The organism is Streptomyces sp. NPDC092370 (assembly GCF_044755265.1).
In the GTDB taxonomy this organism is placed as follows: domain Bacteria; phylum Actinomycetota; class Actinomycetes; order Streptomycetales; family Streptomycetaceae; genus Streptomyces.
On the sequence record NZ_JBIVQO010000012.1, the window covers coordinates 227702 to 281729 of the forward strand.

Sequence of the window (54028 nt, forward strand, 5' to 3'; positions counted from 1 at the left end):
CCGGGTGGAGTACCCGGACGTCCTGCGCGCCTGGCACCGGGCCCTGTGGCAGGCGCACCTCACCACCGACTTCGCCCACCCCGAACACGACCTGACGCCGTACTCGCTCGTCGTCGTGCCGCAGTTGTACGCCCTCACCGACACCGCGATCGACAACCTCCTCGCGTACGTACGGCAGGGCGGCACCCTCGTCTGCGGCTTCCAGACCGGCGTCGCCGACGAGGACGACCGTGTGCGCCCCGGCGGCATGGACGCCCGGCTGCGCGAGCTGTTCGGCATCCGGACCCTGCACGAGTGGTGGCCGCTGGACGAGGGGGAGACCGTCGTCTGCGAGGGCTTTCGGGGCACGCTGTGGTCCGAGGAGCTGGAGGGGGACGGCACCGCGGAGGAGACCGTGCCGTACAAGGGCGGCGAACTCGACGGACTGCCCGCGGTCCTGCGCAAGGGCCGAGCCTGGTACGTCTCCACGCTCCCGGACCCCGAGTCGCTGTGCGACCTGCTGGCTTCGATCGCGCGGGGCGCGGGTGTCCGGCCGGTGCTCGACGGCCTGCCCGAGCAGGTCGAGGCCATACGCCGGGGCGAGCTGCTGTTCGTGCTCAACCACGGCCGCGAGCCGGTGACCCTCGACGTGCCCGGCACCCACCATGACCTGCTGACGGGCACGGACGTCACCGGCCGGGTCACCCTCGGCCGCTACGAGGCGGCGGTGCTCCGGCCATGACCACCTCCGCACCCGTCCACGGCAGTTGGGAGCCGCACCCGGCCGCCCGCTGGGAGGACGCGTTCCTGAGCGGCAACGGCCACCACGGCGCCCTCGTGTGCGGAGATCCGGACGCGGAGAGGGTCATCGTCACCCACCACACTCTGGTGCGGCCCAACGGCGGCGACACCCGGCCCCCGCAGCTCGCCGCCGGCCTCCCCGCCCTCCAGGACCGCCTCCTCGCGGGCGACACGACCGCCGCGGAGAGCTTCACCGACGGCCGTCCGCTCCAGTGGGTGCGGCCGTTCCACCCCGCCTTCCAGGTCCGGCTGGACCGGCCCGCCGACACGTGTCACGACTACCGCCGCGACGTCGACTTCACCACCGGCGTGGTGCGTGCGACCTGCACCGGCTGGACCAGCCGGGTCTTCGTCTCCCGCGCCGACGACGTGATCGTCCAGCACGTCAGCGGCCCCGGCCTCATCCTCGACATCGACCTCGACCCCGGGCTGCCCGGTGCCCCCACCGGACTGGGCATCGGCCACGGGGCCGTCCTCACCCCCGAGGGCGCCCTGCTGAGCCTGCGCGCCCGCTACCCGGACAGCGACAAGGCCTGCACCGGCGTCAGCCACATCACCGTCACCGGCGGCACGACCACCCTGGTGCCGCCGGGCGTGCGCGTCGAGGGCGCCCGGTCCGTGCTCATCCTGACGCGGGTGCACCGGCACACCGGCGAACTCGACGTGGTCGCCGAGGGCCGTGCCCTGCGCGACCTGCCCGGTGCGTACGACGAACTCCTCGACCGCCACACCGCCCTGCACCGCACCGCCTACGAGCGCGTCACCCTCGACCTCGCCGCCGACCCCGCCGAACGGGCCCTGCCCGGCTCGGAGCTGCTGAAGCGGCCCCGCAGCGCGGCCCTGCTGGAGCGTCTCTTCGCCGCCGGGCGCTACCACCTGCTCTCCGCGAGCGGCCTCTTCCCGCCCCGCCTGACCGGCCTGTGGACCGGCGACTGGGACACCGCCTGGTCGGGAGCCTTCACCAACGACGCCAACCTCAACCTCCAGACCGCCTCCGCCGCTGCCGCCGCCCTCCCCGAGGTCACCCGGGCACACGCGAACCTGCTCCACAGCCAGCTCCCCGACTGGCGCGACAACGCCCGCGCGATCTTCGGCACCCGGGGCGTCGTCGCCCCCGCCCACACCGACGGCGAGTCCGGCCACTGCTACCACTACAACCGCGAATACCCCCTGCACCTGTGGACCGCCGGAGCCGACTGGCTGCTCAAGCCGCTCGTCGACCACGACGAGACGCACGGCACCCGAGACCCCCGCACCGCCGCCGCACTCGCCGAAGTCGCCCTCTTCTACGAGGACTTCCTCACCAGGACGGACGAGAACGGACACCTCGTCGTCATCCCGTCCTACTCACCCGAGAACCGCCCCGCCAACGCGAGCTGGGGCACGATCAACGCCGCCATGGACCTCTCGGCGGCCCGCCACGCCCTGCGCACGGCCGCCGCCTACCACGGGGACACTCCGGACGCCGACCGTTGGCGAGCTCTCGCCGACCGGCTCCCGCCGCACCGGATCAACGACGACGGCGCCCTGGCCGAATGGGCCTGGCCCGGCCTCACGGACTCCTACGACCACCGCCACCTCAGCCACCTCTACGGCGTATGGCCGCTCGAGGAGGTCACCCCCTACGACACCCCCGAGCTCGCCGCCGCCGCCCACCGCGCCCTCGCACTGCGCGGCGCCGAGAACGACTCCGCGCACGGGCACCTCCACCACGCCCTCATCGCGGCCCGGCTCCTGGACGGCGACCGTGTCGCCCACGCCCTCGGCCAGGTCCTGGACGGCGACTTCTTCCACGCCTCCCTGATGAGCGCGCACTACCCCGGCCGTCGCGTCTACAACGCCGACGCGGCGCACACCCTGCCCGCCGTGCTGATCGAGATGCTTGTCCAGTCGACGCCCCACCGGCTGGTCCTCCTGCCCGCGCTGCCGCCCGCTCTCCCGGCAGGCCGGCTCACGGGCGTGCGCACGCGGTTCGGCGCCGAGGTCGATCTGACCTGGGCGCCCGACGGGGCGACGGCGGTCCTCAAGCCGACTCGCACCGTCCGTATCGAAGTCAGAACTTCTTCCGGCGACGCGGAGCCGCTCGACCTTGTCGCCGGAGAGGACCACGTCCTCAGCAAGGGGGCGTGGTAGCACCCCCCCCCACAATCCCCCCACCCGTGGAAGGGACACCATGGTCAAAAGCAGGATACGCAAGATCACTATGGCGGTGCTCGCGCCGGCGATGGCTCTCGGTGCCACCGTCGGCCTCGCCTCCGCCCCCGCCTCGGCAGCAGTCTGGAACTCCTGCGACCGATGGGGCAACACCAGCCTGAACGGCTACAAGCTCTACAACAACATCTGGGGCTCCGGCGCGGGCAGCCAGTGCGCGTGGGCCAACTCCGGGACCAACTGGGGTGTCTGGGCCAACCACCCCAACACCGGCGGCATCAAGTCCTACCCCAACTCCACGAAGACGATCAACAAGACGATCAACTCCCTCGGCTGGCTCACCAGCAACTACAACGTCAGCGTCCCCTCGTCCGGCGCGTACAACACGTCGTACGACATCTGGGACACCGACCACCAGTACGAGATCATGCTCTGGGTCAACTACAACGGAGCCGTCGGCCCGATCGGCAGCTACCAGGGCAACGTCACGCTGGGCGGCCACAACTGGAACGCCTACAGGGGCAGCAACGGGTCGAACCAGGTGTTCTCGTTCCTGCGGACGTCCGACTCCAACTCCGGCACCGTCGACATCAAGCCGGTCCTCAACTGGATCGCCTACACCAAGGGCTGGATGCCCGGCAACGAGACCATCGGCGACGTCCAGTTCGGCTATGAGATCACCTCCTCCTCCGGTGGACTCAACTTCAACACCAACGACCTGACCATCAACGGAGGCTGACCCCGCATCAGGGGCGAGGCCGGCCACGTCCTCCTCAGGCGTGGTCGACCTCGCCCCGCAGCGCGTCGTACTCGGCGAAGGCCGACGCCACCTCGTCGCGGGTCAGGCCGTAGCGGGACAGGTCATAGGTGTGCTTGCGGGCGCCCCGGGGGCGGGCGACGGCCGCGGGGAGCCGGGCCGCGTCGGCCTCGGTCCACCGGGCGCCCACGGCGGCGTACAGCTTCGGGGCGCCGGCCGCGGGATCGGAGCCGAGCCAGGAGTACGGGACGTCCACCAGTTGCTCGGCGGGGATCGCGGCCCGGGCCGCGAGGCCGCGTGTCATGGCACGGCTCAGCAGGCCCAGCCAGGTGGCGCCGATGCCGGTCAGGTCGACGGGACGGGTGCTGACGGCCATGCCGTGCTCGATCAGGGAACAGAAGGACGCCACGACGGTGACCGGGTCGCGATGGCACCACACGATCGTGGCGTCCGGGAAGACCGTGCGCAGCGCGTCCAGGTTCTCCAGGTGCATGGGGGACTTCAGCATCCAGCGCCGCCGCGGACGGCCGAACTGGAGCACCTGGTAGACCTGCTTGAGGTACCGGTAGTCGGCGGTGAAGTCCCGCGCGCAGTGCCACTGCCGGTATTCGGGGATGCGGGCCTGGGAGAACGGCATCAGGGCGTGCGGCAGGACGAACGTGCACTCCTCGGGGCCCTCGGCGGCCATCGCGTGGATGTCGCGGAAGCGCGGCGCGAAGAGGTCCGTGCCCTGGACCATCCGGCGTCCGGCCGTGATCGCCCTGCGCCGCCGCCGGGGCGGTAACTCCAGGTCGGGCGCCAGCAGTTCCCACAGCAGGGGACACCGGTGCCCGTCGGATATCGACAGCACCGAGTGCGTGACGGTGGTCGCGGTGCGGGGCAGCCCCACGACGAAGACCGGCTTCTCGATCGGCTCCCGCTCGATCTCCGGGTGCTCGGCGATCAGCCGCCGCACCCGCGCCCGGTTGGCGAGATGCCGCCGCACGTGGCCCTGCGCGGCCTGCCAGCCGACCGGGGTGAGGTGCTCGGCCTTCGCCCACCAGCGCAGCAGGGCCCGGAAGTCGTCGACGAACTCCCGGTCTCCCGGCGCCTCACCGGCCTCCACCACGATGCGGTCGAAGATCCGGCCGGGGTTACGGCGGGAGCCGAAGGAGGGCCGCAGCGCCAGGTTGGCGAGGGTGAGGGCGAGCGGAGTCGAGGGCACGCGGGAAACCTACCTTCTGGAACTTCGCGGCGCTGGAGGGAAGTTGGCCGTACGGATGCAAGGGGGTGGCCGGAAGACCTCCATCGATCCGGCCACCCCCTTCGACGCGGCTACTCCGCTACAGGCAGCCGCGCCCCGTCCCGCAGGAACAGCGGGATGCGGTCCAGCGGGGCGTCGACCGTCACGGCCCGGCCGCCCTCGTACGTCTCACCGGTCCACGCGTCCGTCCAGCCGGCGCCGGCCGGCAGATACGCGGTACGGGCGGTGGCGCCGGCCGTCAGCACCGGAGCCACCAGCAGGTCCGGGCCGAACAGGTAGGAGTCGTCGACCGACCACGTCGCCGGGTCGTCCGGGAACTCCAGGAACAGCGGCCGCATCACCGGCAGGCCCTCCTCGTGGGCCGCCCGCATGACGTCCAGCACGTACGGCTTCAGCCGCTCGCGCAGCCGCAGGTAACGCTCCAGGATCGCCCCGGCCTCCTCGCCGTACGACCACACCTCGTTGGGGCCGCCGGTCATCTCCGGACCCAGCGGCATGCCCGGGTCGCGGAAGCCGTGCAGGCGCATCAGCGGGGACAGCGCGCCGAACTGGAACCAGCGGACCATCACCTCCCGGTAAGCCGGGTCGTCCGGGTCGCCGCCGTGGAAGCCGCCGATGTCGGTGTTCCACCACGGGATGCCCGACAGGGCCGTGTTGAGGCCGGCCGCGATCTGTCGGCGCAGGGTCGGGAAGTCCGTGCCGATGTCACCGGACCACAGGGCGGCACCGTAGCGCTGACTGCCCGCCCACGCCGAGCGGTTGAGGGTGACGATCTCCTCCTCACCGGTGGCGAGCAGGCCCTCGTAGAACGTGCGGGCGTTCTCCGCCGGGTACGCGTTGCCGACCTCCAGGCCCGGTCCCGCCCAGTAGCGCAGGTTCTCCTGGAAACCGGGCTTCAGCTCCGGCTCGCAGGCGTCCAGCCAGAACGCCGTGATGCCGTACGGGTCGAGGTAGTTCTCCTTCACCTTCGACCACACGAACTCCCGGGCCTCCGGGTTGGTGGCGTCGTAGAAGGCCACCTGGACCGTGGAGGCGACCTCCTTGTCGGGCCAGTCGGCGTGCGCCATCGGCCCGTACTGGGTGCCGATGAACCAGCCGCGCTGCTCCAGGACCGGGTGGTTCTCGCTCAGCGGCGACACCGACGGCCACACGCTCACCACCAGCTTGATGCCGAGCTCCTCCAGCTCGCGCACCATCGCCGCCGGGTCCGGCCACTCCTTCGGGTCGAACTTCCAGTCGCCCAGGTGCGTCCAGTGGAAGAAGTCGCAGACGATCGCCGAGATGGGCAGACCGCGCCGCTTGTACTCCCGGGCCACCTGCATCAGTTCGTCCTGGGTGCGGTAGCGCAGCTTGCACTGCCAGAAGCCCGCCGCCCACTCCGGCAGCATCGGGCTGCGGCCGGTCACCGCGCTGTAGCGGCGCTGGCCGCCGGCCGGATCGCCCGCCGTGATCCAGTAGTCGATCTGCCGGGCCGAGTCGGCGACCCACCGGGTGCCGTTGTGCGCCAGCTCCACCCGGCCGATCGCCGGGTTGTTCCACAGCAGCGTGTAGCCGCGGCTGGAGGTCAGCACCGGGATGCCGACCTCGGCGTTGCGCTGGATCAGATCCAGGACCAGGCCCTTCTGATCCAGCCGCCCGTGCTGGTGCTGGCCGAGGCCGTACAGCTTCTCGTCGTCGTAGGCGGCGAAGCGCTGCTCCAGACGGTGGTGGCCGTTGCCGACGGCCGTGTAGAGGCGGGAGCCGGGCCACCAGAAGTGGGCGCGGTCCTCGGCGAGGAGCTCGGCGGAGTCCTCCGTGCGCAGGAAGCGGATCAGGCCCTGCGCGCTCACCTCGACGGTGAGCGCGCCGACGGTCAGCAGCCCCCGGCCGTCCTCGATCTTCACCGAGGCCGGCGTCGCGGGAGCCTCGTCGAGCAGGGCGCCCGGGAGTCCTTCGAGGACCGGGCCGCCGAGCCGGGCACGCACCCGGACGGCGTCCGGGCCCCACGGCTCGATCCGGAGGGTCTCCTGACGGCCGCTCCACTCCAGAGCGCCGTCCCGCTCGCGGAAGGTGCCGACGGTGGGGGACGACTGCGCCAGGCTCACCTGGGGCTGGGTTTCGGCATGCTGATTCACGCGTGCTCCTGTGCTCCTGGAGGAGTGCAGACATGGGGGTGCCCCCGAGAGGAGGGCGGTGTTGACGACGGCCGGGGAGAAGGGGTGCCTACGACCGGCTCGGCGCCGGTCCCGTGCTCCCTCGTACCGTCAGCTCGGGCGCGATCAGCACGACCTCGTCGCTGCCGCGCCCCTCGAGCTTGGCGACCAGGTGGTCCACGGCGTGCCGGCCCATCTCCTGGGCGGGGATGGCGACCGACGTGAGCCGCACCGAAGCCTGCGTCGCGACCTGGTCGGGGCAGATCGCGACCACCGACACGTCCTCCGGCACGGCACGGCCCTGCTGCCGCAGCAGCGCGAGCAGCGGCTCGACCGCCGACTCGTTCTGCACGATGAGCCCCGAGGTGTCCGGGCGTTCGTCGAGGATCCGGGCGAGGGTGGTCGCCATCGCGTCGTACCCGCCCTCGCACGGCCGGTGCAGCAAGCGCACGCCCAGCTCCCGGGAACGCGACCTGAGTCCGTCGAGGGTGCGCTCGGCGAAGCCGGTGTGCCGCTCGTAGACGGCCGGGGCCTCCCCGATGACAGCGATGTCCTGGTGCCCCTGTTTGGCGAGGTGCTCCACGCACAGCGCGCCGGTCGCCCTGAAGTCAAGATCGACGCAGGTCAGGCCGGAGGTGTCGGAGGGCAGTCCGATCAGCACGGACGGCTGGTCCGTATCGCGCAGCAGCGGCAGCCGCTCGTCGTCGAGTTCGACGTCCATCAGGATCATGCCGTCGGCGAGCCCGCTGCCCGCCACCCGGCGTACCGCGTCGGGGCCCTCCTCGCCGGTGAGCAGCAGCACGTCGTATCCGTGGGCACGGGCGGAGGTCGCCACGGCGATGGCGATCTCCATCATCACGGGCACGTACATGTCCGTGCGCAGCGGGACCATGAGCGCGATGATGTTCGACTTGCTGCTGGCCAGGGCCCGGGCCCCGGCGTTCGGGTGGTACCCGAGCTCGCGGATGCTCCGCTCGACCCGCTGCCGGGTGTTCGCGGAGATGGACCGCTTGCCGCTGAGGACATAGCTCACCGTGCTCGCCGATACTCCGGCGTGCTGGGCGACCTCGGCGAGGGTGACCATCCAGCTCTCCAAGCTTGTGAAGCGCTTCGACAATGCGCGTTGCTGATAAGGGTGGGTGGGGGTGGTTCGACAGTAGCCCCAGCACGGGTGGGTGTCCATAGGTTGTCGAAGCGCTTCGATGCAGATTTCCCGTAGGGCTCTCAGGTCCGCAACCGCCGCCGGAAGGACACCTCGATGCAACACCGTCGTCGGGCCCGCGGCAAGGGGCGCGGGCACTCCGCCCCCTTCGGCCGAACGGACGCGCGAGGACTGGTGGGAGCGTCCGGATTCGGGTACCAACGATCCAGTAGCGCTGGTCGGTAACGAAACGGTCCTCCATCTTCTAGTTGCGGCGAGGTGCCCCTCATGTCCGCTTCCACCACTCCCTCTTCCCGTCCCGCCGTCACCGAGCGGGAGGCCCGCGAGGTGGCGGAGGCCGCCCGGGAACAGCACTGGCGCAAGCCCAGCTTCGCCAAGGAGCTGTTCCTCGGCCGCTTCCGGCTGGACCTCATCCACCCCCACCCCCTGCCGGACGACGAGGCGGCCCAGCGCGGCGAGGAGTTCCTCGCCAAGCTCCGCGACTTCGTCGAGACGAAGATCGACGGGGCCCTCATCGAGCGTGAGGCCAGGATCCCCGACGAGGTGATCGACGGGTTGAAGGAGCTCGGCGCCTTCGGCATGAAAATCGACACCAAGTACGGCGGACTCGGTCTGGGACAGGTGTACTACAACAAGGCGCTCGCCCTGGCCGGCTCCGCGAGTCCCGCGGTCGGCGTGCTGCTGTCCGCCCACCAGTCGATCGGCGTGCCCCAGCCCCTGAAGCTGTTCGGCACCCAGGAGCAGCGGGAGCGCTTCCTGCCCCGCTGCGCCCGCACGGACATCAGCGCCTTCCTGCTCACCGAGCCCGACGTCGGCTCCGACCCGGCCCGCCTCGCCACCACCGCCGTGCCCGACGGCGACGACTACGTCCTCGACGGCGTGAAGCTGTGGACCACCAACGGCGTCGTCGCCGACCTCTTGGTCGTCATGGCCCGGGTCCCGAAGAGCGAGGGCCACCGGGGCGGCATCACCGCTTTCGTCGTGGAGACGAACTCACCGGGCGTCACCGTCGAGAACCGCAACGCCTTCATGGGCCTGCGCGGCATCGAGAACGGCGTCACCCGCTTCCACCAGGTCCGCGTCCCCGCCGCCAACCGCGTCGGCGACGAGGGCCAGGGCCTGAAGATCGCCCTGACCACCCTCAACACCGGGCGGCTCTCCCTGCCCGCGTCGTGCGTCGCGGCCGGCAAGTGGTGCCTGAAGATCGCCCGGGAGTGGTCGGCGGCCCGCGAGCAGTGGGGCAAGCCCGTCGCACACCACGAGGCGGTCGGCTCCAAGATCTCCTTCATCGCGGCCACCACCTTCGCCCTGGAGGCCGTGACGGACCTGGCCTCGCAGATGGCCGACGAGGACCGCAACGACATCCGCATCGAAGGCGCCCTCGCCAAGCTGTACGCCTCCGAGATGGCCTGGACGATGGCCGACGAGCTCGTCCAGATCCGCGGCGGCCGAGGCTTCGAGACGGCCGACTCCCTGCGCGCCCGCGGCGAGCGCGGCGTCCCCGCCGAGCAGCTCCTGCGCGACCTGCGTATCAACCGCATCTTCGAGGGCTCCACCGAGATCATGCACCTGCTGATCGCGCGCGAGGCCGTCGACGCCCACCTCTCGGTAGCCGGTGACCTGATCGACCCCGAGAAGTCCCTCGGCGACAAGGCCAGGGCGGGTGCGAACGCGGGCGTCTTCTACGCCAAGTGGCTGCCGAAGCTGGTCGCCGGACCGGGCCGGCTGCCGACCTCCTACGGCGAGTTCAAACACGAGGTGGATCTCTCCGGGCACCTGCGCTACGTCGAGCGCACCGCCCGCAAGCTGGCCCGCTCCACCTTCTACGCCATGTCCCGCTGGCAGGGCCGGATGGAGTCCAAGCAGGGTTTCCTCGGCCGGATCGTCGACATCGGCGCCGAACTGTTCGCCATGAGCGCCTCATGCGTCCGGGCCGAACTCCTGCGCGGCCAGGGCGACCACGGCCGTGAGGCATACCAGCTCGCCGATGTCTTCTGCCGCCAGGCCAGGATCCGCATCGAGGAGCTCTTCACCCGCCTGTGGACCAACACCGACGACCTCGACCACAAGGTCGTCAAGGGCGTCCTGTCCGGCACCTACGAGTGGCTGGAGCAGGGCATCATCGACCCGTCGGGCGAGGGCCCCTGGATCGCGGACGCGACACCGGGACCGTCGCAGAAGGAGAACGTCCACCGGCCGATCCGCTGAACCCGGCCTTCAAAGGGGCGTGCGCAGGTGTGGCGCGCGCCCCCATGAAGGGGATGCGCTGTCCTCACACACCGGCCTTACGGCAACAATGGAGCAATGAGCGACAGTCCAGCCCCCCTCGCCGATCCGCACCTCGTCCACGACCCCGTAGTGGGAGACGGTCCCAAGGACGTGGTGATCCTCGGCTCCACCGGGTCCATCGGCACCCAGGCCATCGACCTCGTGCTGCGCAACCCCGACCGGTTCCGCGTCACCGGCCTCTCGGCGAACGGCGGCCGGGTCGCCCTCCTCGCCGAGCAGGCGTACCGGCTGCGGGTGCGGACGGTCGCCGTGGCCCGCGAGGACGTCGTACCGGCCCTGCGCGAGGCGCTCACCGCGCAGTACGGCACGAGCGAGCCGCTCCCCGAGCTCCTCGCCGGCCCGGACGCGGCGTCCCAGATCGCGGCCTCCGACTGCCACACCGTCCTGAACGGCATCACCGGCTCCATCGGACTCGCCCCGACCCTGGCCGCCCTGGAGGCGGGCCGCACCCTCGCGCTCGCCAACAAGGAGTCGCTCATCGTGGGCGGCCCGCTGGTCAAGGCCCTCGCCAAGCCCGGGCAGATCATCCCGGTCGACTCCGAGCACGCCGCGCTCTTCCAGGCCCTGGCCGCGGGCACTCGCGCCGACGTCCGCAAGCTCGTGGTCACCGCCTCCGGCGGCCCCTTCCGCGGCCGCACGAAGGCCGAGCTCGCGGACGTCACCGTCGAGGACGCCCTCGCCCACCCCACCTGGGCCATGGGCCCGGTCATCACGATCAACTCCGCGACCCTCGTCAACAAGGGCCTGGAGGTCATCGAGGCGCACCTCCTCTACGACATTCCCTTCGACCGCATTGAGGTCGTCGTGCATCCCCAGTCGTATGTCCACTCGATGGTTGAGTTCACGGATGGATCGACACTGGCCCAGGCGACCCCGCCCGACATGCGCGGGCCCATCGCCATCGGCCTCGGCTGGCCCGAGCGCGTCCCCGACGCGGCGCCCACCTTCGACTGGAGCAAGGCCTCGACCTGGGAGTTCTTCCCGCTCGACAACGAGGCCTTCCCCGCGGTGAACCTCGCCCGGCACGTGGGCGAGCTCGCGGGCACCGCCCCGGCGGTGTTCAATGCGGCCAACGAGGAGTGCGTGGAGGCGTTCCGTCAGGGCGCACTGCCCTTCAACGGGATCATGGAGACCGTCACCCGGGTCGTCGAGGAGCACGGCACGCCGCGTACGGGAACCTCGCTCACCGTGTCGGACGTCCTCGAAGCGGAGACCTGGGCGCGGACCAGGGCCCGGGAACTGGCGGCACAGACGGCGGAGGCCCGTGCATGACAACCCTGATGTTCATCCTCGGCATAGTCCTCTTCGCGGTCGGCCTGCTGGTCTCGATCGCGTGGCACGAGCTGGGGCACCTGTCCACCGCCAAGTTCTTCGGCATCCGCGTGCCGCAGTACATGGTCGGCTTCGGCCCCACGCTCTTCTCGCGCAACAGGGGCGAGACGGAGTACGGCATCAAGGCCATCCCGTTCGGCGGCTACATCCGCATGATCGGCATGTTCCCGCCCGGCCCGGACGGCCGCATGGAAGCCCGCTCCACCTCCCCGTGGCGCGGCATGATCGAGGACGCCCGCACCGCCGCCTACGAGGAACTCAAGCCGGGCGACGAGAACCGCATGTTCTACACGCGCGCCCCCTGGAAGCGCGTGATCGTGATGTTCGCGGGCCCCTTCATGAACCTGGTCCTGGCGGTGGCGCTGTTCCTCACCGTCCTGATGGGCTTCGGCATCACCCAGCAGACCACCACGGTCAGCTCGGTCTCCCAGTGCGTCATCGCCCAGAACGAGAACCGCGACAAGTGCGAGAAGGGCGACCCGGCCGCCCCCGCCGCCGCGGCGGGCCTCAAGGCGGGCGACAAGATCGTCTCCTTCGACGGGGTGAAGACCGACGACTGGAACAAGCTGTCCGACCTGATCCGCGCCACTCCCGGCAAGGAGGTGCCGATCGTCGTCGACCGCAAGGGCCAGGACATCACCCTGCACGCGAAGATCGCCACCAACCAGGTCGCCAAGAAGGACGCGAGCGGCCAGATCGTCGAGGGCCAGTACGTCCAGGCCGGCTTCCTCGGCTTCAGCGCCGCCACGGGCGTGGTCAAGCAGGACTTCGGCGACTCCGTGACCTGGATGGGCGACCGGATCGGCGAGGCCGTCGACTCCCTCGCCGCCCTCCCCGGCAAGGTCCCGGCCCTGTGGAACGCGGCGTTCGACGGCGCCGAGCGCGAGGCCGACTCCCCGATGGGCGTGGTCGGCGCGGCCCGGGTCGGCGGTGAGATCTTCACGCTCGACATCCCGCCCACCCAGCAGCTGGCCATGGCGCTGATGCTGGTCGCGGGCTTCAACCTCTCCCTGTTCCTGTTCAACATGCTCCCGCTGCTGCCGCTCGACGGCGGGCACATCGCGGGCGCGCTGTGGGAGTCGCTGCGCCGCAACACGGCCAAGGTGCTGCGCCGTCCGGACCCGGGCCCCTTCGACGTGGCGAAGCTCATGCCGGTCGCCTACGTCGTCGCCGGGATCTTCATCTGCTTCACGATCCTGGTCCTGATCGCCGACGTGGTGAATCCGGTGAGGATCTCCTAGTCGCACGGAGTTCACGGCGGCCCGGCGGGCTTTGTGCCGGGCCGCCTCCCATCGAGTGGCAACGCGGGTGGGATGTGCCCGCGCCCGGGCCGGTGCCGTAATCTCGAAGCTCGGAGCCCGCTGCTCACGGGACCGGACCTTGATCCACGACTTGGGGTTGCACAGCAGATGACTGCGATTTCTCTCGGCATGCCGTCCGTTCCGACCAAGCTCGCCGAGCGCCGGAAGAGCCGCCAGATCCAGGTCGGGTCCGTGGCCGTCGGCGGGGACGCCCCGGTCTCGGTGCAGTCGATGACCACGACGCGCACGTCGGACATCGGCGCCACCCTCCAGCAGATCGCCGAACTCACCGCCTCCGGCTGCCAGATCGTCCGTGTCGCCTGCCCGACCCAGGACGACGCCGACGCCCTTGCGACCATCGCCCGCAAGTCGCAGATCCCCGTCATCGCCGACATCCACTTCCAGCCGAAGTACGTGTTCGCCGCGATCGAGGCGGGCTGCGCGGCGGTCCGCGTCAACCCGGGCAACATCAAGCAGTTCGACGACAAGGTCAAGGAGATCGCCAAGGCGGCCCGGGACCACGGCACCCCGATCCGCATCGGCGTCAACGCCGGCTCCCTCGACCGGCGCCTGCTCCAGAAGTACGGCAAGGCGACCCCCGAGGCCCTGGTCGAGTCGGCCCTGTGGGAGGCGTCCCTCTTCGAGGAGCACGACTTCCGCGACATCAAGATCTCCGTCAAGCACAACGACCCGGTCATCATGATCGAGGCGTACAAGCAGCTCGCCGCCCAGTGCGACTACCCGCTGCACCTCGGCGTCACGGAGGCCGGTCCCGCCTTCCAGGGCACGATCAAGTCGGCGGTCGCCTTCGGCGCGCTCCTGTCCCAGGGCATCGGCGACACGATCCGGGTGTCGTTGAGCGCGCCGCCCGCCGAGGAGGTCAAGGTCGGCATCCAGATCCTGGAGTCCCTGAACCTCAAGGAGCGCGGCCTGGAGATCGTCTCCTGCCCGTCCTGCGGCCGCGCCCAGGTCGACGTCTACAAGCTGGCCGAAGAGGTCACCGCCGGCCTCACCGGGATGGACGTCCCGCTCCGCGTCGCCGTCATGGGCTGCGTGGTGAACGGCCCCGGGGAGGCCCGCGAGGCCGACCTCGGCGTCGCCTCCGGCAACGGCAAGGGCCAGATCTTCGTCAAGGGCGAGGTCATCAAGACCGTCCCCGAGTCCAAGATCGTGGAGACCCTCATCGAGGAGGCCATGAAGCTGGCCGAGCAGATGGAGAAGGACGGCGTGGCCTCGGGCGAGCCGTCGGTGGCGGTCGCGGGCTGAGCCTCCTCGGATCGGCGGTGGCCCCGCGCCCTGTCTCACAGGGGCGCGGGGCACTGCGCGCCCAGCCACGAAAAGCCCCGCAGCCGCCCGCAGAGCAGTACCCCCGAGCTCCGGGCGCCCCGGCCCAAGCAGCGCAGCTATAGTGCGGGGATCAGCCGACCCCAGTGTGTGAGGCCCCCGCACGTGTTGACCCAGACGACCTCACGGCTCCTCGAACCGAGCGACCTGGACGCCGCGCTCGCCGTTCTCGACCGCGAGCCGGTCGCGAACGCCTTCGTGACGTCCCGCGTGCAGATCGCCGGGCTCGACCCGTGGCGGCTCGGCGGTGAGATGTGGGGCTGGTACGAGGACGGTATTCTCACGTCCCTCTGCTACGCCGGAGCCAACCTCGTCCCGATCTGCGCCGGTCCGCGCGCCGTCCGCGCTTTCGCCGACCGTGCCCGCCGCGCCGGGCGCCGCTGCTCCTCCATCGTCGGCCCCTCCGGCGCCACCTCCGATCTGTGGCGGCTGCTGGAACCCCATTGGGGTCCGGCCCGCGAGGTCCGCCGCCACCAGCCGCTCATGGTCACCGACCACCTCCCGGCCGACGTCACCCCGGACCCCTACGTCCGCCGCGTCCGCAAGGACGAGATGGAGACGATCATGCCGGCGTGTGTCGCGATGTTCACCGAGGAGGTCGGCGTCTCCCCGCTGGCCGGCGACGGAGGCCTGCTCTACCAGGCCCGCGTCGCCGAACTCGTCGGCTCCGGCCGCGCCTTCGCCCGCTTCGACTCGGACGGCAAGGTCGTCTTCAAGGCCGAGATCGGCGCCGCGACCGACCGCGCCTGCCAGATCCAGGGCGTGTGGGTGGCCCCCGAACATCGGGGCACCGGCCTGGCGGCCCCCGGCATGGCGGCCGTACTGCGCTACGCACTGGCCGACGTCGCCCCCGTGGTCAGCCTCTACGTCAACGACTTCAACACGGCGGCGCGCAGGACGTACCGCCGGGTGGGCTTCGAAGAAGTCGGCGCCTTCATGAGCGTCCTCTTCTAGGGCCCGGGCGCGAACCGGCCTCCAGGGGCGCGCGGCGGCGGCGCGCGACTCCGCCGGGCGGCGTGCGAGCGGACCACATCGACCGGCACCCGGACGGCGACGGAAACCCCCCTGTAGGCTCCCCGCCATGGACCTGGTGATCGGCCCCCTCGACCTCTCCGCCCACGTGGACGAGGCCCTGGCCGTCCAAGCCGTGGCCTTCGGCCTCGGCCCCGACGAAGTCGCCGTCCGCCGCCAGATCGTCCTCCGCCACATGACCTATCCCGGCGCCCGCGCCCTCGGCGCCACAGCCGGCGGCGATCTGGTCGGGTTCGTCTACGGCATGCCCAACGACCGCACCCACTGGTGGTCCACCGTCGTGGAGCCCTACCTGCGCGAGCGGCACAACGACCGCTGGCTCGACGACTCCTTCGTGATCACCGAATTGCACGTCCACCCCGCGTACCAGAACCGCGGCCTCGGACGCTCCCTGATCACCACGATCACCGACAGCGCCGCCGAACCCCGCTCGATCCTCTCCGCGATCGACACCGACAGCCCCGCCCGTGCCCTCTACCGCTCCCTCGGCTACCAGGACCTGGCCCGCCAGGTCCTCTTCCCCAGCGCGCCGAAGCCCTACGCCGTGATGGGCGCCCCACTGCCCCTGCGCCGCGGATAACCGATTTCCACCGCCCCGCACCCCCCGGCTAACCTCCTGCCATCACCTTCCCCCGCTCGCGGCTCCGCCCGGGAGGGGGGACCCCCAGCAGCAGGAGCAGAGGAACCATGGCGAACGTACCGGTCCAGCGCATGTCCCAGTTGTTGGCGAAGACGTTGCGCGACGACCCGGCCGACGCCGAGGTCCTCAGCCACAAGCTCCTCGTCCGCGCCGGCTACGTGCGCCGTACCGCCGCCGGCATCTGGAGCTGGCTGCCCCTCGGCAAGAAGGTGCTGGCCAACGTCGAGCGGATCGTCCGTGAGGAGATGGACGCCGTCGGCGCCCAGGAGGTCCTGCTCCCCGCCATCCTGCCGCGCGAGCCCTACGAGGCCACCGGCCGCTGGGAGGAGTACGGCCCCGAGCTGTTCCGTCTCCAGGACCGCAAGGGCGGCGACTACCTCCTCGGCCCCACCCACGAGGAGATCTTCACCCTCCTGGTGAAGGACCAGGCGTCCTCCTACAAGGACCTGCCGGTCATCCTCTACCAGATCCAGAACAAGTACCGCGACGAGGCCCGCCCGCGGGCCGGCATCCTGCGCGGCCGCGAGTTCCTGATGAAGGACTCCTACTCCTTCGACACCGAGGACGAGGGCCTCGCCACGTCGTACGCCCTGCACCGCGAGGCCTACCAGAAGATCTTCGCGCGCCTCGGCCTCGACTACCGCATCTGCGCCGCCACCGCCGGCGCGATGGGCGGCTCCAAGTCCGAGGAGTTCCTCGCCCCCGCCGAGGCCGGCGAGGACACCTTCGCCGACTGCCCGAACTGCGACTTCGCGGCCAACACCGAGGCGATCACCTACGAGTTGAAGCCCGTCGACGGCTCGGGCGTCCCGGCCGCCGAGGACATCCCGACCCCCGACACCCCGACCATCGAGACCCTCGCCGCCTCCCTCGGCGTCCCCGCCTCCGCCACGCTGAAGAACCTCCTCGTGAAGGTCGACGGCGAGATCGTCGCCGTCGGTGTCCCCGGGGACCGCGAGGTCGACATGGGCAAGGTCGAGGCGCACTTCGCCCCGGCCACCGTCGAACTGGTCACCGAGACGGACTTCGCCGCCCGCCCCGACCTGGTCCGCGGCTACGTCGGACCGCAGGGCCTCGACAAGGTCACCTACATCGCCGACCCCCGGGTCGCCCCGGGCACGGCGTGGATCACCGGCGCCAACAAGCCCGGCACGCACACGCAGAACGTCGTCGCGGGCCGTGACTTCGAGGTCGACGGTTACGTCGACGTCGTGGTCGTGCAGGAGGGCGACCCCTGTCCCCAGTGCGGCACGGGCCTCGTCCTGGACCGCGCCATCGAGATCGGCCACATCTTCCAGCTGGGCCGCAAGTACGCCGACGCCCTCAAGCTCGACGTCCTCGGCCAGAACGGCAAGCCGGTCCGCGTCACCATGGGCTCCTACGGCATCGGCGTCTCCCGCGCGGTGGCCGCCCTGGCCGAGCAGAGCGCCGACGACAAGGGCCTGTGCTGGCCCAAGGAGGTCGCCCCGGCCGACGTCCACGTGGTCGCCGCCGGCAAGGCCCTGCAGACCGAGCTGGCCCTCGACATCTCCGGGAAGCTGGCCGCGGCCGGAGTCCGCGTCCTGGTCGACGACCGCCCCGGCGTCTCTCCGGGCGTCAAATTCACGGACTCCGAGCTGATCGGCGTACCGCAGATCCTGGTGGCGGGTCGGCGAGCCGCCGACGGCGTGGTGGAGCTGAAGGACCGCCGCACCGGCGAGCGCGAGGAACTCACGGTCGAGGAGGCCGTCGCCCGTCTCACGGCGTAGCACTGAGGGCGCCGGGCGGGCCGGCCCGCCCCGTCCGCCCGGTGCTTCGGGGCACGGGCGGAACCGGCGGTCCGGGGGTGCGGCCCCCGGCCCCTCGGTACCGCCGGCGCCCTACAGCCACCCGGCGAACTCCAGCAGCAGCTCGGCGTCCCGGGGCCGCCCCACCCGGCCCGCCCGCACCCCGGACTCCACGGCCCGGAACAGCGTCCAGCCCCGCAGCCGGCCCTGGTCCACGTCCAGGGACTCGGCCAGCCGCTTCACCCGCCGCCGGGTCGTGGCCGCGCCGGACGGCTGGGCGATCAGGTCCTCCACCCGGTCCCGGACCAGCCGGGCCAGATCGAACGCGCACTCGCCGACCACCGGGTCGGGCCCGACGGCCAGCCACGGCATCCGCTCCCCGGCGAGCACCTTGCTCTGCCGGAAGGTGCCGTGCAGCAGCCGGTGTTCGGGCGGCGCGGCCAGCAACTCCTCGCGCGCCGCGAGCGCCAGGTCGACCAGCGGGGCGACCTCGGGATCGGCCTGCGCCCGGGCCCGCATCGCCTCGGCCTGCCGCCCGGTCCGTTCGGCCACCGTCTCGAAGGGGAAGTCGGCGGGCGGGTCCACCCACAGCCGCCGCAGCGTCCCCGCCGCCTCCAGCAGCGCCTTCGCCTCCGGCAGCGACCGCAGCGACACGTCCGGATGCAGCCGCTCCAGCAGCAGGACGCCCTCGGTCGAGAAGGGTTCCAGCAGGTGCACGGCACCCCGCCCGGCCCAGTGCGCGAGCGCGGCCCGCTCGGCCTCCGGACGGGCCCGGCCCGGCGCCAGCTTCAGCACGGCGGGCGATCCGTCGGCCGCCCGCACCAGTACCACCAGGCTGCTGCGCCCGCCGGGCACCTGCACCCGCTCCACGGTCAACTCGCGCAGCGCGACGGCCTGCTGCGTAGCCACGGGCAGCTTCTCCAGCCAGTCGTCACCGTCCGGCGCCGTCTCACCGAGTGCCCTCACCAGGCGCTCAGGCGGTTCGAAAACCATGCGCGAGTCGTTCCCTTCATGCTGTCCGCGGTGCGCGCCCTGCACGCGTCACGCCGTCGGCGCCGCCGAGGGCGGGGCCGTGCCGGCCCGCTCGGCGAGCCCAGGGAAGGCTACGCTCCCGCCGCGCCAGCGCACCGCCCGCACCGCCGCCTCCCGCAGCGCCTCGGCGGCCAGGGCGCGCCGCTCGCCGCCCGCCGCGCGCACCATGTCGGCGTACACTCCGGCCACCCGGTCCTCCAGCGCGGCGGCGAACCGCACGGCCGCCGCCGCGTCCGGCACCGCGAACGGCAGTGCGTACCCGGCGGACGCGGCCACCGGCCGGCCCCCCAGGTCCTTCACCTCGCGCACCAGCGCATCCCGGCGCGCTCGGTGCGCGTCGTACGCCGTGAGTGCTTCGGCGCGCTGCCCGTCACCGATCTTCCCGCCGACGACGCCGTACCCGTACACCGCCGCGTGCTCGGCCGCCAGCGCCGCCTGAAGGGCCCTGAGCTCCCGGTCCCTCGCCTCGCTCACGCGTCTCCCTCCGTCAGCAGATACACGTGCGCCGCCCCGGCCGCCGCCACCGACGCCAGCAGCCGCGCCAACTCACCCGGCACCTTGTCCAGCGCCTTGGCCCGCCGGTCCGCGAGCTCCCGCTCCGCGGCGGCGAGCCCGGCGAGGGCGTCCTTGTCGTTCCCCGGCACAGCCGCGGACGGCGCGGACGACACCGAAGCGGACGGCGACGGAGAGGCCGACGCGGATGCCGGAGGAGAGGCCGAGGCCGATGGCGTCCGGCCACCGCCGAACGCCTGCGCGTGCCGCACCACCTCCTCGCGCAGTGGCCGCAGCCGCTCCGCGAGCCCCGGCCGGGCGGCGATCACCGCGTCGTACCGCTCCACCAGCCCCTCGCTGTCCCGGGCCGCACGCGCGCGTGCCCGGTCGGCGGCCGACGGGCCGTCGCCGGCCGGCCCGCCGGAGTCCCCGCCGGTGCAGCCCGGCAGGGCGAGAGCCGCCGGGGCGACGGCGAGCAGACTCCTTCTGCGCGGCCCGGAGCGGGCACGCGGCGATGGGGGGAACGGCACGTCAGACGTCCTCGGGGGCTCGTTTCGAGAAACATTCGAGAATCATTCGAGAAAGAAGGGACGGCAAGGGCTGCACGCCCGTGATCACGGTACCCGGGCCCCCGCCCGGCATCACTCAGCGGCACCGTCCGTGACCGGGTGGACGGCAACACACCCCGCGACCGGATACCCTTTGACCAGACACGCGCCCCATCCCACAACAGCACACGCGGCCGAGGAGTCACCCGGATGAGCACCACCCAGAGCGAGAGGCTGCGAGGACTGCTGGAGCCGCTCGTCACCTCTCAGGGCCTGGATCTCGAAGAGATCGAAGTGGACTCCGTCGGACGCAAGCGTGTGCTGCGGGTCGTCGTCGACTCGGACACGGGCGCCGACCTGGACCAGATCGCCGATGTGAGCCGCGCGCTCTCGGCGAAGCTCGACGAGACGAACGCGATGGGCGAGGGTGAGTACACCCTCGAGGTCGGCACCCCGGGCGCGGAGCGCCTGCTCACGGAACACCGGCACTACGTCCGCGCCACGGACCGGCTGGTGAAGTTCCAGCTGGCCGAGGGCGGCGAACTGGTCGCCAGGATCCTGAAGGTCGACGACGAGGGTGTCGACACCGAGGTACCCGGGGTCAAGGGCCGCAAGGCCACCGCGCGCAGACTCGTCTTCGACGACATCGTCCGGGCGCGTGTCCAGGTCGAGTTCAGCCGCAAGGACAAGAAGGAAGAGGAGGCGTAGCCGTGGACATCGACATGAGTGCCCTGCGGGGCTTGGTTCGGGAGAAGGAGATCTCCTTCCCCCTGCTGGTCGAGGCGATCGAGTCGGCCCTCCTCATCGCCTACCACCGCACCGAGGGAAGCCGCCGCCACGCGCGCGTGGAGCTCAACCGGGAGACCGGCCATGTGACCGTGTGGGCGAAGGAGGACCCCGACGACCTCGAGGAGGGCCAGGAGGCCCGCGAGTTCGACGACACCCCGTCCGGTTTCGGCCGTATCGCCGCCACCACGGCCAAGCAGGTCATCCTGCAACGCCTGCGCGACGCCGAGGACGACGCGACGCTCGGCGAGTACGCCGGGCGTGAGGGCGACATCGTCACCGGCGTGGTCCAGCAGGGCCGCGACCCGAAGAACGTGCTCGTCGACATCGGCAAGCTCGAGGCCATCCTGCCGGTGCAGGAGCAGGTGCCGGGGGAGACCTACCAGCACGGCATGCGGCTGCGCAGCTACGTGGTCCGGGTCGCCAAGGGCGTCCGCGGTCCGTCCGTGACGCTGTCGCGCACGCACCCCAACCTGGTGAAGAAGCTCTTCGCCCTGGAGGTGCCGGAGATCGCCGACGGTTCGGTGGAGATCTCCGCGATCGCCCGTGAGGCCGGTCACCGCACGAAGATCGCCGTACGGTCCACCCGCTCCGGCCTGAACGCCAAGGGCGCCTGCATCGGCCCCATGGGCGGCCGCGTGCGCAACGTCATGGCCGAGCTGAACGGTGAGAAGATCGACATCGTGGACTGGTCGGACGATCCGGCCGACATGGTGGCGAACGCGCTGTCCCCGGCCCGGGTCTCCAAGGTGGAGATCGTGGACATGGCGACTCGGTCGGCCCGCGTAACCGTGCCCGACTACCAGCTGTCCCTGGCCATCGGCAAGGAAGGGCAGAACGCCCGCCTCGCGGCCCGGCTGACCGGCTGGCGGATCGACATCCGCCCGGACACGGAACCGGCCGGTAACCACTCCGAGGAATAGATCCAAGCCGCGGGCCGTTCAGATCACGACAGGTTCATGCGCGCCAACTGTTCGAATCCTGCCCCAAAGGGGTGAGGCGCGCACGGGGAGGTAGACTTAACGGTGTCTGGCCGGACGCGCGACCAAGCATGCCCTGAACGCACGTGTGTGGGGTGCCGGGAGCGAGCGGCCAAGACGGAACTGCTGCGGATCGTGGCGATCAAGGACGCATGCGTCCCTGATCCACGCGGTACGCTGCCCGGCCGGGGTGCGTACGTTCACCCCGCACCGGTCTGTCTCGACCAGGCGGTACGCCGCCGGGCGTTCCCGAGGGCACTGCGCGTCCCGGGACCGCTCGACACAAAGGCGTTGCGCCGATACGTCGAGCAGACGACAGTTGCCGAGCAGGCAACACGGTAAGACGTGCCGTACGGAACCCCGTGCGGCTAGGTACCTCGCGAGTCGAAAGCAGGTCGAGATTGCGATGAGCACTCGATGAGTACGCGATGAGTACGCCCATGAACTAGCGACGGTCCGGACGCAACCCGGACCTCAAAGGAGCGAAGTGGCTAAGGTCCGGGTCTACGAACTCGCCAAGGAGTTCGGTGTCGAGAGCAAGGTCGTCATGGCCAAGCTCCAGGAACTCGGTGAATTCGTCCGTTCGGCGTCTTCGACGATCGAAGCGCCTGTTGTACGCAAGCTGACGGACGCCCTCCAGCAGGGCAGCGGAGGCGGCAAGTCCGCCCCTGCCCGCAAGGCTGCCCCGGCAAAGCCGGGCGCCCCCTCACCCGCGCAGGCTGCCCGTCCGGCCGCCCCGCGCCCGCCGGCCCCCAAGCCGGCCGCCGAGAAGCCCGCGGCCCCGGCCGCGCCGGCTGCTTCCGGCCCCCGTCCCACCCCGGGCCCGAAGCCCGCGCCGCGGCCCGCCCCGGCGTCCCCGGCTCCGACCACGCCCGAGTTCACGGCACCCCCGTCGGCTCCCGCCGCGCCGTCCTCGCCGTCCTCGCCGTCCTCGTCCCAGGGGTCCCAGGGCTCCGGCCCGCGTCCGGGCGCCCCGCGTCCGGCCGGCCAGGCGCCGCGTCCGGGTGCTCCGCGCCCGGGTGGTTCCGGACAGGGCGGCCAGGGTCGCGGTGACCGTGGCGACCGTCCCGGCGCTCCGCGCCAGGGTGGCGGCGCCCCGCGTCCCGGTGCCCGTCCGGCGGGTCCCCGTCCGGGCAACAACCCGTTCACCTCTGGTGGTTCCACCGGCATGGCGCGCCCGCAGGCGCCCCGTCCCGGTGGTGCCCCGCGTCCCGGCGGCCCCGGTGCGCCCGGCGGCGCCCCGCGTCCGCAGGGCCAGGGCCAGGGCGGTCCCCGTCCGCAGGGTGCCGGCGGCGGTCCTCGTCCGCAGGCTCCGGGCGGCGCGCGTCCGACCCCGGGCGGCATGCCCCGCCCGCAGGGCGGCGGCCCCCGTCCCGGCGGCGGTCCCGGCGGCCCGCGTCCCAACCCCGGCATGATGCCGCAGCGTCCGGCTGCCGGCCCGCGTCCCGGTGGCGGTGGCCCCGGCGGCCGCGGTCCCGGTGGCGCCGGTCGTCCCGGTGGCGGCGGCGGTCGCCCGGGTGGCGGCGGCTTCGCCGGTCGTCCCGGTGGCGGCGGTGGCGGTTTCGCCGGTCGCCCGGGTGGTCCCGGTGGCGGCGGTTTCGCCGGTCGTCCCGGTGGCCCCGGCGGCGGTGGCCGTCCCGGCTTCGGTGGTCGTCCCGGTGGTCCCGGTGGCCGTGGTGGCACGCAGGGTGCCTTCGGCCGTCCCGGCGGTCCGGCGCGTCGTGGCCGCAAGTCGAAGCGGCAGAGGCGCCAGGAGTACGAGGCCATGCAGGCCCCGTCGGTCGGCGGTGTGATGCTGCCTCGCGGCAACGGCGAGACCGTTCGCCTGTCGCGCGGTGCCTCGCTCACCGACTTCGCGGAGAAGATCAACGCCAACCCGGCGTCGCTCGTCGCGGTCATGATGAACCTCGGCGAGATGGTCACGGCCACGCAGTCCGTCTCCGACGAGACGCTGCAGCTCCTCGCCGACGAGATGAACTACACGGTTCAGATCGTCAGCCCGGAGGAGGAGGACCGCGAGCTCCTCGAGTCCTTCGACATCGAGTTCGGTGAGGACGAGGGCGACGAGGAGGACCTCATGGTCCGCCCGCCGGTCGTCACCGTCATGGGTCACGTCGACCACGGTAAGACCCGGCTCCTCGACGCCATCCGCAAGACGAACGTCATCGCGGGCGAGGCCGGCGGCATCACCCAGCACATCGGTGCCTACCAGGTCGCGACCGAGGTCAACGACGAAGAGCGCAAGATCACCTTCATCGACACCCCGGGTCACGAGGCGTTCACCGCCATGCGTGCCCGTGGTGCGAGGTCGACCGACATCGCCATCCTGGTCGTCGCGGCCAACGACGGCGTCATGCCGCAGACGGTCGAGGCGCTCAACCACGCCAAGGCGGCCGAGGTCCCGATCGTCGTCGCGGTCAACAAGATCGACGTCGAGGGCGCCGACCCGACCAAGGTGCGCGGTCAGCTGACCGAGTACGGCCTGGTGGCAGAGGAGTACGGCGGCGACACCATGTTCGTCGACATCTCCGCCAAGCAGGGTCTGCACATCGACTCCCTGCTGGAGGCCGTGGTCCTCACGGCCGACGCCTCGCTCGACCTGCGGGCCAACCCGAACCAGGACGCGCAGGGCATCGCGATCGAGTCCCGTCTCGACCGCGGCCGTGGTGCCGTGTCGACGGTCCTCGTCCAGCGCGGCACGCTGCGGGTCGGCGACACCATGGTGGTCGGCGACGCGTACGGCCGAGTCCGGGCGATGCACGACGACAACGGCAACAGCGTGGCCGAGGCCGGTCCCTCGACGCCGGTGCAGGTCCTGGGCCTCACCAACGTCCCGGGTGCGGGCGACAACTTCCTCGTCGTCGACGAGGACCGTACGGCCCGTCAGATCGCGGAGAAGCGCGCCGCCCGTGAGCGGAACGCCGCGTTCGCCAAGCGCACGCGCCGTGTGTCGCTGGAGGACCTGGACAAGGTGCTCAAGGCCGGCGAGGTCCAGCAGCTGAACCTGATCATCAAGGGTGACGCTTCCGGATCCGTCGAGGCCCTCGAGTCCTCGCTGCTCCAGCTGGACGTCGGCGAAGAGGTCGACATCCGCGTGCTGCACCGTGGTGTCGGTGCGGTCACGGAGTCCGACATCGACCTGGCCATGGGCTCCGACGCCATCGTCATCGGCTTCAACGTGCGCGCCGCGGGGCGTGCGCAGCAGATGGCCGAGCGCGAGGGTGTCGACGTCCGGTACTACTCGGTCATCTACCAGGCGATCGAGGAGATCGAGGCGGCCCTCAAGGGCATGCTCAAGCCGGAGTACGAAGAGGTCGAGCTCGGTACGGCGGAGATCCGCGAGGTCTTCAAGTCGTCCAAGCTGGGCAACATCGCGGGTGTTCTCATCCGCTCCGGCGAGGTCAAGCGCAACACCAAGGCGCGCCTCATCCGCGACGGCAAGGTGGTCGCGGAGAACCTCAACATCGAGGGTCTGCGTCGCTTCAAGGACGACGTCACCGAGATTCGCGAAGGGTTCGAGGGCGGTATCAACCTCGGCAACTTCAACGACATCAAGGTCGACGACGTCATCGCGACGTACGAGATGCGCGAGAAGCCGCGCGTCTGACCTGAGTCACGATCGGGGCCGGTCGGCGGGACTTATTCCGTCGATCGGCCCCGGCCGTTGCGTGTACGGTTCCCGTATCGGCGTCCAAGCGCGGCGCCCGTACCCCGAGCCGGCGGGACATCCGGATACACACATGTATGTGGGGACTCTGTCCTTCGATCTGCTCCTCGGCGACGTCCACTCGCTCAAGGAGAAACGCTCTGTCGTCCGTCCGATCGTGGCCGAACTCCAGCGCAAGTACGGGGTGAGCGCGGCGGAGACGGGTAACCAGGACCTCCACCGCAGGGCCGAGATCGGACTCGCCGTGGTCTCGGGGGAGACGGGACACCTCACCGACGTACTGGACCGCTGTGAGCGGCTGGTCGCCGGGCGGCCCGAAGTCGAACTGCTCTCGGTTCGACGCAGGCTCCACAGCGACGAAGACTGAAGCAACGAGTAAGCACTTAAGGAGACGGACCAGTGGCCGACAACGCGCGGGCTAAAAGGCTGGCGGACCTCATCCGAGAGGTGGTGGCCCAGAAGCTGCAGCGCGGGATCAAGGACCCGCGGCTCGGCTCGCACGTCACCATCACGGACACCCGGGTCACGGGTGACCTGCGGGAGGCGACCGTCTTCTACACGGTGTACGGGGACGACGAGGAGCGCGCGGCGGCCGCGGCCGGCCTGGAGAGCGCCAAGGGCGTCCTGCGCTCCGAGGTGGGCCGGGCCGCCGGGGTGAAGTTCACGCCGACCCTGGCCTTCGTCATGGACGCCCTCCCGGACAACGCCCGCACCATCGAGGACCTCCTCGACAAGGCGCGCCAGTCCGACGAGAAGGTGCGCGAGGCGTCCGCGGGCGCGAAGTACGCCGGCGACGCCGACCCGTACCGCAAGCCCGAAGACGACGACGAGACGGACGACGCCGCCGAATGACCCAGAAGCACACCACGCCCGACGGCCTTGTCATCGTCGACAAGCCGTCGGGCTTCACTTCGCACGACGTCGTCGCCAAGATGCGCGGCATCGCCAGGACGCGACGCGTCGGGCACGCCGGCACGCTCGACCCGATGGCGACGGGCGTCCTCGTCCTCGGCGTCGAGAAGGCCACCAAGCTCCTCGGCCACCTCGCGCTGACCGAGAAGGAGTACCTGGGCACCATCCGGCTCGGGCAGAACACCCTCACGGACGACGCCGAGGGAGAGATCACCTCCTCCACCGACGCCTCCGGGGTCACCCGCGACGCCGTCGACGCCGGCATCGCCAAGCTGACCGGCGCCATCATGCAGGTGCCGTCCAAGGTCAGCGCCATCAAGATCAACGGAGTGCGCTCCTACAAGCGGGCCCGGGAGGGCGAGGAGTTCGAGATCCCGGCCCGGCCCGTCACGGTCTCCTCCTTCGGCGTGTACGACGTCCGCGACGCCGTCGCCGACGACGGCACGGCCGTACTCGACCTGGTCGTCTCGGTCGTCTGCTCCTCCGGCACCTACATCCGGGCCCTGGCCCGCGACCTGGGCGCCGACCTCGGCGTCGGCGGTCACCTCACCGCCCTGCGCCGCACCCGCGTCGGCCCTTACAAGCTGGACGCGGCCCGCACGCTCGAGCAGCTCCAGCAGGAACTGACCGTGTTGCCCATCGCCGAGGCCGCCACGGCCGCGTTCCCCCGCTGGGACGTCGACACCCGGCGGGCCAAGCTGCTCACCAACGGCGTACGGCTGGAGATGCCCGAGACGTACGCGGGCTCCGGCCCCGTCGCCGTCTTCGATCCTGAGGGCCGCTTCCTCGCCCTCGTCGAGGAGCAGCGGGGCAAGGCCAAGAGCCTGGCCGTCTTCGCCTGACGGGGAATCGGGGGACCGGGAGCCGCCCGTGGAGCGGCGGCCATGGGGTACCTCCACGTGCGCCGCTCCACGGTCCCCCTCGGTTCCCCCACCCCTAGGGTGTATCCAGCCGCCCCGGTTCCTTCACCCGTCCGTGCGGGCGCTCGGAGTGAACCGGGGGAGCGGAAGGGGGCGCTTTCGCAGGGCGACCTGTCCCGCTGATCATCCCGCCTCTACCGTCGAACACAAGGGCACGGGTGTACGGCGGGGAGGCTCGACGAATGGCGTCGCGGAACCGGTCCCGGGAGGCGGACGACAGTCCACAACGCTCCCAGGACAGCCCCGGAACAGCGGGGCACGAGGACAGGGCGTTCCCCGATGACGCCCTCGTCCGTATCCACGATCCGGCCGGCCGCCCCCGCGGCACCGGCTTCCTGGCCGACCACAGGGGCACCCTGATCACCAGCCACGAGGCCGTCGACGGGCTGCCCCGCCTCGTGCTGCACGGGGCCGGGGACCGCCGCCGGGTCGTGGCCGCCGACGCGGTCGTCCCGCTGCCCGCGCTGGACCTGGCCCTCGTGCGGACCGAGGGCCTCGGCGTGCCGCCCCTGCCCGTCACCGTGCGGGACGGCCCCGGGACCGGCGCCTATGTGCGGATCGCCGCCGGCGGCTGGCGCGAGGCCCGGGTGCTGGGCCCGGCCGCCGTGACGTACACGGCCACGGACCGCTTCCACCGCCTCGACGCGCTGGAGCTGGCGGTGGGCACGGCGGGGCGGGACGCGCTGCGGCTGGGCGGCGGAGCGGCCGGGGGGCCCGTGCTCGACGCCGAGACGGGCGCCGTCGTCGCCGTCCTCGGCACGGCGCTCAGCTCCGACCACCGCGACGTCGGATTCGCCGTACCGCTGCACTCCCGGGTCCCCGGAGCGGGGGGCCCGCTCGCCGAACTGCTCGCCGAGAACGCGGCGACGGTCCCCGCCTATGGGCCCGATCTCAACCTGGCCGGAGTGCTGGAGCTGACCGGCACATCGGTGGGGCTGGACGGTCCGCCCGGCGGGACCGGTGTGGCGGAGCCGGTCGAACGGGCGGACACCGCGGCCGAGTTGGACGCCTTCGCGGCAGGCCGGACAGCCGTCCTCGGTCTCGTCGGACCACCCGGCAGCGGTCGTACGACGGAACTCGCGGCGCTCGCCGCACGCCGTGGCCGCAGCGGGCATCCCACGCTGTGGGTGCGCGGCTGCGAACTGCGGGACGACGACACATCGGTGGCGGACGCCGTACGCCGCGCGCTCACCCGGGCCGCCCCTGTCGTCGCCGCCCGGACGCTCCCGCCCCACCTGCCCTCCCCGGCCGACCCGGGGGACACCACGCCCGAGTGCCTGGTCCGCCTCGCCGGTTCCCTCGGCCGGCCCCTGCTGCTCCTCCTGGACGGCCCCGAGGAGATGCCACCGGCGGTGGCCGACCGCCTGGCCGACTGGGCGGACGCGACCGTGCGCTGGCTGCGGGAGACCGGAGTGCGCATGGTGGTGGCGTGCCGCCCGGAGTACTGGGAGGAGATGCCGGACCCGCTGCGCCGACCCTCCTGCGTACGACTCGGCGACCTCACCGAGGACGAGGCCCGCGCGGCCCGGCTGCGGCACGGCATCGCCGAGGGCGCCCTCGGCGGCACCGACGCCCGCCACCCCCTCACCCTCCGTCTGCTCGCCGAGGTCCGGGACGAGTTCGGCGACGCCGCCGACCCCCCGGTCGTCCTCACGGCCCCCGTCGACCGGCACGACGTCTTCTCCGCCTACCTGGACCTGATGGCCCTGCGCATCGCCAGGCGGCTGGCAGCCGGCAACGGCCTGCGCGGCAGTGCCGTACGCCGGCTGGCCGCCAAGGTGGCCGGGCAGGTGCACGAGGCCGCCCGGCGCAGCCTCGGCCCGGGGCCGGGAGACCTGGACCGGGACGCGTTCGAGGCGGTGTTCCCCTGGGGGCCCGTCCCGGCGCGGCTCGGCGGCTGCCCCGGCTGGGCGTCGGCCGTACTCGCCGAGGGTCTGCTCGTGCCCGCCGGGTCCGGCTACCGCTTCGCGCACGAAGGGCTCGCCGACTGGCTCCAGGGCACGCACCTCGACCTCGACGAGGCCCTGCACGTCCTCGTCCACCGCGGTGAGGACGACCGGCCGGACCCGGTGCCGCACCACCGCATCGGGCCGGTCGTCCAGGCCCTGCTGTACCTCGCCCGCCAACGCGGCACCCGTGAGCTGGCCTCCCGCCTGGCCGACCTGGTGCACGCCCTGGACGCCGATCCACGCTCCTGGTGGGCCGCCCGGCTGCTCGCCGGGACGCTCCCGGTCCTTCCCGACGCGACGCCCTGCACCGAGGTGCTGCGGCTGCTCGCCGACCGGATCGTGGCCTGGCGGCGACAGGAGCGGCCCGTGCCGCAGGAGCTCGGGCCCGCCTTCTGGACCGGCGTACGGCTGCCCGAGGAGGAGCGCTGTGCGCTGCTGCGGCGGCTGGTGCACGCCGACGGGCCGCCCCGCGAGTCCGGGCCCCGTTTCCTGGACGCCGTCGCCGGACTCCTTGTTACCGACCCCACCGCCGTGCAACCGCAGCTCGCCCGCTGGTTCGACGACGAGCAGCCGCTGCCCGCCACCCCGCACGCGACCGTGGCCACCGCCGCACAGGCGCTGCTGTACACCCACCGCCACGGTGCCCTGGACGAACTGACGGACGTGCTCGTCGACCGCGGGCACCGGCGGGCCGACGAACTCCTCGCCGTGCTGGCCGAGGAGGAGCCGTCGGCGGTGTGCCGAGCCGTCGACCGGTGGGCGCGCGACGAGCGGCCGGTGCGCAGGAGAGCCGCCGTGGCGCACGGACTGCGCGTCGCGCCGCACGTCAGCACGGGGCACGACCGCGCCCTCCTGCGCTACGCGGCCCTCACCCTGCTCGCCCGCCCCGCCGACCGCGCCCTGCACGGCGGCGCGCTCGCCCTCCTCGTCCAGGACCCCCACACGCGGGCGCGCTACCTGCCGAGGGCGCTGGAGTACTTCGCGGCGGGCGACCCGCAGTTCTCACCGGACGTGCTGGCCGGGGCTCTCCCGACCGACCCCGAGCCGGTCCTCGGGGCCTTCGCCGCCCGGCTGGAGCGGCCGGACGCGGAGGAGGCGCTGCGGGCACTCGCCGACGCCACCCCGCCCGGCCTGGCCCGGCGGATCGCCGCGCTGGTGTGCCGGGCGGCACGGCAGCGGCCGGAACTCGCCGGGCAGGTGGCCGCGTACGCGGACCAGCGGCTGGACCGCGGCCCCGCCGCCCGGCCCGTGCTCCTGCCGCTGGTCACCGGCCTGCTGGAGGACGGTGACGTGCGCCTGCGCTGCGCCCTCGCCGCCGTCCTGTCACCGCCCGGCATCCCCGCCTCGCGCCCGCTTCGCCGCGAACTACGCGAAGCCCTTTTGGTCGAGGAACACGACACCGACGTCCTCGACGCGCTGCTGCACGCCGCCGCCCGCAACGGCGACGACGACCTGCGCGAGCTCGTCCACCGCATCGGACTGCTCCTCGTGCGCACCCCGGAGGGCGCCGCCCGCTTCGACCGCGCCCTGGTGGACCTGGGCCGGCACGTGCCCGGCTTCGCCGCCCGGGCGGCCGGCTGGCTGGCCGACGCGCCCGAGCAGTGGGCGGCACTGGTCGGGCCCGGCTCCCGCCGGATGATCGAGAACCTGGCGGGCGCCGGCGTCCCCGCGTGACCGGCCTCCCGGGCACGGGGCGGCACTACGGTGCCGTGCGCCCTGTCACAGCCCCCATGCCGATGCGGGCAGGAGGCACCCGGCATGGCACCCTTAGACCTGCGCACGAGGCAACCACGGACAACGACCGGACACGGGTTCGACGAGCTTTCGACAAGGAGCAGGCACAGTGCAGCGCTGGCGTGGCTTGGAGGACATCCCCCAGGACTGGGGGCGCAGCGTCGTCACCATCGGCTCCTACGACGGAGTCCACCGCGGACACCAGCTGATCATCCGGCACGCGGTGGACCGCGCCCGGGAACTGGGCGTGCCCGCCGTCGTCGTCACCTTCGACCCGCACCCCAGCGAGGTCGTCCGCCCCGGCAGCCACCCGCCGCTGCTCGCCCCGCACCACCGCCGCGCCGAACTCATGGCCGGCCTGGGCGTGGACGCGGTGCTCATCCTCCCCTTCACGACCGAGTTCTCGAAGCTGTCCCCGGCCGACTTCGTCGTCAAGGTCCTCGTCGACAAGCTGCACGCCAAGGCGGTCGTCGAGGGCCCCAACTTCCGCTTCGGCCACAAGGCCGCCGGGAACGTGGAGTTCTTGTCCACGCAGGGCAAGATCTACGACTTCGAGGTCGAGGTCGTCGATCTGTTCGTGACCGGTGAGGCGGGCGGCGGCGAGCCGTTCTCCTCCACGCTGACGCGACGGCTGGTCGCCGAGGGCGACCTCCAGGGCGCGGCGGAGATCCTGGGACGTCCCCACCGGGTCGAGGGCGTCGTCGTCCGAGGCGCGCAGCGCGGGCGCGAACTGGGCTTCCCCACGGCCAATGTCGAGACCCTGCCGCACACGGCCGTCCCGGCCGACGGTGTGTACGCCGGCTGGCTGCACGCCCAGGGCGAAGTGATGCCGGCCGCGATCTCCGTGGGGACGAACCCGCAGTTCGAGGGGACCGAGCGCACGGTGGAGGCGTACGCCATCGACCGGGTGGGGCTCGATCTGTACGGATTGCATGTCGCGGTGGACTTCTTGGCGTTCGTGCGGGGGCAGGCGACGTTCGACACGCTTGACGCGCTGCTGGAACAGATGGGGCGGGACGTGCAGAAGTGCCGTGATCTCGTGGCCGCGGCTGAGCCGTCCGCCTAGTCTTCTCGAGGGCCGTCCGCGGGTGAGACGTGCCTGGTCGCGCGGTTCCCCGCGCCCCTCTGGGGCGAGTTGGAAGCTGCCCAGTGGCAGGCCACCTGGGACGGTTCGCTGCCGTCGAGGATTTTCAGGTCTTGATTCCTGCACGCGTCCGCCACGCCCGCCCGTTCCGCCTCACCGCTCGCGAGAATCTGGCAGCGGGCGTGGAAGCGGCAGCCCGACGGGACGCGGGAGGGGTCCGGGGGCTCGCCCGTGAGGACCACCGGGGTGCCCGGGGCCTCGGGGAGGACGGACAACAGAGCCTGGGTGTACGGGTGCCGGGGGGCCGTGAGGACCTGCTCGACCGCGCCCGTCTCCACGATCCGGCCCAGGTACATCACGGCGACCCGGTCGGCGATGTTCCACGCCAGGCCCAGGTCGTGCGTGACGACCAGCGCGGACAGGCCCAGCTCGGCGCGCAGCCGTAGCAGCAGGGCGAGGATCTCGCCGCGCACCGAGGCGTCGAGGGACGCCACCGGTTCGTCGGCGACGAGGAGTTCGGGTTCCAGGACGAGTGCGCCGGCGATGACGACACGCTGGCGCTGCCCGCCGGACAGTTCGTGCGGGTAGCGCAGGAAGAAGCGCTCCGGGGGGCGCAGACCGGCCCGGGACAGGGCCTCGGCGACCGCTGTGCGCTCGTCGCCGCCGTAGCCGTGGATGCGCGGGCCCTCGGCGACCGCGTCGTACACCGTGTGGCGGGGGTTGAGGGAGCCGCTCGGGTCCTGGAGGACCAGCTGGACGCGTTTCCGGTAGGCCTTGAGGGACCGGCCGGAGTAGGCGAGCGGGCGTCCGTCGAAGGTGACCCGGCCCGCCGTCGGCTCGACCAGTCCCAGCAGACTGCGGGCCAGGGTCGTCTTGCCGCAGCCGGACTCGCCGACCAGCGCGACGATCTCGCCGGGGCGGATGTCGAGGTCGACGCCGTCCACCGCGCGGGCCCGGGGGCCGCCGTGCCGGCCGGGAAAGGTGACGTGCAGGCCCTGGGCGCTCAGCAGCGGGGCCGTGGTGACCTCGGGAGCCGTCGGGGAGATGGTCATGGTGTGCTGGGCCTCGCTTCCTCCAGGGCTTCCGGCTCCTCGGCCGACCGCTCACCACGGGCCTGCGGATCCCGGACCGCCTCACGGGACTCGGGTTTCGTCGCCGCCCGCTCCTCGACGGCCGCCGCGTCCGGCGGGCCGGCCAGCACGCACGCCGCCCGCCGCTCCGGTCCCGCCGCGCGCAGCGCCGGGTCCTCCTCGGCGCAGGACTCCAGCGCCACCGGGCACCGGGGATGGAACGTGCAGCCGGACGGCAGCGCCGCCGCGTCCGGTGGGTCACCCGCCAGCCCTTGCGGCGCGAACCGGGACGCCGGGTCGCCGATACGCGGGAACGCGGCGGAGAGGGCCTTGGCGTACGGGTGCCGGGCGTCCTCGTACACCTGGGCGGCCGGGCCCTCCTCGACCACCCGGCCCGCGTACATCACCGCGAGCCGGTCGCAGGTGTCGGCGAGGACCGCCAGGTCGTGGCTGATCATGACGAGGCCGAGGTCCTGGTCCGCGACCAGCTGCTCGATGAGCCGGAGGATCTGGGCCTGGATCATCACGTCCAGGGCGGTGGTCGGCTCGTCGGCGATGACCAGCCGGGGTTCGCAGGCCAGCGCCATGGCGATCATGACGCGCTGGCGCTGTCCGCCGGACAGCTCGTGGGGGTAGGCGCCGGCCCGGGCCGCGGGCAGGCCGACCTGCTCCAGCAGCTCGCCGGTCCTCCTCTTCGCCCCAGCCGGGGTCGCCTTCTTGTGCAGCAGGATCGGCTCGGCGATCTGGTCGCCGACGCGGTGCACGGCGTTCAGGGAGTGCATCGCGCCCTGGAAGACGATGGAGGCCCCGGCCCAGCGGACCGCCCGGACCCGGCCCCACTTCATGGTCAGCACGTCCTCGCCGTCGAGGAGCACCTCCCCGGTGATCCGGGCGCCCGCCGGCAGCAGCCGCAGCAGGGCCAGCGCCAGCGTGGACTTGCCGCAGCCGGACTCCCCGGCGAGGCCGAGCTTGTGGCCCGCCTCCAGGCGCAGGTCCACCCCGCGCACCGCGGCCGCCCCGCCCGCGTACGTCACGGTCAGGTTCCTGACGTCGAGCAGACTCAACGCGACACCCCCAGCCTGGGGTTGAGGACGGACTCCACGGCCCGCCCGCACAGCGTGAACGCCAGCGCCACCACGGCGATGGCGATGCCCGGCGGCACCAGGTACCACCAGTCCCCGGCACTGACCGCGCCCGCCTCGCGCGCGTCCTGGAGCAGCCCGCCCCACGACACGACCGTCGGGTCGCCCAGGCCGAGGAAGGCGAGGGTCGCCTCGGCGAGGATGGCCGAGGAGATGATCAGCGTCGTCTGGGCCAGCACCAGCGGCATCACGTTGGGCAGGACGTGCCGGGACATGACGTGCCAGTGGCCGCCGCCGAGCGCCCTGGCCCGCTCGATGTACGGCCGGGTCTCCACGGCGAGGGTCTGGGCGCGCACCAGCCGGGCCGTGGTCGGCCAGGTGGTCACGCCGATCGCTACGACGGTCGTGGTCAGCGAGCGGGACATCACGGTCGCCAGGGCGATCGCCAGCACCAGCGTCGGCATGACCAGGAACCAGTCGGTGATCCGCATCATCACCGTCGCGTACCAGCCCTTGAAGTGCCCGGCCGTCACCCCGATCAGGGTGCCGATCGCCACCGACAGCACGGCGGCGAGCAGCCCGACCAGCAGCGAAACCCGCGAGCCCCAGATCACCAGGCCCAGCAGGTCCCGCCCGAACTGGTCGGTGCCGAGGGGGAACTCGGCGCTCGGGCTCTGCATCGGAAGCCCCGGCGCCTCCGTCACACTGCTCACGTCGGAGCCCACGAACAGCGGTGCGAACAGCGCCAGCAGCGCGCACAGCGACAGCGCGGTCAGGCCGTACAGCCCTGCCCGCTCGCGGCGGTACAGCCGCCAGAAGCGGGCGACGGATGCCCGGCGCCGCTGCCGGGCGAGGGCGCGCGGACTCGGGGCCGTCTCGGTCGTCGTCATCGGGCCACCCGGGGGTCCAGCAGTGGATAGACCAGGTCGGCGAGGGTGTTCATCAGGATCACCGCGGCGGCGAACACGAAGAACAGACCCTGCACGAGTGGCAGATCGGGCACGCTCAGCGCCTGGTAGAACAGCCCGCCGAGGCCGGGCCAGGAGAACACCGTCTCCACGAGGATCACGCCCGCCACCGTCCGGCCGAGGTTGATGAAGATCAGCGTCACGGTCGGCAGCAGCGCGTTCGGCACGGCGTGCCGACGGCGCACGAGGTCGTCGCGAAGCCCCTTGGCCCGCGCGGTCGTCAGATAGTCGCTGCCCATCTCGTCCAGCAGCGCCGACCGCGTGACCAGCAGCGTCTGCCCGTACTCCACGGCCACCAGCGTCACCACCGGCAGCACCAGATGGTGCGCCACGTCGAGGACGTACGCGAAGCCCTCCTCGCCGCCCGATTCCATGCCGCCGGTCGGGAACATGCCGGGCAGCGGGCCGATGCCCACCGACAGCACGATGATCAGCAGCAGTCCCAGCCAGAAGGACGGGATGGAGTACAGCGTCAGCGCGAGGCCCGTGTTGACACGGTCGCCGAGCTTGCCGTGCCGCCAGGCCGACCGGGTGCCGAGGAGGATGCCCAGTACCGTGTAGAGGACGAACGCGGTCCCGGTGAGCAGCAACGTGTTCGGCAGCGCCTCGGTGATCTTGTCGACGACGGGGGCGCGGAACTGGTACGACGTGCCGAAGTCGCCCGAGAGGGCCTTGCCGCAGTAGTCGGTGAACTGCCGCCACAACGGCAGGCCGAGCCCGAACTCCTCGCGATAGGCGGCCAGCTGCTCCGCCGACACCTGACGGCCGCCCGTCATGGTCTTCACCGGGTCGCCGGGGATCAGCCGGAAGAGGAAGAAGCTGGTCACGAGCACGGCGAGCAGCGACACGGCGGCACCGGCCACCTTTCCCGCCAGGTACCGCGGGTACGCGGAGCCCTTGCGTACCCGCGGCCCTGCGGCCGTCTGCTGCTTGTCCTCGACCAGCGCGGGAGTCGCGTCAGCGGTCATGGGTACCCGCTCGCCGCTTCACTCGCGTTCCTCGGCGGTGGCCCGCCGCCGCATCGCCGCGAAGACACCGAGCCCGGTCAGGACCACGACACCCGCGGCGATCCCGACCACGACCCCCGTCGACGACGCGTTGTCGGAGGAGCCGCCGGAGTCCGCGGGGACCGCCGACCACCAGCTCCAGTAGCCGTCCTGGCCGTAGATGTTGCCCGCCTTCGCCGGCATGGTCGTGATCGACTTGATCTGGTCCGTCCGGAAGGCCTCGACCGCGTTCGGATACGCCATGACGTTCATGTACCCGAGGTCGTACAGCCGCGACTCCATCTGCTTGACGATGTCCGCCCGTTTGGCGGGGTCGTACTCGGTGAGCTGCCGGGCGTAGAGCTCGTCGTACTGCTTGTCGCAGATGAAGTTGTCCGTGGCGCCCGTGTCCTTCGGGGTCGCCGGGAGCGCCCCGCACGTGTGGATGGACAGCACGAAGTCCGGATCGGGGTTGACCGACCAGCCGTCGAAGGCCAGGTCGTACTTGCCGGCCAGCCAGGGGTCCGTCACGTTGTCCAGGCAGTTGAGCCGGACGCCGATGCCGAGCTCGCCCCACCACTCCTGGAGGTACTTGCCGACCGCCTTGTCGTTCGGATCGGTGGCGTGGCACAGCACGCGGTAGGTGATCGGCTTGCCGTCCTTGCCGACGCGCTTGCCGTCGCCGTTCTTCTTGTACCCCGCCCGGTCGAGCAGCCGGGCGGCCTCGGCCGGGTCGTACGCCAGCTTCTGGCTCGCGGAGGGCCGCCAGAAGTAGTCCTGGAAGCGCGGCGGGATGTAGCCCTCGCCCTCGACGGCGTGGCCCCGGAACACCTTGTCGATGATGGCCTCGCGGTCGACGGCCCGGAACAGGGCGTTGCGCACCCGCTGGTCCAGCAGGGACGGGTGGCCGTCGCCGAACTTCTCGCCGTTCTTCGCCTTCGCGCCCGGGTTGGTGGCGAGGGCGTAGAAGCGGCGGCCGGGGGCGTCGTTGACCTGGATGTCGTCCGCGCCCTTCAACGACTCCGCCTGAGCGGGCGTCAGGGACGGGGACCCGGCGACGAAGGACACCTCCCCCTTGCGCAGTGCCGACACGGCCGCGTCCTGGTCTTTGTAGTAGCGGAAGACCAGCTCGTCGAACTTCGGCGATCCGCGCCAGAAGCTCTTGTTGGCCTTGAGCCGGACATGGCTGTCGGCCTTGTAGCCGCTCAGCACGAACGGCCCGTTCCCCACCACGGGGAAACTCTTGTCGTTGTTGAACTCGGAGAAGTCCGAGACCTTCTCCCACACGTGCTTCGGCACGATCGGCACGTCCAGCGCGGCCATCGTGGCCTGCGGCTTCTTCAGCTCGATGACCAGTTTGGTGGGGCTCGGGGCGGTCACCTTGCGGAAGTTCCCGACGTAGCTGCCGTTCGCCGTGGCCGCGCCGGTGTCGGTCATCATCGTGTTGAACGTCCAGGCCGCGTCCTCGGCGGTGACCTGCTGCCCGTCCGACCACGTGGAGTTGTCACGGATCGTGTAGGTCCAAGTCAGCTTGTCCGCCGACGGCTCCCACTTGGTGGCCAGGCCCGGGATGGCGTGGTTGTCCTTGGGGTCGTAGTTGGTCAGGTACTCGTACATGAGCCGGTGAATGCTCGTACTGAGCAGCCGGACCGCGAGGAACGGGCTGAGCGAGTCCACGCTCTGCGCCACCGCGACGGTCAGCACCTTCTTGCCGTCGCCGGCCGCCCGGGCCTGCTGGTGCGCCGGGGCGAACGGGGTCGCGAGACCGGCGGTGAGGGTGAGCGCGGCCGCCCCGGCCAGGGCGACGAGCCGGAGGCCGTGCGGGAGGCTGCGTTTCTGATCGTTCGTGCCCATGGTCGGACCTCGCGTCATCGCTCGGACGGGAAGGACGGGTTGATCAGCTGTCAGATGCGTGATGTGTGTGTACCAGCGGCCTCTTCACCCGTCAACGGCGAGTTCACCCCTTGTGGCCTGCGGAAATAACGAATTGGCGAGCTTTCCGCCCCCATTGGTCGAGACCACTGACGCGCTCCTGGCCAGGGCCTGGCAACGGAATTCACCCCTGAACGCGCCGAGGCCCGCGCCGAGTCGGAACGGCGCGGGCCGGGCGGCGAACGTCCCCTCGAATGGGGCCGATCGGGTGAGGCGATTACTGCGTCGGGGGCGGGGGCGGCGGAGTCTGCCCGTCGGGCTGGGCCGGGTGGCCGGGTTGACCGGGCTGTCCCGGCTGCGGGTAGCCGTAGCCCGGCTGCGGGGGAGCGGCCGGGGGTTGACCGGGCTGGGGGTACGGCTGCCCGGGGTGGGCCGCCGGTTGCCCCGGCTGCGGACCGGGCTGTCCCGGCTGGCCGGGCTGCGGATAGGGGGGCTGACCAGCGGCCTGCGGGTAGGGCTGGCCGGGCTGGACCGGGGGCTGACCCTGCTGCGGGTACGGCTGACTCGGCTGGGCGTACGGCTGGCCGGGCTGGACCGGGGGCTGACCCTGCTGCGGGTACGGCTGACTCGGCTGGGCGTACGGCTGGCCGGGCTGCGGGTACGGCTGGCTCGGCTGGGCGTACGGCTGGCCGGGCTGCGGCTGCGGCTGCGGCTGCTGCGGATACGGACCCGGCTGCTGTTGCCCGGGGTACGGCGGCTGGCCCGGCTGGGCGTAGGGCTGCCCGGGCATGGCATGGCCGGGCATCGGCGGGGCCGCGACCGGCGGCGGATTGCCGTCGGAGGTCCACAGACCGTGCGCCTGCTGATGGCGGGTGAAGTCCTCGGCGACCATCGCCGCGAGGTTGAAGTACGCCTCCCGCACCTTCGGCCGCATCATGTCGAGGTCGACCTCGGCGCCCGCGGCGAGATGCTCGTCGAACGGCACGACGATGACACCACGGCAGCGCGTCTCGAAGTGCGTCACGATGTCGTCGACCTTGATCATCTTGCCGGTCTCGCGCACCCCGGAGATGACGGTGATGGACCGCGAGACGAGGTCGGCGTACCCGTGCGCGGACAGCCAGTCCAGGGTCGTGCTGGCACTGCTCGCACCGTCTACGGACGGCGTCGAGATGATGATGAGCTGGTCGGCCAGGTCGAGCACACCGCGCATGGCGCTGTAGAGCAGGCCGGTACCGGAGTCGGTGAGGATCACCGGGTACTGCTTGCCCAGCACGTCGATCGCGCGCCGGTAGTCCTCGTCGTTGAAGGTGGTGGACACGGCCGGATCGACGTCGTTGGCGATGATCTCCAGACCTGAGGGGGCCTGCGAGGTGAACCGCCGGATGTCCATGTACGAGTTGAGGTACGGGATCGCCTGGACGAGGTCACGGATGGTGGCCCCGGTCTCCCGCCGCACCCGGCGCCCGAGGGTGCCCGCGTCCGGGTTGGCGTCGATCGCGAGGATCTTGTCCTGCCGCTCGGTGGCGAGCGTGGAGCCGAGCGCGGTGGTCGTGGTCGTCTTGCCGACACCGCCCTTGAGGCTGATCACGGCGATCCGGTAGCAGGACAGCACGGGCGTGCGGATCAGGTCCAGCTTCCGCTGCCGCTCGGCCTCCTCCTTCTTCCCGCCGATCTTGAACCGACCACCACCGGCCGCCGGACGGCTGCTCTTCGCCTTCTGTTTCTTGCTGTTGAGCAACCGGTCGGACGACAGCTCCACGGCAGCGGTGTAACCGAGCGGCGCGACGCCGGGGTTGGTGGGCCGCCGCTGGTCGTGCTGCATCGGCTGCGGCCAGGCGGCACCCGTACGGGGGTCCACGGGCTGCTGGGGCTGCCCGGGCTGCCCGGGCTGCCCGGGCTGCCCCGGATGGACCGGCTGACCCGACTGCTGCTCGTGCTGCCCGGCGTGCGGAGGCTGGGCCCCGGGCTGCGGCTGGGCTTGCGGGGGTACGCCGGGCTGGGACTGCTGGGGGAAGCCGTAACCGCCCTGGGCGTGGGGCGTGCCCGGCTGCGGGAAGCCGTAGCCGTCCTGCGTGGGAGGCAGCGGGGGGCCGTCCGGCTGCTGGACCGGCGCCGGGGGCTGTGCCGCCTGTGCGGGGGCGCCGGGCTGCGGGAAGCCGTAGCCGTCCTGCGGGATCGGCGTCGGTGCGGCGGGCTGCTGGGCCGAGGGCTGCTGCGGTGCTGCCGGGTCCGGCGTGCCCGGCTGCGGGAAGCCGTAGCCGTCCTGCGTGGGAGGCGGCGGCGGGCCGTCCGGCTGCTGGACCGGCGCCGGGGGCTGTGCCGCCTGTGCGGGGGCGCCGGGCTGCGGGAAGCCGTAGCCGCCCTGGGCGTTCGGCGCGGCCGGGGGCTGGGCTCCCGGGTGCGGGAAGCCGTAGGCGGGCTGCGGTGCGGGCTGGGCGGGCGGCTGGTTCCACGCGGCAGGCGCGGGCTGCGGCGCCTGCGGCTGGAACGGCGGCTGCTGGGCCGGTACCGACGGCTGCGGCGGCACCGGCGGCTGCCCCTGCGCCGCCGTCGGCTGCGCGGGCACGTTCGGGGCCGCGGCCTGGGCCTGCGGCTGCTGCTGTGCGGGCCAGTGGCTCGCGGGCGCCGGGACGGCCGGCTGGTACGACGGCGGCAGTGGCGGTACGCCCTGCGGGGCCGGGGGAGCCCAGGCCGGCTGGGCCTCGCCCGCACCCGGCCCGGCGGCATCCTCGGAAACGCTGTCGACGGGCTCGGCGCCGGAGGCCTCGGCGCCGGAAGGCACCGCGTCGGTGGGCTCGGCGCTCACAGGCTCGGCATCCGCGAGAGGAGCGTCAAAAGCCTGCGAGTCGGCAGTCTCGGCAGCAGCCGTGCCCGCGTCTTCGTGCTCAGCTTCGGCCGGTACGGCGTCCACAGGCTCGTCGGCCCCGGGCTGGGCGTCTTCGGGCTGGGCGTCCTCGGGCTGGGCGTCCTCGGGATGGGTGTCCTCCGGCTCGGCGTCCCCGGATCCGGCGTCCTCCGCTCCGGCGTCCCCCGCCCCGGCGTCGTCGGGCGCGACGTCCTGGGCATCGGCTTCTTCGGCCGGGACGTCCTCTGCGGCCTGCGGGTCGGGAACGCCGGACGCGATCTCCTCGGCTTCCGAGCGCGTGTTCGCCGACTCGGACTCCTCGGCCGACGGCACGTCGATGAACGCGTCCGCGTCCAGCGCGTACTCCGAGACCGCGGCGGAGACGTCGTCGACCTCCGCGCCGGAGCCGTCGCCCTCCGCGTCATCGGTACGGATACCGCCGCCGGCCCCGTCGGCGTTCTTGCTCTCGGTGTCACCGTCGCCGTCGACGCCCGGCACCTCGGGGGCGTCGGCGGTACCGGCTGTGGGAACCGTCTGCGCCGCGGCACGCTCCTCGATCTCCCGCTGCAGGGCCACGGCGGAGAAGCGCATGGTGGCGCCGCTCTCGAGGTCACCGGCGCCCGGCTCCTCGGCCTCGTCGGCAGCCGGATCAGCCGAAGCGTCGGGAACGGCCGGAGTCTCAGAGGCGGCAGGGGGAGTCGCCGGAGCGTCGGGAACGGCCGGGGTCTCAGAGGCGGCAGGGGGAGTCGCCGGAGCTTCGGCAACGGCCGGGGCCTGCGGCGGAGCCGACGGTGTCCACTGCGTCCGGTACGCGCTCGCGGGGACGTTCGGCACGGCAGTCGGAGAGGCCGGGCCCCCCGCGGGTGCCTCGGTCTGCCCGTGGGGCTGAGCCCCCGGCTGCGGTCCCTGCGGCTCGAAGCCGCTGCCCATCGGAAGCCTGGGCACGGCAGAGGGGCTCTGGGAAGAGGGTGCGGGCGGCGTCGGTGGCGTGAAGGGCGCACCGGGCGCGGGCGGCGTGAACGGAGCACCCGGAGCGGGCGCAGGCGCGGGAGGAGTGAAGGGCGCCCCGGGCGCCGGAGCCGGGGCGGAGGCCTGCCCCGGCAGGGACGTCGGAAGGGACGAAGGACCACCGGAAGGGTTGGCATGCGGCGGCGGAGCGAGGCCCGGCAGCGGCGGCACCGGTACCTTCGGCATCCCGGAAGCACCGGGCACCCCAGCAGCCCCCGGAACTCCCGAACCGCCGGCCGCGCCGGAAGCCCCGTGCCCCCCGGGACCTTCGGGCACGCCGGAAGGTCCCGGCGTTCCCGAACCCGCGGGCGCCCCCGAAGCACTGGAGTCCTCGGACGCTCCCGCCCCCTGCCCCGCACTCGAGTTCCCCGAGGCGTTCTGCGTGTACCAGGCGGGCGGCGCGTAGTCGATGGTGAACTCGCCCGTCACCTCTGCCGCGGTCTCCGCGTCGGGCTGGTCATCGCCGGGTGTCGCCCAGCCCCCGCGGATCCCGTCCCGATCGCTGCTCACAGTGTTCCTCCTGGTGTGGTCGAGCACCCTCATGGCGTGCTGGGGCGACCCTTGCTTGTCGTCCGACGTCGTGCGTAGTCGCTTGAGGCGAATCGAGGTCGTCCGAGGTCGTCCGCTCCACAGGCTCCCCCGCCTTCCCCCCTGGGACGCCGACGCCGGCCACGGTTCCGACGGCGCGCCCCGTCCCAGCCTAATCACCACAAGCCCCGCCCCGGCAGGCCCGTCCACCCCCGAGCAGCTGTCCGTCGCGTCACAACCTGCCCAGAAGGTGCCCGGAAGTGACGTATACGGCACGCACGTTGGTGAATAAACCGGGCGATACATGTGAAGAATCGCCAACCGCCTTGCAGCGCCACCGTCTTGGGGTCATGAGGAAGCAGCCGCCTTGAGGCGCGCGAACGAAGGACGGGACATGCGAAAGACGAGTACATGCGAAGCGCGGGACATGCGAAAGCGCGGGACATGCGAAGAGGGGCGGCCGTTCACCGGCTCACCCCTCGTCGTCCACGGCGGCGCTTACCGCCCGGCTTCAGGCCCCCCGCTGCGCGCCCCCGGCTCAAGGTCGAACTCCCCGTCCCGAGCCCCCAGCACGAACGCCCGCCACTCCGCCTCCGTGTAGCGCAACACCGTCTCCGGGTCGAGTGACGAGCGCATCGCCACGGCCCCCTCGGGCAGGTAGGCGATCTCGACCCGCTCCTCGTGGTCCTCGGTTCCCGGCGCGCTGTGCCACTCGACATCGGAGATGTCGAGGGCGTAGAGCTCGTCCCGCTCCCGCTCCTTGCGTGCCTTGATCTCCTCAGCCGTCTCCGCCATGCCGCAGCGACCCCTTCCCGACGTACGAACGATCCGAATCTGCTCACCCTAGTGGCCTCCTCCCCTCCGGCCGGGAGCTTCGAAGGACCAGGGCGAAGAGGGCCCCGACCACCTGATACCCTGGACGACGGCCGTTTGTGTACGCACCCCCGGAGCTCACCGCTCTGGAGGCCGCGCCCAGCGGATCCCCGCCTTCCGAGTCATGGAAGCTCCCCCGAGACACAGACCGGGGGCACTCGGTGGCCATCACAGACTACGAGGAGTACGCGTGCCGCTCGACGCCGCTACGAAGAAGCAGATCATCACCGAGTTCGGCCAGAAGGAGGGCGACACCGGCTCCCCCGAGGTCCAGGTCGCCATGCTCTCGCGCCGCATCTCGGACCTGACCGAGCACCTCAAGACCCACAAGCACGACCACCACTCCCGCCGTGGCCTGCTGATCCTGGTGGGCCAGCGTCGCCGCCTTCTCCAGTACCTGGCGAAGAAGGACATCCAGCGCTTCCGTGCGCTGGTCGACCGCCTCGGCATCCGCCGTGGTGCGGCGGGCGCCAAGTAAGACGCCGTGAGGGGAGCGGTTCCCGAAGGAAAGGGGACCGCTCCCTTTGCTGTACGTGCGGAGTGTCACCACTGCTTTGTAGTGTGGTAGCACAACGCAGGACGAACGACACAGCATGACAAGAAGAGGAGAGGCGCACCCAGCCGCCGCCGGTCCTCGGTAGTGGCCCCCGGGGGAAGCGAGCCCGGGTGCTTCGATCGAAGACCGGCCCGCACAGCCCGGAGCGCTTCTCCGCAACCGTCTTCCCGCCACACGGGCCGGGAGACGAGGACGAGGAGAAAGTACTAGTGGAGAACGAGACCCACTACGCCGAGGCCGTCATCGACAATGGCGCCTTCGGCACCCGCACCATCCGCTTCGAGACGGGCCGCCTGGCCAAGCAGGCCGCCGGCTCCGCCGTGGCGTACCTGGACGACGACACCATGGTGCTGTCGGCCACCACCGCCTCCAAGAACCCCAAGGACCAGCTCGACTTCTTCCCCCTCACGGTGGACGTCGAGGAGCGGATGTACGCCGCCGGCAAGATCCCCGGCAGCTTCTTCCGCCGCGAGGGCCGCCCCTCCGAGGACGCGATCCTCACCTGCCGCCTGATCGACCGCCCGCTGCGCCCCTCCTTCAAGAAGGGCCTGCGCAACGAGATCCAGGTCGTCGCCACGATCATGGCGCTCAACCCCGACCACCTGTACGACGTCGTGGCGATCAACGCCGCGTCCGCGTCCACGCAGCTGGCCGGCCTGCCCTTCTCCGGCCCGATCGGCGGCGTCCGCGTCGCGCTGATCAACGGCCAGTGGGTGGCCTTCCCGACGCACACCGAGCTCGAGGACGCCGTCTTCGACATGGTCGTCGCGGGCCGCACCCTGGAGGACGGCGACGTCGCGATCATGATGGTCGAGGCCGAGGCCACCGAGAAGACCATCCAGCTGGTCAAGGGCGGTGCCGAGGCGCCGACCGAAGAGGTCGTCGCCGCCGGTCTGGACGCCGCGAAGCCCTTCATCAAGGTGCTCTGCAAGGCCCAGGCCGACCTCGCCTCGAAGGCCGCCAAGCCCACCGGCGAGTTCCCGATCTTCCTCGACTACCAGGACGACGTCCTGGAGGCGCTCACCGCGGCCGTCAAGCCCGAGCTCGCCCAGGCGCTCACCATCGCCGGCAAGCAGGAGCGCGAGGCCGAGCTGGACCGCGTCAAGGGTCTGGCCGCCGAGAAGCTCCTCCCGGAGTTCGAGGGCCGCGAGAAGGAGATCTCCGCCGCGTACCGCTCGCTCACCAAGCAGCTGGTCCGCGAGCGCGTGATCAAGGAGAAGAAGCGCATCGACGGCCGCGGTGTGACGGACATCCGTACGCTCGCCGCCGAGGTCGAGGCCATCCCGCGCGTGCACGGCTCCGCGGTGTTCGAGCGTGGCGAGACCCAGATCCTGGGCGTCACCACCCTCAACATGCTCCGCATGGAGCAGCAGCTGGACACCCTCTCCCCGGTGACCCGCAAGCGCTACATGCACAACTACAACTTCCCGCCGTACTCCACCGGCGAGACCGGCCGCGTCGGCTCCCCGAAGCGCCGCGAGATCGGCCACGGCGCCCTCGCCGAGCGCGCCCTCGTGCCGGTCCTGCCGACGCGCGAGGAGTTCCCCTACGCGATCCGCCAGGTCTCCGAGGCGCTGAGCTCCAACGGCTCGACGTCCATGGGCTCGGTCTGCGCCTCCACCATGTCGCTGCTGAACGCCGGTGTGCCGCTGAAGGCCCCCGTCGCAGGTATCGCCATGGGCCTGATCTCCCAGGAGATCGAGGGCGAGACGCACTACGTCACCCTCACCGACATCCTCGGTGCGGAGGACGCCTTCGGCGACATGGACTTCAAGGTCGCCGGCACCAAGGAGTTCGTGACCGCCCTCCAGCTCGACACCAAGCTGGACGGCATCCCCGCCTCCGTCCTGGCCGCCGCTCTCAAGCAGGCCCGTGACGCCCGCCTCCACATCCTCGACGTGATGATGGAAGCGATCGACACGCCGGACGAGATGTCCCCGAACGCCCCGCGGATCATCACCGTCAAGATCCCCGTGGACAAGATCGGCGAGGTCATCGGCCCCAAGGGCAAGATGATCAACCAGATCCAGGAGGACACCGGCGCCGACATCACGATCGAGGACGACGGCACGATCTACATCGGCGCGGTCGACGGACCGTCCGCCGAGGCCGCCCGCACCACGATCAACGGCATCGCCAACCCGACCATGCCGGAGGTCGGCGAGCGCTACCTGGGCACGGTCGTGAAGACGACCACCTTCGGCGCGTTCGTGTCGCTGCTCCCGGGCAAGGACGGTCTGCTGCACATCTCGCAGATCCGCAAGCTCGCCGGCGGCAAGCGCGTGGAGAACGTCGAGGACGTCCTCGGCGTGGGCGCGAAGGTCCAGGTCGAGATCGCCGAGATCGACTCCCGCGGCAAGCTCTCCCTGATCCCCGTGGTCGAGGGCGAGGAAGGCTCTGACGAGAAGAAGGACGACGCCGACAAGTGACGTCCCAGCGCTCCCAGGCGACGGCCCGCACCTCCTCGGAGGCGCGGGCCGTCGCCCGTACCCAAACCCTCATCAAGGGCGAGAACGGCATCGGCACGGTCCGCAAGACCACCCTCCCGGGCGGACTGCGCATCGTCACCGAAACCCTACCCTCGGTCCGCTCCGCCACCTTCGGCATCTGGGCACACGTCGGATCCCGCGACGAGACCCCGGCCCTGAACGGCGCCACCCACTACCTGGAGCACCTGCTCTTCAAGGGCACGAACCGCAGGTCCGCCCTGGACATCTCCTCCGCCCTCGACGCGGTCGGCGGCGAGATGAACGCGTTCACGGCGAAGGAGTACACGTGCTACTACGCACGCGTGCTCGACGCCGACCTGCCCCTCGCCATCGACGTCGTCTGCGACATGCTGACGGGCTCCCTCATCCTCGAAGAGGACGTGAACGTCGAGCGGGGCGCGATCCTCGAAGAGATCGCCATGACCGAGGACGACCCGGGCGACTGCGTGCACGACCTGTTCGCGCACACGATGTTCGGCGACAACCCCCTCGGCCGCCCGGTCCTCGGCACGGTCGACACGGTCAACGCCCTCACCGCCGACCGCATCCGCCGCTTCTACAAGAAGCACTACGACCCGACCCACCTGGTCGTCGCCTGTGCCGGCAACATCGACCACAACAAGGTCGTACGGCAGGTCCGTGCCGCCTTCGAGAAGGCCGGTGCCTTCAAGGACCTCGCCGCCGACCCCGTCGCCCCGCGCGGCGGCAGGCGTGCCCTGCGCACCGCGGGCCGCGTCGAGCTGATCGACCGCAAGACCGAGCAGGCACATGTCGTGCTCGGCATGCCGGGCCTGTCCCGCACGGACGAGCGGCGCTGGGCCCTGGGCGTGCTGAACACCGCCCTCGGCGGCGGCATGTCCTCCCGGCTCTTCCAGGAGGTCCGCGAGAAGCGCGGCCTGGCCTACAGCGTGTACTCGTACACCTCGGGCTTCGCCGACTGCGGCCTGTTCGGCGTGTACGCCGGCTGCCGTCCGTCGCAGGTGCACGACGTGCTGAAGATCTGCCGCGACGAACTCGACCTCGTCGCCGAGCACGGCCTGTCCGACGAGGAGATAGGGCGTGCGATCGGGCAGCTCCAGGGGTCCACGGTCCTCGGCCTGGAGGACACCGGCGCGCTGATGAACCGTATCGGCAAGAGCGAGCTGTGCTGGGGCGAGCAGATGTCCGTCGACGACATGCTGTCCCGGATAACGTCGGTCACCCCCGACGACGTCCGCGAGGTGGCCCGCGAGATCCTGGGACGGCGGCCCTCCCTGTCGGTCATCGGCCCGCTGAAGGACAAACAGGCGGCTCGTCTGCACGACGCCGTCGCCTGACCACCCCCTGGTGAAGGAAGCACAAGAGATGAGCAAGCTGCGCGTGGCGGTCCTCGGCGCCAAGGGCCGGATCGGCTCGGAAGCCGTACGAGCCGTCGAAGCCGCCGAGGACATGGAACTGGTCGCCGCCCTCGGCCGGGGCGACAAGCTGGAGACGCTGACCGACTCCGGCGCCCAGGTCGCGGTCGAACTGACCACGCCCGACTCGGTCATGGCCAACCTCGAGTTCTGCGTCGGTCATGGCATCCACGCGGTCGTCGGCACCACCGGCTGGACCGACGAACGCCTCGCGCAGCTGAACGGCTGGCTGTCCGCCTCCCCGGAGACGGGCGTGCTCATCGCGCCGAACTTCTCCATCGGGGCCGTCCTCACGATGAAGTTCGCGCAGCTCGCCGCCCCCTACTTCGAGTCCGTCGAGGTCGTCGAGCTGCACCACCCGAACAAGGTGGACGCCCCCTCCGGCACCGCCACGCGCACCGCCCAGCTCATCGCCGAGGCCCGCCGCACCGCCGGCACCGCCCCGGCCCCCGACGCCACGGCCACCGCCCTCGCCGGTTCCCGCGGCGCCGACGTCGACGGCGTCCCGGTCCACGCCGTGCGGCTGCGCGGTCTGCTGGCCCACCAAGAGGTCCTGCTCGGCGCCGAGGGCGAGACCCTCACGGTCCGGCACGACTCGCTCCACCACAGCAGCTTCATGCCGGGCATCCTGCTCGGCGCCCGCCGGGTGGTGAGCACCCCGGGCCTGACCCTCGGCCTGGAACACTTCCTGGACCTGAACTGAGCCCCTGACCGTCATGCGCGCGAAGCTCACCTACGCCCTCACCGCAGCCGTCCTGGTCGTCTACTTCGTCCTGGTCGGCAGCCGCGGCGTCCTGCTCATCGAAACCGGCACGGCCCTCACCGTCACCTTCGGTGTCGCCGTGCTGATCCTGCCGGTCATCGGCCTGTGGTTCCTGTGGAAGAACACCCAGTTCGCCCGCAAGGCCGGCCAACTCGCCGCCGAACTCGACGCCGAGGGCGGCCTGCCCGTCGACGAACTGCGGCGCACCCCCAGCGGGCGCATCGACCGGGACTCGGCCGACGAGGTCTTCGCCAAGCGCAAGGCCGAGACGGAGGACGCCCCCGACGACTGGCGCGCCTGGTTCCGCCTGGCCGTCGCCTACCACGACGCCCGCGACACCCCGCGCGCCCGCAAGGCGATGCAGCGCGCGATCGCCCTGCACGACGGCAAGCAGCCCGACGCCGCCTGAACCAGTCCCCACTCATGCCGGCGGGGGGGGGCCCGGGGGGGGGGGGGGCCCCCCCCCCCCGCGGGGGGGGGGGGGGCGGCGGGCGCCCCGGCCCCCCCCCCCGCCGGCATGAGTGGGGACGTCAGCGCGGGCCGTACTCCTCGGCCCACGCCTCGACCGAGTCCGCAGCCCGGTCGAAGGCCTCCGCGCGACCCAGGAAATCCGCGTTGTGGGTGGTCAGCAGTGGCGAAGGACCGGTGTCCCGGCCCTGGCGTCCGAGCAGCAGCGCCTGCCCTTGGACGGTCCGCGGCAGTCCCAGCCAGCGCACCGGCTGTTGCACCGTACGCACGGAGACGACCTGCTCCCAGGACGCCGTACGCGTGGTGAGGAAACCCACGCGCCGCAGCCCTCGCGCGCTGACCCACACGCCCACGCGCAGCAGGCGCACCGCCGCGGCGATGACGAGCAGCGCGAGGGCGAACACCACCGCGGCCGACGCCAGTTGGGTCGTCGCGGCGATGACGACCGCCGCGAACAGCACGAACGAGGCGAGCAGCAACGCGAGCGCCGCCGCTCCGACCCGCCACGGACCGGGCCGGTACGGACGCCGCCAGCGGTCACGGTCGTCGTAGGGCAACGGAACGTCGTCCGCCGCCTCGAAAGCGCGATCGGCCGTCAGGAAGGGCAGGGGCACGGCTGGTCCTCACTCGATCCATGCGTGGGCTGTGCCCGGTGAGGCTACCGATCTGTGTCCCCGGTCACCACTGGCGGGGGGCCGGATGGAGTCACCGCCGGTGCGGCGCCGTTCAGCGCTTCTCGGACGCCTGCGACTGCTGAGGCTGATCAGCCGTCTTGGCGGGCGTCAGCGCGGGCGTCCCGATGACCAGGGACCCCACGAGCCCCGCCACGATGGTGAGCCCCAGCAGGCCACGGCCGGCCATCTGACCGACGGACGACCGCTCGCGCGGTGGGGGAGTGACATTGCTGCGGAACCTGTCGGCCTCGGCTACGAAGGCAAACGGTACGGGTTCACGCCGACCGAACATCAGGGGTGCTTCTCCTTCGGGGGGTGGAACGGATCACTGTCGTCTGTAGAGACGAACGAACTCCCTCAGAGGTGCCCTGTTTCACCGACTTCATTGCGGCACGGCACCGATCGCGCTGATTTCGGCGGGCCGTAGAGTGGCGTCGCCACACGACGAGATGGGAAGGCCCTGCCAACCGTGACCGACACCCCCGCCGACGACCTCAAGCCCAGCTACCGCAGCGACGTCACCGTCGAGCTGGTCAAGCACACCGCGTCCGACGCGGACGTCCTCTTCGCCGCCCGCGTCTCGACCCTGGGCGAGCAGTCCCTGGACGAGCTGAAGAAGGACCCCGAGCGTTCCAAGGGCCTGATCAACTACCTGATGCGGGACCGGCACGGCAGCCCCTTCGAGCACAACTCCATGACCTTCCTCATCAGCGCCCCGATCTTCGTCTTCCGCGAGTTCATGCGGCACCGCGTCGGCTGGTCGTACAACGAGGAGAGCGGCCGCTACCGCGAGCTCCAGCCCGTCTTCTACGTCCCCGACGAGTCCCGCAAGCTGGTCCAGGAGGGCCGCCCCGGCAAGTACGTCTTCGTCGAGGGCACCCAGGCCCAGCAGGAACTGGTCGGCCGCGTCATGGAGGACTCGTACCGCCAGGCGTACGAGGCCTACCAGGAGATGCTCGCCGCCGGTGTCGCCCGCGAGGTCGCCCGTGCGGTCCTGCCGGTCGGCCTGTACTCCTCGATGTACGCCACCTGCAACGCCCGCTCGCTGATGCACTTCCTCGGCCTGCGCACCCAGCACGAGCTGGCCAAGGTGCCGTCCTTCCCGCAGCGCGAGATCGAGATGGTCGGCGAGAAGATGGAGGCCGAGTGGTCCCGGCTGATGCCGCTCACCTACGCCGCCTTCAACGCGAACGGACGGGTGGCGCCGTAACGCACCGTCGAGTCCCCGGTCAGGCACAGATGTGCGGTTCAGCCGCGCGAAGTGTCCGTATTGCGGCATTTAGAGAAGTTCATCTAGCCTGATCAAACGGGTCCGGCACTGCTTGAACCCCCGAGCAGGCAGTGCCGGGCTCCACCTTTGTCACGACTTGTCGCCCGCCCCGCGGGCAGACCCGGTCCTGAGCAACGAGTAGCGTGTAACCCATGGCTCCGACCTCGACTCCGCAGACCCCCTTCGGGCGGGTCCTCACCGCCATGGTCACGCCCTTCACGGCGGACGGCGCACTCGACCTCGACGGCGCGCAGCGGCTCGCCACCCACCTGGTGGACGCAGGCAACGACGGCCTGGTCATCAATGGCACCACGGGCGAGTCCCCGACCACCAGCGACGCGGAGAAAGCGGATCTCGTCCGGGCGGTCCTGGAGGCGGTCGGAGACCGAGCCCACGTGGTGGCCGGAGTCGGCACCAACGACACACACCACAGCATCGAACTCGCCCGTGCGGCCGAGCGCACCGGCGCACACGGCCTGCTCGTGGTGACTCCGTACTACAACAAGCCTCCGCAGGAAGGCCTCTACCGGCACTTCACGGCGATCGCCGACACCACCGGCCTCCCGGTGATGCTCTACGACATCCCCGGCCGCAGCGGCGTCCCGATCAACACCGAGACGCTCGTCCGCCTCGCCGAGCACCCGCGGATCGTCGCCAACAAGGACGCCAAGGGCGATCTGGGCCGCGCCAGCTGGGCCATCGCCCGCTCCGGTCTCGCCTGGTACTCCGGCGATGACATGCTCAACCTGCCCCTGCTCTCGGTCGGCGCGGTCGGCTTCGTCTCGGTCGTCGGCCACGTCGTCACCCCTGAGCTGCGTGCCCTGGTCGAGGCGTACACCTCCGGTGACGTCCAGAAGGCCACCGAGATCCACCAGAAGCTGCTCGCCGTCTACACGGGCATGTTCCGCACCCAGGGCGTGATGACCACCAAGGCGGCGCTCGCCCTCCAGGGACTGCCGGGTGGGCCCCTGCGCGCCCCCATGGTCGAATGCGCGCCCGAGGAGATCGAGCAACTCAAGATCGATCTTGCCGCCGGCGGGGTACAGCTCTGACATCGGACTTCGCGCGGACCTCCGCGCAACTGCTTCACAACTGAATAGGCGGGCCACGTGCTCGCACCACCCCACACACAACTGCTCATGCACGAACGTCACGCGCGCCACGTGCCCCACCGGCACGTGGCGTGTGTGGTGAGGAGAGTCTTTTGAGTCATCCGCATCCCGAACTCCGCACGCCCCCGCCGCTCCCCGAGGGCGGCCTGCGTGTCACTCCGCTCGGCGGCCTCGGCGAAATCGGCCGGAACATGACCGTCTTCGAATTCGGCGGCCGCCTGTTGATCGTCGACTGCGGAGTGCTCTTCCCCGAGGAGGAGCAGCCCGGAATCGATCTGATCCTGCCGGACTTCTCGTCCATCAGGGACCGCCTCGACGACATCGAGGGCATCGTGCTCACGCACGGGCACGAGGACCACATCGGCGGCGTCCCCTACCTCCTGCGCGAGAAGCCGGACATCCCGCTGATCGGCTCCAAGCTGACCCTCGCCCTGATCGAGGCCAAGCTCCAGGAGCACCGCATCCGGCCGTACACCCTCGAGGTGGCGGAAGGGCACCGCGAGCGCATCGGCCCCTTCGACTGCGAGTTCATCGCGGTCAACCACTCCATCCCCGACGCGCTGGCCGTGGCCATCCGCACCCCAGCGGGCATGGTCGTCCACACCGGCGACTTCAAGATGGACCAGCTCCCGCTGGACAGCCGCCTCACGGACCTCCACGCCTTCGCGCGTCTGAGCGAGGAGGGCATCGACCTCCTCCTCTCGGACTCGACGAACGCCGAGGTGCCCGGGTTCGTCCCGCCCGAGCGGGAGATCTCCAACGTCCTGCGCCAGGTGTTCGCCGGAGCCAGCAAGCGCATCATCGTCGCGAGCTTCGCCAGCCACGTGCACCGCATCCAGCAGATCCTGGACGCGGCGCACGAGTACGGCCGCCGCGTGGCCTTCGTCGGCCGCTCCATGGTCCGCAACATGGGCATCGCCCGGGACCTGGGCTATCTGAAGGTCCCGCCGGGCCTGGTCGTGGACGTCAAGACGCTCGACGATCTCCCGGACAGCGAGGTGGTCCTGGTCTGCACGGGCTCCCAGGGCGAACCGATGGCGGCCCTGTCCCGCATGGCCAACCGCGACCACCAGATCCGCATCGTCCAGGGCGACACGGTGATCCTGGCGTCGTCCCTGATCCCCGGCAACGAGAACGCGGTCTACCGCGTGATCAACGGCCTCACCCGCTGGGGCGCCCACGTGGTCCACAAGGGCAACGCCAAGGTCCATGTCTCCGGCCATGCCTCCGCGGGCGAGCTGCTGTACTTCTACAACATCTGCCGGCCCAGAAACCTGATGCCGGTGCACGGCGAATGGCGTCATCTGCGTGCCAACGCCGAGCTGGGCGCCCTGACCGGTGTGCCGCACGACCGCATCGTCATCGCCGAGGACGGCGTCGCCGTCGACCTCGTCGAGGGCAAGGCCAAGATTTCGGGCAAGGTCCAGGCGGGCTACGTCTACGTCGACGGCCTCTCGGTCGGTGACGTGGGCGAGCCGGCCCTCAAGGACCGCAGGATCCTCGGTGACGAGGGCATCATCTCGGTCTTCGTGGTCATCGACTCGTCCACCGGGAAGATCACCGGCGGCCCGCACATCCAGGCCCGCGGATCGGGCATCGAGGACTCCGCCTTCAGCGATGTCGCGCCCAGGATCACGGAAGTGCTCGAACGCTCCGCGCAGGACGGCGTGGTCGAACCCCACCAGCTCCAGCAGCTCGTGCGCCGCACGCTGGGCAAGTGGGTTTCGGACACCTACCGGCGCCGGCCGATGATCCTGCCTGTGGTGGTGGAGGTCTGACGGCTCGTCCGGCCTGAGCCCACGCCAACTAGGAGCGGGGCGCCTCGATTTGCATCGAGGCGCCCCGCTCCAGTAGGTTTACAACTCCTCCCGACGGGGCACCCGGGCCAACTCAGGCACCAGGGCCATGCCCAGCCGGGGAGGAAAATCCGACTCAGAAGTTCTGATAAAGTCGGAACCGCCGGAAAGGGAAACGCGAAAGCGGAAACCTGGAAAGCACCGAGGAAATCGGGTCGAGAAAAGATCTGATAGAGTC

Annotated in this window: 42 protein-coding genes and 1 pseudogene (1 of these 43 only partly in view); 27 read left to right on the top strand and 16 right to left on the bottom strand. The window is 71.6% G+C overall.

All coding sequences use genetic code 11. The features are described 5' to 3' along the window. The 3 genes in view from ACIQHQ_RS30705 to ACIQHQ_RS30715 are tightly spaced (at most 40 nt apart) and all read left to right on the top strand, a layout consistent with a single transcriptional unit that may run on beyond the window. On the top strand, positions 1–721 hold the end of the coding sequence (locus ACIQHQ_RS30705; RefSeq protein ID WP_402617951.1) for a beta-galactosidase. It extends 1262 nt beyond the left edge of the window; 721 of the gene's 1983 nt are visible here — the last part of the coding sequence; its start codon lies beyond the left edge, outside the window; it ends in the stop codon at positions 719–721. Next, complete coding sequence (locus ACIQHQ_RS30710) at positions 718–2913, top strand: glycosyl hydrolase family 95 catalytic domain-containing protein (RefSeq protein ID WP_402617954.1); 2196 nt, start codon at positions 718–720, stop codon at positions 2911–2913. The genes ACIQHQ_RS30705 and ACIQHQ_RS30710 overlap by 4 nt, the downstream gene beginning before the upstream one ends. A gap of 40 nt (positions 2914–2953) precedes the next feature. Beyond that, positions 2954–3670, top strand: a complete 717-nt coding sequence (locus ACIQHQ_RS30715; RefSeq protein ID WP_402617957.1) for a hypothetical protein — start codon at positions 2954–2956, stop codon at positions 3668–3670. 34 nt (positions 3671–3704) lie between these two features. Here ACIQHQ_RS30715 and ACIQHQ_RS30720 read toward each other — a convergent pair whose 3' ends face one another. The 3 genes from ACIQHQ_RS30720 to ACIQHQ_RS30730 form a co-directional block, all read right to left on the bottom strand. Next, the gene (locus ACIQHQ_RS30720) at positions 3705–4892 is read right to left on the bottom strand and encodes a sulfotransferase family protein (RefSeq protein ID WP_402617960.1); all 1188 of its coding nucleotides are present in this window, start codon (positions 4890–4892) and stop codon (positions 3705–3707) included. 110 nt (positions 4893–5002) lie between these two features. Further along, positions 5003–7045, bottom strand: coding sequence for a TIM-barrel domain-containing protein (locus ACIQHQ_RS30725; RefSeq protein WP_402617963.1), 2043 nt, complete (start codon positions 7043–7045; stop codon positions 5003–5005). 88 nt (positions 7046–7133) lie between these two features. Beyond that, positions 7134–8147 carry a LacI family DNA-binding transcriptional regulator gene (locus tag ACIQHQ_RS30730; protein ID WP_402617966.1) on the bottom strand — a complete coding sequence of 338 codons (1014 nt, stop codon included), beginning with the start codon at positions 8145–8147 and terminating at the stop codon, positions 7134–7136. A gap of 345 nt (positions 8148–8492) precedes the next feature. Between ACIQHQ_RS30730 and ACIQHQ_RS30735 the strand changes: the two genes are divergently transcribed. From ACIQHQ_RS30735 to ACIQHQ_RS30765, 7 genes are all read left to right on the top strand, one after another. Continuing rightward, positions 8493–10433: an acyl-CoA dehydrogenase family protein gene (locus tag ACIQHQ_RS30735; RefSeq protein WP_402617969.1), complete on the top strand. Its 1941-nt coding sequence runs from the start codon at positions 8493–8495 to the stop codon at positions 10431–10433. 96 nt (positions 10434–10529) lie between these two features. Next, positions 10530–11786, top strand: a complete 1257-nt coding sequence (gene dxr / locus ACIQHQ_RS30740; protein ID WP_402617972.1) for a 1-deoxy-D-xylulose-5-phosphate reductoisomerase — start codon at positions 10530–10532, stop codon at positions 11784–11786. A gap of 8 nt (positions 11787–11794) precedes the next feature. Next, positions 11795–13087 carry a M50 family metallopeptidase gene (locus ACIQHQ_RS30745; RefSeq protein WP_402618084.1) on the top strand — a complete coding sequence of 431 codons (1293 nt, stop codon included), beginning with the start codon at positions 11795–11797 and terminating at the stop codon, positions 13085–13087. A 168-nt stretch (positions 13088–13255) separates the two neighbouring features. Continuing rightward, entirely contained in the window at positions 13256–14413 is a 1158-nt protein-coding gene (ispG, locus tag ACIQHQ_RS30750; RefSeq protein ID WP_402617975.1) for a flavodoxin-dependent (E)-4-hydroxy-3-methylbut-2-enyl-diphosphate synthase, read from the top strand. A gap of 183 nt (positions 14414–14596) precedes the next feature. Then, on the top strand, positions 14597–15445 hold the full coding sequence (locus tag ACIQHQ_RS30755) for a GNAT family N-acetyltransferase (RefSeq protein WP_402617978.1): 849 nt from the start codon (positions 14597–14599) through the stop codon (positions 15443–15445). Positions 15446–15572: 127 nt separating this feature from the next. Then, entirely contained in the window at positions 15573–16103 is a 531-nt protein-coding gene (locus ACIQHQ_RS30760) for a GNAT family N-acetyltransferase (RefSeq protein WP_402617981.1), read from the top strand. A gap of 107 nt (positions 16104–16210) precedes the next feature. Then, positions 16211–17911 (top strand): proline--tRNA ligase, encoded by a 1701-nt coding sequence (locus ACIQHQ_RS30765; RefSeq protein WP_402617983.1) that lies wholly within the window; start codon positions 16211–16213, stop codon positions 17909–17911. A gap of 111 nt (positions 17912–18022) precedes the next feature. On the opposite strand, the gene ACIQHQ_RS30770 is transcribed toward ACIQHQ_RS30765, so the two are convergent. From ACIQHQ_RS30770 to ACIQHQ_RS30780, 3 genes are read right to left on the bottom strand one after another with little or no spacing between them, the layout of a single operon-like run. Further along, positions 18023–18922, bottom strand: coding sequence for an aminoglycoside phosphotransferase family protein (locus tag ACIQHQ_RS30770; RefSeq protein WP_402617985.1), 900 nt, complete (start codon positions 18920–18922; stop codon positions 18023–18025). Between the two features lie 48 nt (positions 18923–18970). Further along, positions 18971–19435, bottom strand: a complete 465-nt coding sequence (locus tag ACIQHQ_RS30775; protein ID WP_402617989.1) for a ferritin-like domain-containing protein — start codon at positions 19433–19435, stop codon at positions 18971–18973. Continuing rightward, entirely contained in the window at positions 19432–19983 is a 552-nt protein-coding gene (locus tag ACIQHQ_RS30780) for a hypothetical protein (protein WP_402617991.1), read from the bottom strand. The genes ACIQHQ_RS30775 and ACIQHQ_RS30780 overlap by 4 nt, the downstream gene beginning before the upstream one ends. Before the next feature lie 228 nt (positions 19984–20211). On the opposite strand from ACIQHQ_RS30780, the gene rimP reads away from it, so the two are divergent. The 9 genes from rimP (at position 20212) to ACIQHQ_RS30825 (ending at position 32015) form a co-directional block, all read left to right on the top strand. Further along, the gene (rimP, locus tag ACIQHQ_RS30785; RefSeq protein ID WP_390989233.1) at positions 20212–20709 is read left to right on the top strand and encodes a ribosome maturation factor RimP; all 498 of its coding nucleotides are present in this window, start codon (positions 20212–20214) and stop codon (positions 20707–20709) included. Positions 20710–20711: 2 nt separating this feature from the next. After that, positions 20712–21710: a transcription termination factor NusA gene (gene nusA, locus ACIQHQ_RS30790; RefSeq protein WP_306930432.1), complete on the top strand. Its 999-nt coding sequence runs from the start codon at positions 20712–20714 to the stop codon at positions 21708–21710. A gap of 102 nt (positions 21711–21812) precedes the next feature. Beyond that, a complete protein-coding gene (locus tag ACIQHQ_RS30795) occupies positions 21813–22109 on the top strand; it encodes a YlxR family protein (protein WP_402617996.1) in 297 nt (98 codons plus the stop codon). A gap of 145 nt (positions 22110–22254) precedes the next feature. Next, positions 22255–25374, top strand: coding sequence for a translation initiation factor IF-2 (gene infB, locus ACIQHQ_RS30800; protein ID WP_402617999.1), 3120 nt, complete (start codon positions 22255–22257; stop codon positions 25372–25374). Between the two features lie 133 nt (positions 25375–25507). Beyond that, positions 25508–25801 carry a DUF503 domain-containing protein gene (locus ACIQHQ_RS30805; RefSeq protein WP_283970333.1) on the top strand — a complete coding sequence of 98 codons (294 nt, stop codon included), beginning with the start codon at positions 25508–25510 and terminating at the stop codon, positions 25799–25801. 32 nt (positions 25802–25833) lie between these two features. Further along, a complete protein-coding gene (gene rbfA, locus ACIQHQ_RS30810) occupies positions 25834–26286 on the top strand; it encodes a 30S ribosome-binding factor RbfA (RefSeq protein ID WP_402618003.1) in 453 nt (150 codons plus the stop codon). Then, positions 26283–27188 (top strand): tRNA pseudouridine(55) synthase TruB, encoded by a 906-nt coding sequence (gene truB / locus ACIQHQ_RS30815; RefSeq protein WP_402618006.1) that lies wholly within the window; start codon positions 26283–26285, stop codon positions 27186–27188. The genes rbfA and truB overlap by 4 nt, the downstream gene beginning before the upstream one ends. 260 nt (positions 27189–27448) lie before the next feature. Then, on the top strand, positions 27449–30889 hold the full coding sequence (locus ACIQHQ_RS30820) for a trypsin-like peptidase domain-containing protein (protein WP_402618009.1): 3441 nt from the start codon (positions 27449–27451) through the stop codon (positions 30887–30889). A gap of 169 nt (positions 30890–31058) precedes the next feature. Further along, on the top strand, positions 31059–32015 hold the full coding sequence (locus ACIQHQ_RS30825) for a bifunctional riboflavin kinase/FAD synthetase (RefSeq protein ID WP_402618012.1): 957 nt from the start codon (positions 31059–31061) through the stop codon (positions 32013–32015). On the opposite strand, the gene ACIQHQ_RS30830 is transcribed toward ACIQHQ_RS30825, so the two are convergent. The 8 genes and pseudogenes from ACIQHQ_RS30830 to ACIQHQ_RS30865 all read right to left on the bottom strand — a co-directional run bounded on the left by ACIQHQ_RS30830 (position 32012) and on the right by ACIQHQ_RS30865 (position 43190). Continuing rightward, positions 32012–33085, bottom strand: a complete 1074-nt coding sequence (locus tag ACIQHQ_RS30830) for an ABC transporter ATP-binding protein (protein WP_402618015.1) — start codon at positions 33083–33085, stop codon at positions 32012–32014. The genes ACIQHQ_RS30825 and ACIQHQ_RS30830 overlap by 4 nt on opposite strands. Further along, complete coding sequence (locus ACIQHQ_RS30835; RefSeq protein WP_402618017.1) at positions 33082–34167, bottom strand: ABC transporter ATP-binding protein; 1086 nt, start codon at positions 34165–34167, stop codon at positions 33082–33084. Before ACIQHQ_RS30835 ends, ACIQHQ_RS30830 begins: the two co-directional genes overlap by 4 nt. After that, on the bottom strand, positions 34164–35075 hold the full coding sequence (locus ACIQHQ_RS30840) for an ABC transporter permease (protein WP_402618020.1): 912 nt from the start codon (positions 35073–35075) through the stop codon (positions 34164–34166). The genes ACIQHQ_RS30835 and ACIQHQ_RS30840 overlap by 4 nt, the downstream gene beginning before the upstream one ends. Beyond that, positions 35072–36121, bottom strand: a complete 1050-nt coding sequence (locus ACIQHQ_RS30845) for an ABC transporter permease (protein WP_402618022.1) — start codon at positions 36119–36121, stop codon at positions 35072–35074. Before ACIQHQ_RS30845 ends, ACIQHQ_RS30840 begins: the two co-directional genes overlap by 4 nt. A gap of 18 nt (positions 36122–36139) precedes the next feature. Continuing rightward, positions 36140–37993: an ABC transporter substrate-binding protein gene (locus ACIQHQ_RS30850; RefSeq protein ID WP_402618025.1), complete on the bottom strand. Its 1854-nt coding sequence runs from the start codon at positions 37991–37993 to the stop codon at positions 36140–36142. Positions 37994–38288: 295 nt separating this feature from the next. After that, positions 38289–41450, bottom strand: a complete 3162-nt coding sequence (locus ACIQHQ_RS30855) for an AAA family ATPase (RefSeq protein WP_402618087.1) — start codon at positions 41448–41450, stop codon at positions 38289–38291. A 798-nt stretch (positions 41451–42248) separates the two neighbouring features. After that, positions 42249–42701 (bottom strand): annotated as a pseudogene (locus ACIQHQ_RS30860) (SCO5717 family growth-regulating ATPase); the annotation flags it as partial. A 192-nt stretch (positions 42702–42893) separates the two neighbouring features. Beyond that, complete coding sequence (locus ACIQHQ_RS30865; protein WP_402618027.1) at positions 42894–43190, bottom strand: DUF397 domain-containing protein; 297 nt, start codon at positions 43188–43190, stop codon at positions 42894–42896. A gap of 268 nt (positions 43191–43458) precedes the next feature. Between ACIQHQ_RS30865 and rpsO the strand changes: the two genes are divergently transcribed. The 5 genes from rpsO (at position 43459) to ACIQHQ_RS30890 (ending at position 48879) form a co-directional block, all read left to right on the top strand. Then, a complete protein-coding gene (rpsO, locus tag ACIQHQ_RS30870; protein WP_003993372.1) occupies positions 43459–43746 on the top strand; it encodes a 30S ribosomal protein S15 in 288 nt (95 codons plus the stop codon). A 287-nt stretch (positions 43747–44033) separates the two neighbouring features. Continuing rightward, positions 44034–46253 (top strand): polyribonucleotide nucleotidyltransferase, encoded by a 2220-nt coding sequence (locus ACIQHQ_RS30875; protein WP_402618031.1) that lies wholly within the window; start codon positions 44034–44036, stop codon positions 46251–46253. Further along, positions 46250–47629 carry a M16 family metallopeptidase gene (locus ACIQHQ_RS30880; RefSeq protein WP_402618034.1) on the top strand — a complete coding sequence of 460 codons (1380 nt, stop codon included), beginning with the start codon at positions 46250–46252 and terminating at the stop codon, positions 47627–47629. The genes ACIQHQ_RS30875 and ACIQHQ_RS30880 overlap by 4 nt, the downstream gene beginning before the upstream one ends. 28 nt (positions 47630–47657) lie before the next feature. Next, positions 47658–48410, top strand: coding sequence for a 4-hydroxy-tetrahydrodipicolinate reductase (dapB, locus tag ACIQHQ_RS30885; RefSeq protein WP_402618037.1), 753 nt, complete (start codon positions 47658–47660; stop codon positions 48408–48410). A gap of 13 nt (positions 48411–48423) precedes the next feature. Beyond that, positions 48424–48879: a hypothetical protein gene (locus ACIQHQ_RS30890; protein WP_402618040.1), complete on the top strand. Its 456-nt coding sequence runs from the start codon at positions 48424–48426 to the stop codon at positions 48877–48879. 121 nt (positions 48880–49000) lie between these two features. Here ACIQHQ_RS30890 and ACIQHQ_RS30895 read toward each other — a convergent pair whose 3' ends face one another. After that, a complete protein-coding gene (locus ACIQHQ_RS30895) occupies positions 49001–49552 on the bottom strand; it encodes a hypothetical protein (protein ID WP_402618043.1) in 552 nt (183 codons plus the stop codon). 112 nt (positions 49553–49664) lie between these two features. Continuing rightward, positions 49665–49904, bottom strand: a complete 240-nt coding sequence (locus ACIQHQ_RS30900) for a hypothetical protein (protein ID WP_402618046.1) — start codon at positions 49902–49904, stop codon at positions 49665–49667. A 177-nt stretch (positions 49905–50081) separates the two neighbouring features. Between ACIQHQ_RS30900 and thyX the strand changes: the two genes are divergently transcribed. The 3 genes from thyX to ACIQHQ_RS30915 all read left to right on the top strand — a co-directional run bounded on the left by thyX (position 50082) and on the right by ACIQHQ_RS30915 (position 53772). Next, positions 50082–50822 (top strand): FAD-dependent thymidylate synthase, encoded by a 741-nt coding sequence (gene thyX / locus ACIQHQ_RS30905; RefSeq protein ID WP_033313015.1) that lies wholly within the window; start codon positions 50082–50084, stop codon positions 50820–50822. A gap of 212 nt (positions 50823–51034) precedes the next feature. Continuing rightward, positions 51035–51934: a 4-hydroxy-tetrahydrodipicolinate synthase gene (gene dapA / locus ACIQHQ_RS30910; RefSeq protein ID WP_390989199.1), complete on the top strand. Its 900-nt coding sequence runs from the start codon at positions 51035–51037 to the stop codon at positions 51932–51934. A 152-nt stretch (positions 51935–52086) separates the two neighbouring features. After that, the gene (locus tag ACIQHQ_RS30915) at positions 52087–53772 is read left to right on the top strand and encodes a ribonuclease J (protein ID WP_402618050.1); all 1686 of its coding nucleotides are present in this window, start codon (positions 52087–52089) and stop codon (positions 53770–53772) included. Positions 53773–54028 lie beyond the last annotated feature (256 nt).

Coding starts and splice junctions, on each gene's coding strand:
- ACIQHQ_RS30745 (WP_402618084.1), top strand. CDS start 11,795: ATGTTCATCCTCGGCATAGTCCTCTTCGCGGTCGGCCTGCTGGTCTCG.
- ACIQHQ_RS30830 (WP_402618015.1), bottom strand. CDS start 33,085: ATGACCATCTCCCCGACGGCTCCCGAGGTCACCACGGCCCCGCTGCTG.
- ACIQHQ_RS30710 (WP_402617954.1), top strand. CDS start 718: ATGACCACCTCCGCACCCGTCCACGGCAGTTGGGAGCCGCACCCGGCC.
- truB (WP_402618006.1), top strand. CDS start 26,283: ATGACCCAGAAGCACACCACGCCCGACGGCCTTGTCATCGTCGACAAG.
- rimP (WP_390989233.1), top strand. CDS start 20,212: ATGAGCACCACCCAGAGCGAGAGGCTGCGAGGACTGCTGGAGCCGCTC.
- ACIQHQ_RS30805 (WP_283970333.1), top strand. CDS start 25,508: ATGTATGTGGGGACTCTGTCCTTCGATCTGCTCCTCGGCGACGTCCAC.
- ACIQHQ_RS30890 (WP_402618040.1), top strand. CDS start 48,424: ATGCGCGCGAAGCTCACCTACGCCCTCACCGCAGCCGTCCTGGTCGTC.
- ACIQHQ_RS30770 (WP_402617985.1), bottom strand. CDS start 18,922: ATGGTTTTCGAACCGCCTGAGCGCCTGGTGAGGGCACTCGGTGAGACG.
- ACIQHQ_RS30840 (WP_402618020.1), bottom strand. CDS start 35,075: ATGACGACGACCGAGACGGCCCCGAGTCCGCGCGCCCTCGCCCGGCAG.
- ACIQHQ_RS30855 (WP_402618087.1), bottom strand. CDS start 41,450: ATGCGCTTCTCCGCCGTGGCCCTGCAGCGGGAGATCGAGGAGCGTGCC.
- ACIQHQ_RS30845 (WP_402618022.1), bottom strand. CDS start 36,121: ATGACCGCTGACGCGACTCCCGCGCTGGTCGAGGACAAGCAGCAGACG.
- ACIQHQ_RS30765 (WP_402617983.1), top strand. CDS start 16,211: ATGGCGAACGTACCGGTCCAGCGCATGTCCCAGTTGTTGGCGAAGACG.
- dapB (WP_402618037.1), top strand. CDS start 47,658: ATGAGCAAGCTGCGCGTGGCGGTCCTCGGCGCCAAGGGCCGGATCGGC.
- ACIQHQ_RS30850 (WP_402618025.1), bottom strand. CDS start 37,993: ATGGGCACGAACGATCAGAAACGCAGCCTCCCGCACGGCCTCCGGCTC.
- dxr (WP_402617972.1), top strand. CDS start 10,530: ATGAGCGACAGTCCAGCCCCCCTCGCCGATCCGCACCTCGTCCACGAC.
- ACIQHQ_RS30865 (WP_402618027.1), bottom strand. CDS start 43,190: ATGGCGGAGACGGCTGAGGAGATCAAGGCACGCAAGGAGCGGGAGCGG.
- ispG (WP_402617975.1), top strand. CDS start 13,256: ATGACTGCGATTTCTCTCGGCATGCCGTCCGTTCCGACCAAGCTCGCC.
- ACIQHQ_RS30900 (WP_402618046.1), bottom strand. CDS start 49,904: ATGTTCGGTCGGCGTGAACCCGTACCGTTTGCCTTCGTAGCCGAGGCC.
- ACIQHQ_RS30760 (WP_402617981.1), top strand. CDS start 15,573: ATGGACCTGGTGATCGGCCCCCTCGACCTCTCCGCCCACGTGGACGAG.
- ACIQHQ_RS30820 (WP_402618009.1), top strand. CDS start 27,449: ATGGCGTCGCGGAACCGGTCCCGGGAGGCGGACGACAGTCCACAACGC.
- ACIQHQ_RS30715 (WP_402617957.1), top strand. CDS start 2,954: ATGGTCAAAAGCAGGATACGCAAGATCACTATGGCGGTGCTCGCGCCG.
- dapA (WP_390989199.1), top strand. CDS start 51,035: ATGGCTCCGACCTCGACTCCGCAGACCCCCTTCGGGCGGGTCCTCACC.
- ACIQHQ_RS30730 (WP_402617966.1), bottom strand. CDS start 8,147: ATGGTCACCCTCGCCGAGGTCGCCCAGCACGCCGGAGTATCGGCGAGC.
- ACIQHQ_RS30735 (WP_402617969.1), top strand. CDS start 8,493: ATGTCCGCTTCCACCACTCCCTCTTCCCGTCCCGCCGTCACCGAGCGG.